The organism is Acinetobacter sp. Ac_5812 (assembly GCF_013072695.1).
GTDB lineage: Bacteria > Pseudomonadota > Gammaproteobacteria > Pseudomonadales > Moraxellaceae > Acinetobacter.
The window spans coordinates 58,400-116,070 of sequence record NZ_LXUK01000022.1 but is presented as its reverse complement, the minus strand read 5'-3'; the positions used below and the strand labels follow the sequence as shown (position 1 = coordinate 116,070).

Here is a 57,671-nt window from a genome sequence, read left to right as displayed (position 1 = left end):
TACAGGTATTTTGGACTTGGCTTTTTCTAAAGAATGGATCGGACCCTAAACAAGCTTTAAGTTTAGTTTCAAATAATCCACCTCGAGCAACGATTTAATTTCAACTAGTTACAAATCCATCTTCTCTATACTTTCATTTTGTTTTAAAAATAATATAGTCTGAGAACATACCAACATTGATCCAGTCAGTTTTATCCCTCCTTAATCAAAGGAGGGTTTTTCCAAAGAATAATAAGAAATGGCTGGTATGATTAAAAGCAGAACACTTTTTTAAAACCAATTCCAAAAAGCTAAATAGTCTGAAAAACGAATGGGTAAATCATTCCCTTTAACTTCAGCAACCTTATCAAATACCCATAAAAAACCATAAATACTGAAATAGCATAAAAAGAAGGTGATGGTTTTAACAATTATTCCTAAAGCTGTTTCCTTAGCTTTAGGATGCCCCTGATTCGGGTGCTTTTCATAATTATATGGATCATCAGAATCGACCACACACGCATCTTCAACCTGTTTAGACCATTTGGGTCTTTTGGCTATATGCATCACAAACGGACGGCCAATAAAAAAGATTAAGATAATAAAAAAACCAACACCATTCACCAATAAAGCAAGAACAGTTTCATTGTATGTTTTTTGAACATCAACTATATAACGTGTTCCTTGAGCGGTTTTAGTTTCTTTAAAACTATATACTTTAGCGGTAAAATACCAAGCCATTTTCATACTTTGTAGCAGGCTTTCTCTTTTCTTATCTAATGGAATCAACTTCCTTACTGCTTTATAACTTTCCTCAACACCGTCTTCCATATAACAACGAATATATTCCCAGTTTGATGCAAACCATAATGCTTCTGCATCCAAAGAAAATTGATAACCATCTTCTTCTGTATACTCAATTGTATGTGCAAATTTTACAAAAGGAAGACAGAATGCATCCTCAATGGTTCCATCCTCTGCGATTTGAGAAAAACGTATATCATATTCAGGTTTACGGCGATTACCTGTATCAATACGTGTAAAAGCCACTTTAAGATGATCCCAGTCAAATACACGAATATCATCTTTAGTTTTAAAAACATAAACTTTTCTATTTTTTCGATTAAAGCGAATTGGATAATGCGTGTAGCCAAACAAATCCTTCTTTAAAAAAAACTTATATATAAAAAATATCCCTAAAAGGAAAAGCGACATTAACAGAAATGCGGCTATAGCCAACCAATCAAATCCAACTTTTAAAATTATTAAAACCATCAAATTAATCATAAAAAGAGCAAACACACACAAACCAATTGAAAAGAAATTAATCACACCTCTCCAATTATAGGCTTTGTCTAATACCTCTAGATAAGTTGAATTAAATTGAATAGTGATATCTGCATCTACAGGTTCTACACCTGTATCCTGCTTTTGATTTAGCTCTATTTTTTCTTCGATTTCATTGAATTTCTTCCCAATATAATTTCTATACGGAATAATTACACCTTGATAATGCGCCTGAATCATATCCTACCTATTTTATATTGTATTTTTGCATCAGGTGGTTTCCATTTTCATCCAGTCTAAAACATACCAACATTGATCCAGTCAGTTTTATCCCTCCTTAATCAAAGGAGGGAATTTTCAAAGAATGATAAGAAATGGCTAGTATGATTAAAAGCAGAACCCTTTTTTTTAAAACCAATTCCAAAAGGCTAAATAGTCTGAAAAACGAATGGGTAAATCATTCCCTTTAACTTCAGCAATCTTATCAAATATCCATAAAAAACCATAAATACTGAAATAGCATAAAAAGAAGGTGATGGTTTTAACAATTATTCCTAAAGCTGTTTCCTTAGCTTTAGGATGCCCCTGATTCGGATGCTTTTCATAATTATATGGATCATCAGAATCGACCATACACGCATCTTCAACCTGTTTAGACCATTTGGGTCTTTTGGCTATATGCATCACAAACGGACGGCCAATAAAACAAATCATTACAATAAAGAAAAACAGACCTTTAAAAAGGTTAAGTAAGTGCATATCTTTATATGTTTTTTGAATATCAACGATATAACGTGTTCCTAAAGGAGTTTCAATTTCTCTAAAACTATACATTTTTGAACCAAAAAACCAAGCCATTTTCATACTTTGTAACAGGCTTTCCCTTTTCTTATCTAATGGAATCAACTTCCTTACCGCTTTATAACTTTCCTCGATTCCTTCTTCCATATAGCAACGAATATACTCCCAATTTGAAGCAAATATTACCGCCTCTACATCAGAAGAAAACTGATAACCATCTTCTTGTATATATTCAATTTTCTCTACAAATTTTCTAAAAGGAAGACAAAATGCATCCTCAATAGTTCCATCCTCTGAGAGTTGAGAAAAGCGGATGTCATATTCGGGCTTACGACGATCCCCAGTATCTATACGTGTAAAAGCAACTTTAAGATGATCCCAATCAAATACGCTAATATCATCTTTAGTTTTAAAAACATAAACTTTTCTATTTTTACGATTAAACCGAATCGGATAATGGGTATAACCAAACAGATCTTTTTTTAATAATATTTTATATATAAAAAATAAAAGCCCAGAAAATGCAGCAATCAAAATTAAACCAAAAACATCAATCAGCTCAAATCCATCTAAAGCAATAACAAAAATCATTAAAACGATCATCAATATAAAAAGAATCGATAGACCAATAGAAAAGAAATTAACCCCACCCCTCCAATTATAGGCTTTGTCTAAAACCTCTAAATAAGTTGAATTAAATTGAATAGTGATATCTGCATCTACAGGTTCTACACCTGTATCCTGCTTTTGATTTAGCTCTATTTTCTCTTCGATTTCATTGAATTTCTTCCCGATATAATTTCTATACGGAATAATTACACCTTGATAATTCGCCTGAATCATATCCTACCTATTTTATATTGTATTTTTGCATCAGGTGGTTTCCATTTTTATCCAGTCTAAAACATACCAACATTGATCCAGTCAGTTTTATCCCTCCTTAATCAAAGGAGGGAATTTTCAAAGAATAATAAGAAATGGCTAGTATGATTAAAAGTAGAACACTTTTTTAAAACCAATTCCAAAAAGCTAAATAGTCTGAAAAACGAATGGGTAAATCATTCCCTTTAACTTCAGCAACTTTATCAAATATCCATAAAAAACCATAAATACTGAAATAACATAAAAAGAAGGTGATGGTTTTAACAATTATTCCTAAAGCTGTTTCCTTAGCTTTAGGATGCCCCTGATTCGGATGCTTTTCATAATTATATGGATCATCAGAATCGACCACACACGCATCTTCAACCTGTTTAGACCATTTGGGTCTTTTGGCTATATGCATCACAAACGGACGGCCAATAAAACAAATCATTACTATAAAGAAAAATAGGCCTTTAAATAAATTAGAAAGAAATGCATCGCTATATGTTTTTTGAATATCAACGACATAACCTGCACCTTGAAGTGTCTCAACTTCTTTAAAGCTATAGTCTTTCGGGCTAAAATACCAAGCCTTTTTTACACTTTGTAAGAGGCTTTCTCTTTTTTTATCTAATGGAATCAACTTCCTTACCGCTTTATAACTTTCCTCAATTCCTTCTTCCATATAACAACGAATATATTCCCAATTCGATGCAAATTGTGCTGCTTCAACATCAAATGAAAATTGATAACCATCTTCTTCTGTATATTCAATCGTTTCTGCAGAATTTATATAAGATAGACTAAATGCATCCTCAATAGTTCCATCTTTTGAGAGTTGAGATAGACGGATATCGTAATCGCGTTTACGCGAACTCCCAGTATCTATACGTGTAAAAGCCACTTTAAGATGATCCCAGTCAAATACACGAATATCATCTTTAGTTTTAAAAACATAAACTTTTCTATTTTTTCGATTAAAGCGAATTGGATAATGCGTGTAGCCAAACAAATCCTTCTTTAAAAAAAACTTATATATAAAAAATATCCCTAAAAGGAAAAGCGACATTAACAGAAATGCGGCTATAGCCAACCAATCAAATCCAACTTTTAAAATTATTAAAACCATCAAATTAATCATAAAAAGAGCAAACACACACAAACCAATTGAAAAGAAATTAATCACACCTCTCCAATTATAGGCTTTGTCTAATACCTCTAGATAAGTTGAATTAAATTGAATAGTGATATCTGCATCTACAGGTTCTACACCTGTATCCTGCTTTTGATTTAGCTCTATTTTTTCCTCAATTTCATTGAACTTCTTCCCAATATAATTTCTATACGGAATAATTACACCTTGATAATGCGCCTGAATCATATAATACCTATATTTATATTGTGACTTTATGCTGCAATCGCTTTCATGGCTTTTTCAAACTCACTTTGCATCAGGTTATAATTACCATACCTTTCTTTGGACAGTGTGCCAAAACTACAACGCTCAACCCAGTCTTGTAGTGCATTGTCTTTTAGTTTAGAAATACCGATTGAAATTAAGATCATTAGACCTGCACCAATTGCAATGATCCAACCAAGTATTGGAATACTTAAACTACTCAATGCAATACATGCTAAACTAAAACCAATTATTGAACTTACACCATACAAAAGACTTAAGCCCATATTACCTTCTTGATACGCATTATAGCCTGCATAACCATCTATAATCGCCACCCCAAAACCAGCGATTCCGCCTAAAACTTTAGCGACTAAGCCTACATTTCTTTGAACGCTGATTATATTTGCACTTGGTGTTCGATATAAACCTAAACTTTTTTCTATCGTGGTTGCAATTGCCGCACCGATAGCAGAAACACCAAGACCAAAACGAATCCTATTTTCAGTTTCATCATTTTTCATCGTGGTATCACCAAAAGCGTCGTCATACAACTTGGTCAATACCCAGCCTTGAAATGCGCCAACCAATGCCGACGAACCAATTGCAAAAGAGGACTTTACACTTGCTCCAACACCACTGACTCTAGTCTGCATGGTGTTTTTCCAGTCATCATTCCATTTTTGAATAGATGTTTCTGACTCTAAACTCTTTGCAAAATCTGAAACACTGACACCTTTTTTAAAAATACTTTCAACAACAACCAACTCTCTTTTTAATTGTGCTTTGCTTAATCCAGTTTCGTTGACCAAATCATCTATTCTATACTTTAACTGGACTTCTAATGCTGCTCGATGTCGTTGTAAATATGCAGCTGAACTCCCGCCTTGTTGTTGGCTTAAAGAAATCATTCGGCCTGCGACTGCACGTGCCATTTTTTTGGTTCGAACCCCGCGTACATCTAATACACGAAGTTTTAAGTTATACATCATTGCCATACTCAGTACAGCAATCCCGCCTTGAGTTGCCTTTAATAAACCTTGGCAGAGCATATTAAACAAAGGACCAAATGTTAAGGCAATGGTTGCACCCAGTTTATCTAAATGGATTCCTGTGGTATTTGAAACATTTTTTTCTAAACTATCTGAAAATGCACTAAATAGAGCATCCCAAGGAATATCTCTAAATGGATTTTCTACAGCAGGTTTTAACTTTGAAAAACTATCAATAATCTTGCTTTTAACCACATCAAAATTAAGTGCCAAAGCATTTAAAACAAAATTGTCATCGCTAAACTTTTGTGCTTTGAGTTTTTTTGCAAGTTCAATTCTCACAGGATCTAAGGCACAGCTTCCCCCCAATGCCAGCGTTGCTTCATGCGCATAACACACGCCACTGTCAATATTTTTAGAATCAAATTGATACTTAAAATATGAAATTGTTCTTTCAAAGTTTATCCATAGCTTTATCATAATCGCCAAAGGATAAATATGGCTTTTGTCATACGCCATTTGATTGTTTTTTATTTCTGTAATTTTCGCTGTTCTTTGAGTAGCACTAAACTTTTTTGCATATTTAGCCCACTCGCTTTCAATATTTCCCCGTAGTTCTTTTTGCCGTTGTTCGTCAAATTTTTTCTCGGTCATTTGTGCAGGATCAAAACCAAACCGAGCTTGCCGTTGGAGTCGTAATTGCTGCATCCTTTTTAATTCTGATTCACGATTTTCAATGGATTGTTTGGTGAGGCTCTGCGGAATCCCTGCTTGTAAAGCCGATAATGTCACATCAGAAAAAAATGCTCTTTTTACATCATCCTGATTAACAAACTTTGCTCCTTTTTCTTCAATAGCGACTTGAATATCAACCATTAATGCTACTGGATCATGCAAAGCAACAATAATGCCCTTGCCTTTAGCAAGCCTTTCGCTTTCATTAATCAACGATTGAGTAACAGTGCTGTTAAAATTCGTATTTTTTACTTTAGACAACTCTGTAATTGGACAGTGAAATTCACCCTTGCTTTGCCCGACAATAACTGGGCTCATATGTGCCGCTCTATATGCTGGTTTTTTATGAAGCTGTATGATACGACTAGTCCATAAATGAGCGCTGTACGCTAACCAAATTTTTCTAGACACATTCGCCTTCGGAATCGTAATGAGCATCCCATTCATTAGTTTCCGCATTTCTTTTTTGCAAGGTTCATGCATCTTTGTTGTTGTTTCTACATTGAGAAAAGTACCAATTGTTTTTTTTGCAAATGTGCCAAATTGATCTTTCACAAAATAATAAAAACTGTTATCCAACTCATCAAAGACATAAATATATCCCGTTTTCCGAATTGGCGTTACTTCGTAAGTCATCCCACTACCAGATAATTTAGGGTAGTTTTTAGGGATTGTAATAGAGGGTTTTATATTAGAAACATTTGAGCTAAATCCAAAACGACTCACAAATATAGGTAGTCCCTGTTTATCACATACATTACAACCTTTATTACTCGCCATTTTCTTTCTCACTTAACTTTTCTTTATATATAAAATTAATTAGTTCATTCATATTTTGGTTAAAATCTTTAGAAATTTCATTTCCAAGGTCATCATAGTCTGTAGTTAATTCACTTCTAATTCTTGAATTAATCGGATCAATCTCATCAAAATTTATAACTGGTACTTCGACTTTTTGTTTATTGACTTCAAAATATTGATGATTTATTGAAACCACCCATTTTGAAATATCATCTTGTAATTTCTTATAAATTGACATATTCAACAAAGCACTCAACTGGGAGAGATGAATTGCAACTCTTGGATCATAAAATCTAAATACAAATTTTTCTGATTTTCTTTTATAGACCATTAACTCAGCTAAAAAATCCTTGATCTCTTCAATTCGTTTATCTGAATAAAGATAGGTTTGAAACATGCTCATTTGATCAAAGCCACTAAAAGCATTGGTGTGAGTTTTTTTACCAACTAAGTTCCATAGTTGTTCTTTTTTCTCATTGGAAAGATTCTTTAAATCTATCAATGTGGGAGTGAGTTCTGGGCGTCTAAAAACATTTAAACCAATAAAATGGTGTTCGACGTTTAGATCTTTTAATATTGAATGTGCACTGCCCCATAGTGAAGCATCAAAAATAATATAATTCGCTTCAAAAATAATGGACTCAGGCGCATCAATTTTAGTAACAAAGTTTTTTGGTATATCATCCATATCAATTAACTAACCTTTATCAGCGGAGATCCATTTTCTGCTGCATTTTGAGCTTGAATATCACAATCTAATGACTTTAATTCTACTGTTTTCATTTGAGCAGTTTGCCCGCCCATGAACAAATGCTGCCCCGCCTTCACCTCAAACTTGCCACTGGTCACAGGGAAAATCCCTGAACCATTCAGCTTGATTTGAGAACCACCCGCAGTAATCACAATCTCTTTCGGACTGGTAATCTCAATGCGATCTTCGGTCGAAATGATTTGAATGCCTTGCTTGGCAAGTAAATCTATGCCATCTGACTGTGCCTGAACTTCATACTTGCCCTTTGCAGCCACCTGTTTAATCCCATTCTGTGCGGCAAAGAGACTGATTCTGTCTTGAGCATGACTAATCATGTTCTTTTGCGTACTCAGATTGATACTGTCGCCTGCAATCTGATTGATTTGCCCATCGGCAGATAAATGAATATCTTCATTGCTACTCAGAACAATGCCCTCTGGCGAACTGAGTAACAACATTGCCTTATTAAACTTGGCAATATCAGATTCAATTTCTTCCGCAAATTCTTTGAGTTGATCCAGTGATTCTATTTCATCGGTTTGCTGATTCTTGGCTACTTCACTTAAGGCTTTAGCATTATTTTGATTGCCTTCGAGCTGCTGTTTAGCTACTTGGGCATCTAGATGTTCGCCTTGGGCCTGATCTTGTTTATGCGTGGAAAGCAATAAACCATCGCCTGCACGGACTGCACCCCATTGGTCGGTACGCAACTCAAAACCTTCACCGCGATCTTCACTTTCTGCTGTTGCTTTAGCGTGACTCAGCTTCCCGAGATTGAGTTGACTGGCAGCATGACTGCTTTGCAACTGGGCACTGATCTGTCCCGTGGTGTCATCAAAGCGCAGTTGGTTAAAACCTTCGCCTTGATACTCTTTAGACTTAATTCCTGCTAGTTTCTTGGTGTCTGGCAGCTTGCCTGCATTGTCAAACTTGGTTGGGCTACGATGGCCTTCATGAATTCTTCCCACCACAAACGGACGGTCAATATTGCCATCAAAGAAGTCAATCACCACGATTTCACCAATACGCGGTAAGAAACGTGCACCATAGCCTTCACCTGCCCAAGGCGTCAGTACATCAACCCAGGCTGAATCGGTGTCGTTGTCATTGGCACCTGCTCCACCATCATGGCTATGATCATCATTGCGAGTAAACAGGAAACGGACTTTAATTCGCCCCCATTCATCGACATGGATTTCTTCGCCACTTGGCCCAACCACTTTGGCACGTTGCGGTGAGGCGGTTGGGCGGTGTTGCAATGGGTTAAATTCAGGAACGGTTTTAATACTGCGGCGTTGTAGCGTCAGTTGATTGGCTTGGCGTTCTTCATTGTTGGTTTGGGTTGGCTGCCAATTACTTTGTACTAATAACTGATTGATCTGTTGATGTAGATCTTTAGGTAAATTGTTTTGGTTATAGAAGTTTTTGCCTGTGATCAGGAATTCTTTGTCTGCGCCATCATGTTGATCAATTTCCGGATGTTCAGCCAATTCAAACCAGTAACCGACATGGGTGTCTCGAACAGTGCTATCGGCAGTAAATTGTTTGGATTGTAGGTCGTAATATTGACCCAAGTTCCGATTCAGTTTTTCAATTTGCGAATTGCCCGATGCGGTTGCACCATCTTCCCCATTCAGGTCTTGCATCCATGCAGGTGAAAAGTGCCATGCCTGTTCCAGACCAAGACTGGCATTGTCGTATTGAGCACTGTGTTTATGTGTGCTTTGGACGCTGCCTGCGCCATCTTCCTGTTCCAGTGCATCCGCTTGCCAACGCTGTACATGTACACTGCTCGGCTGTAAGCTGCGTTGCCCGACCAAACTGGTCATGCTGTCGTATTGTTCGGTGGCACTGCTACGGTGGTAACGAATCGTTCTTCTGTCTAGAGCTTGGTATTGGCTATTGTCGTCAATCAGGCGTAGTTTTTGCGGCTGAATCGCAGCACTGCTTTGCGGAACGATTCGCTCAGCTTCATCAATCAACCAGCTAATCCCTTCGCTACGCATCAAAGATGTTAAAAACGCTTCATCCGATTGGTTATATTGCATAATAAAGGGACGGATATCATAGTTCTGGCTCAGTCCGCTTAAATCAAGCGTTAAGCTTGATGCAAATAAGGGACTTTTTTGCTGCCACTCTTTGAAGATGATTTCCACCACATCACGCACACTCTTGTTCATAAACACACGGCTGTTACGGCGTTGTTTCCACAATGCGGTGGGGTCTTCTAATGTCAGTTTATAGACAGTGAGGCTTCCATCCGATTGCCCTTGCAGGGCTTGAGTAATAATCCCTGTGACACGGGTCAATTGTCCATTATCAGTCACCGTATCAACTGCCGCTTGGCTACCAATAAATTGTTTAAGTGGAATGGTCGCATTGGTTGATAGGCAAATTAATTCTGCCTTAAATCCGTCATTCAGTTGATGCTGTCCATCAATACGCTGTAGGAAGACTTGAGTATTTAAATCTTGATTGGAAAACTGAATATGGATTGCACGTTTTTGTGCAGTAAGGCCGAGACTCTCTAAAGCTTGAAATATATTAGCCAACATCTTTTTATATAGAATTAAATCAAATTTTAGTCATGGTATACAAAACAGACCGATTTGTCTATTTTGTATACTTATTGTTAAATCGATTTAATGATGACGTTTTAAAATAGATTCACTGATAAGACGATAGATATTCTGCAAGTCTGGGCGATTAGAATCTGCTAATAACTGACTATGCATACTTAATATATTTTGGTCGCCTCGCATCGCAGGGCCTGTCTGCATATCCTTGGGATTATTGCCTGTGGCTTTATTTGCGGTCTCTAAAATCAGTGGATAGAGCAAACTAAAATCAACCTGCTCAGCATCAACGATCTGCTTCGCCATGTCATAACAATAATTACTAAAATTGCAAGCAAATACCGCCGCCAAATGCAAAGTCAGACGTTGTGTCGAGCTATATTGATAGACACGTTGGCTTAAACTGTTTGCTAAATCGGTTAATAAGGTTAAGTCCTGTTGCTGAGCTGCTTCAACAAACAAAGGAGTAGCCGCCCAATTCACATCCCTTTCCATACTAAAGGTTTGCAAAGGATAGAAGACACCCACGCGTGGATGTCTGTGTTGCAGTATAGATAAAGCGGTACTTCCCGAGGTATGTACAATTAGATTTTCAGTGAGATAGGGTGCAATCGAATCAATCACACTGTGAATCGCCTGATCACTGACTGCAATAATCACTAAATCGGTTTGTGCATCCAGCTGTTGCACATCATCAATTGCTTGGGCATTGACTTGTTCTGCAAGGGTCTGAGCATGTTGTAGATTCCGACTAAAAATTTGCACAATCTGATGCTGCAATTGCAATACTTTGGCCAAATGAGTTGCAACACGACCTGCTCCAATCAATGTAATTCGCATAATATTTATCTTAAAACCATCGCTGTGCTAAGCATGCCAATAAAAAAAGGACGAATCAATTCGTCCTTCTTATTGTTGCTTACTTAATTGACATTATTGAGATAGACAATGCGCTCAATAGTACGTTGGGTAAAGCATTTGGTGTACTGCATCTCTTGATCTTGTTGACGCATCGCATCATTCCAATACCGTGATTGCTTTTGATAGGTTTCTAAATCTTTTTCAGCAATGTCAGACACATGCTTTTGAGCAAGTACTTTACAATCAACATCACGTTTTTCAAACCAATCAGACTGGTCTTGCTGCAACTGTGCTTTTTGCTCTGGACTAAACTTGTCCCAAGTTTGATTTAAGCGCTCAACCTGCTGTGCTTTTTCAGCATCTAACTCTTTTTTGCGAATATCCATTGCTTTTTGAGCCAAGCCCATTTGAGCCGATTCTTCTGCATCATATTGCTGCTGAGCTTGTTCATTGCTTTGTTCAATCAGGCGGTTTTCTTTTAAATAAGCTACATATTGCACGGCTTTGGTCGCCATAAAGACCACACCATCAATCACTGCATTTTGATCAGGAATATTAAAGACTAAACCATCTTTATCCGTCTTGGTAATGTCATATAAAAAGCTACCTTTGAGCTTGTCATCTTCTAAAGTCAGTGAATATTCATTATCTGCAAAATAATCAGTTAAAGTACTGGCGCTATAATCGCCCTCACACTCTTCACAATTTTTTTGCTGCTCTGCATAGGCATTCTCCGCACGCTTTTGTAAGCCTTTCGGGAATTGAACGATTAACTGACTTTCACAGCTCAATTGTGTTTTTGACGCTTGCTCACCTTCTGCTGTATCCAAGGTACGCACATTTTTGATTTCGAATTTCAGACCTTTATTGATTTTATCCAAAACGTCATAATCTGCCTGATACCCGCTTTCTCTTAGGCTACGCTCGATTTGTTTTAAATAGTCTTTTTTCAATGCGGCTTGAATATTATTCAAGTTGTCTTGATTGGTACAACTCCACTCAGCGACAGCCGCATCAGTATTTTCAACTTTATCTTTCGGCTTGAACTTGTCACAACCTGTTAATAACACTGCTGCTGTTAATGTTGTGAATATAAAAAACTTATTCATATTAATACTCGTAATCTTGTTTTTTTCGGGCGTATTCTACTCAATTTAAAACGATACTTTCGAGTCTTTTCTCTGATTTTATTTAAACAACTTCATTTAAAATTATATTTATTCAAATAAACAATTAAAATAAAAGGAGTTATTTCATCAATAACTCCTTTAAAACTTCAACACCCCATCCATTAAGGGCTAATTGAAAACTCAATACGGCGATTTTTAAAACGTCCTTCCTCAGTTGCATTATCTGCAACAGGGTTATCTGCACCATGCCCCATCGCTGTAAGTTGTGCCGAATCTACGCCTTGACTGACTAAATAATCGACCACCGCCTGTGCACGTTTTTGTGATAGCGTTTTATTGCTATTGGCATTACCTGTTGAATCGGTATAACCCGCAACAGTCAGTTTTGCATCTTTGGTATTTTTCATTAAGCCAGCGGCTTTATCCAAGATTGCTTTGTTTTCATCTGGAATCTGGTTAGATCCTGTTGAGAAATTAATAATCTGTAGATTAAGTGCTTTAATCACGGCATTAATATCAACCTGATTGGCATCAATACTTGCCAATGCATCCTGTGCTGCATTTAGACTATTACTGACAGAATCAGCAGCACTCACAGGTGCTTCGACAACCACCTCGGTATTTGGTACTAATCCTTTGATCTTGCCAAGCAACTCATTGAGTTTAGCTGCATCTGCACCTTTTAAGGTGATCTTATCACCGACCCATTCCAAGGAAACATTTGGAACCCCTTTAAGCAACCCTAGGACACCTGCAAGTCCTGCTTGATCGGTAAACGAGCCTGCATGTGTTGCAGCCGTACCTGCTGTATCTACCGTGCAGTCATGATTAGAAGAAAAAACTTCTTTGACTTTGGCCTGAATACTGGCAAGAAACCCTTGATCACCAACCATGACCTGACACTGTGCAACATTACCATTGGCATCGGTAGTTAATGCCAAACTCGCTGGGGCAATGACTGTACCGACTTGTGATGCGGATGAGTCCTCGTTATTTACTGGAACTTCCATTTGTTTATGTTGACATGACTTCCATAGCCATGCGACTAAAAGCGCTAAAATGATCAGCGCTACAATCGGTAGCCAAGCACGTGATTTACTTCCTGTCGTCGCGGTCGCACTGGCTAAGCTCGTTGTTGAGGCCGTAGCGCTCGAAACCAGTCCTAAAGGTGCAAGCAAACCTATCGCCCATGCAGGTAACAGTGCACGAATTGAATCAGCATGCTGTTTTAAATAATTAACAATGCTTTGGGTATCATTCCCCGCTTCACTGGTTAAAGCAGCAAGGCTGACTGGAAGCGCTTGGTTTAATGTTTGCTCTGCTTCAGCTATGGGAAGCTGACCACCTGCGAGGTTGGATAATAATGCATTTTTAACTTGATCATTATGACCAAACAAATCGAATAATGAAGGTGAAATTGACTCTTTTAGTTTCTGAATTAATTCAGGTTTTGCAGCTAAAATCGAAAGAAAAATCGGGTAAAACTTAGATAACAGCGCACTTTTTTCGTTCGCCAGACCGTCCTGACCACTCACAAGCACAGACGTCACTTTCTGCTTTAACAGTTCTATTGGGTTTATTGACATTGTTATTCTCTCCAACACATTAAATTTATAATATTCAGATCGCTTAAGAAAAATACGAAGTACAAGCAAACTGAAGCTTTTTCATTCTAATCATTTGTGTGTTTTTTATTCGTTTTTATATCATTTAAATACAATACTTACATCACACTTTACAAAACAGAGTAAAAGCCAAATCGCTTTAGATCATCATTCAGTTGAGTTGTAAATTGTACGATAAGGAATAATTTCATCTTCATAATAAGGTATTTTACTTGCTTAATTGATATAGAAACAGCAAGGAAAAACTCGCAAAAATGAGTGTAAGAAACGGAAATAAACGATAAGATTTTTTTTCAGGCGCTATCTCAACCGGCTCGGTAATTTCTTCTAATGACTCTGCTACGCTTGGAACTTCATCTAACAGAGCAAGCATCTCCTCCGACCAATTTGGCAACAATCCATTAATCGATTCTTGATGTTCGCGAAGGTAATGAATAATGCTAATTGCATCATTCCCGACCTCATTTGAAAGTACTGCTAGACTCTTCGGGATCGCTCGATTTAATGTGATTTCTACCTCTGCAACCGAAACTTTGCCTGCTGCCAACCTCAACAGTAATGCATTTTTTACTTTTTCATTTTCTTCCATTAGGTCAAAAACTGAAGGTGTCAGTTTCTCTTTTAACTGATCAACGAGTTCTGGTTTCTGTAAAAAACGATGCAAAAAAATAGGATAAAATCTTGATAAAACATCATTTTTTTCATTTACTAGACATGTTTGATCATTGACAATAATAGAGGATACTTTTTGCTTAAGCAGCTCCATTGGGTGAATAGCCATATGATTTAGCTCCAATTATTTCAATTGTTTAATTCTCATTTTTTATAATTTTATGTAAAGCACATCTCATTTATTTTCTTACTTTAATCTAATTTTTTTATTTTTATCAGCTTTGTAAAATTTAAATACAATATCTACATCACACTTTACAAAGCAGAATAAGACTTGATCGCCTTATTCTGCTGTTCGCATATCATTTATGCGAAGGTTGTCATCACCTTACCTGTCAGCTGTTGACCAAGTAATGGCGTATTTTTACCTTGAGACAGGATGCTGTCTTTAGACACCGTCCACTTTAGTTCTGGATCAATCAAAACCCAACCGGCTTCTTGCAACCAACGATCTGTCATATTGGCCACTTGTGCTGGTATAGAGGTGACTTTCTCCACCCATTCCAAAGGTTCAAACACACCTTCTTGAATCAACTGCACACCTAAACCGACATAGGTATCAAAAGCAGTAATCCCTGGCTGTGTTTCTGCAAACGGAGCCATTTTCGCTGAGCTACTAAGTGGTTCATGATGGGTACAGATTGCATCAATCACGCCCTCTTTCACCCCTTGGCGCAATAATGCTTTATCTTGTTCAGAACGTAACGGTGGGCGTACATGTGCAAGTGAGTTAAAACCATCGGTCAGCTGCTCAGTCAGATGTAACTGATGCATAGCAACATCGGCAGTGACAGGTAAACCTTTGGCTTTTGCTGCGCGGATCAAATCAACCGAAGCACCACAAGACAGCAGACCAAAGTGTGCCTTCACGCCAGTTGCTTCAATCATGATCAAGTATTTGGCAATCGCAACGGTTTCAGCAATCGCAGGGATCATGGGTAAACCTTGACGAGAAGCAATAAAGCCTTCGTGTGCACAGCCATCTTTGGCAATCTGAGGTTCTTCTGCATAGAACACAACCGTCAAGCCCAAACCTGCTGCATATTCCAGAGTACGAATGACCACATCATCATTTTCAAAGCTTGCATTGGCATTTGAAACCGCAGTACATCCACCCTTCTTCAATCCCGCCATATTGGCAGGTTGTTTGCCATTCAGACCTTGGGTCTGCGCACCAATAATTTGTAGATAAATGCCGCCATCTAATTGTGCTTTTTCAATCAAGCCATGAATTAAAGCACCATTGTCTTGAACAATTGGTTTTGAATCAGGTGGTGTTATCACATGCAAAATACCATTGGCACGCGCCGCTTTACCTTCTGACTTTAAGGTTCCATGCTGTTGTTGCCCTGGTTCACGTAGACGTGCACAAAGATCAACCATAGTTGGCATTAACCATTTGCCTTGACCATCAATCGTTTCATCGACTTGATCTACTGCATCAACCAACTTACCGTTTTCGATATAAACCGTTTTTACTTGATCAGTTTTTTGAATTGGATCGAGCACACGGACATTTTCAATTTTTACTATACTCATGTGATCTATCCTTTACAGCGCAATCGCTTCAATTAAACCTTGTTCTTGTAACTGCCCTTGCATCGCAAGTGCCAACACTGCCATACGAACTGCAATCCCATTGGTGACTTGCTTCAAAATAACAGATTGATCACCATCGGCAATGCTTGAATCAATTTCAACTCCACGGTTCATTGGCCCCGGATGCATCACGATGCAATCAGGCTTGGCCAATGCCAAACGCTCTTTGTTTAAGCCGTACATTTTATAGAATTCAGCTTGTGAAGATAATGCAGGCGAATCAATACGTTCATTTTGAATACGTAATGCAATAATCACATCACAGTCTTTCACGCCTTCATCCATTTTGTTAAACAGACGTACATGTTCGCCATATTCATCAAAGGCCACTGGCAATAAGGTATTTGGCGCAATCACACGAATGTCTTTACAACCCAATGTTTGCAATGCCGCTACATTTGAGCGTGCGACGCGTGAATGCTTGATATCACCAATAATCGCAACCGTTAATTCTTCAAAAGGCTTTTTGGTCTCACGACGAATGGTCAACATATCCAGCATCGCTTGGGTAGGATGCGCATGTCGACCATCACCTGCGTTGATAATCGCAACCTTAGGACACACATCTTTGGCAATAAAATGTGCTGCACCAGAAGATGAATGACGCACCACGAAGATATCCGCTGCCATCGCTTCCAAATTCCAAAGCGTATCACGTAGCGTTTCACCTTTAGAGGTACTTGAACGTGCAATATCAATATTCAGGACATTGGCAGACAAACGCTTTGCTGCAGCTTCAAAAGTAGTACGGGTACGCGTGGAGTTTTCAAAGAAAAGATTCATCACCGTCAGTCCTTCAAGCAACGGACGATTGATCAAGTTATTATTTTCATCTAAAAAGCTTTGCGCTGTATCTAGAATCTTGGTTAAGGTTTCTTTAGAAAGACCTTCAATGGTTAAAAAGTGCTTGAGATTTCCTTGTTGATTGAGCTGGATCTGACTCAAAGTATGCAATGCCGCCAAGTGCATAAGAGATTCCTAACACGTTAAGTTAACGCATTATACAGACTTTGGATTTCATTCGCAGTTGAACTTTTCAGCACTTAAGTAAAAATCTTTTAGATCTTTTCCATGATCTTATTTTTATTCAACATGAGAACATAAATTCTGAATATTGATCCATATACAAATACTCCAAAATAAAGATAAGGATGTAAGTATCATCTCTACATCCTTTTAATATTCTATTTTTTAATGACTTATAATTTACCTTAATGCACCAATATAGTGATGATGTACTTGTGCTTGATAAATTTCTTCATCAGTAACTTCCATGGAATAAGTTTCCAAAATCTCAGCCGGTTGTTTCTCAGTCGCATTTTTTGTCTCCACCACCAATGGATTTGGCTCAGGATATAAGTCAATCAATGGGCTTAAACGATGTACAAAACGTTCTAACTCCGGGTCCTGAGTTGTTAAGGCGATATCTAGCACATGCTTGGCATAATCTTTATTGTTAACGAGATACATTACATCGATCACACGTCCACAGACACGTCTTAAACGGACATACATTTGAGTTGCAATCGTAAAAGCTTCAGCATTGACCAATACTTCGTTATTCATGCTTTCTTTCATAAAGTCCTCACATCATTGGGAGAAATATTTACTGATAATTCATCAAGAAAAATGCAAAAGCTGTACCAACTATTAAAATAAAAAATAAAAATGTACTTGATCACATTTTTTGAATCACCCAAACACAGAGAAAATTATTCAAAAAATATCGATTAATGCAGAATAAAGCTGACAATCACACAAATATGCACCGACAGAGCAAACAAAAATCAGTTAAAATATGCGATTGCTAAAAATGTTTTTGGAAATTTGAATGAATGCTAAACCACGTCTAACAGACTATTGGGTGACCTGTGCAGACGGGCTTGAAACCTTATTACAACAAGAGCTTGAAGATTTAGGCATTCAAAATATCCAACGTTTTGCAGGACGATTGGTTTTTAAAGGCACTCTCGAAAATGCATATCGCGTTTGTATGTGGTCACGCCTTGCCTCTCGCGTGCTTTTACCCATTCATACCCACGAACTTGAACATACCCATGACGCACGTGATGTCGCTGAAGAACTCTATGAAGGCGCGATTAGCTTTGATTGGTCTTTGATTTTTGCACCACAAAGCACATTTGCCGTTCGTTTGCATGTAGAACGAGAAATTAAGGTCAATACACAGTTCGCGACCCTACGAGTTAAAGATGGCGTAGTGGATTCCTTTATGGAAGCCGTTGGCAAACGTCCGAGCATTGATATCAAGCAGCCTGAAATTACCCTATACGCTCTAGCAGGTAAAACTGAACATACTTATTGCTTAGACTTATCTGGTGATTCTTTACATAAGCGTGGCTACCGACGCTATATGACCGATGCACCCATTAAAGAAAACTTGGCAGCAGCGATTCTACAAAAAGCCCAATTATCAAAATACCAACCCGATATTATTCTTGACCCAATGTGTGGTTCAGGCACATTTATTATTGAATCTCTACTCATTTTAACAGACCGTGCACCAGGCTTAGTGCGTCGTTTTGGTTTTAATGGCTGGCATGGTCATGACCATGAACTTTGGTTAGCATTGAAAGCTGAAGCTGCTGAACGTCATGAAAAGGCTTTAGAACAGCCGCTACCTAAATTCTATGCTTATGATGCTGATTGGGAGGCTGTAAAAGCAACGCGCCAAAACATCATTGCTGCTGGTTTCGAAAAATTACTCGATCAAATTCAGATTGAAGAACGTACCTTGGCCGATTGGGATGACTTCCACGCCGAAGGAAAAAAAGCATTTATCGTAACAAATCCACCCTATGGCGAACGTTTAGGTGATAAAGCCTCTAGTCGTGCATTTTATCTAGGTTTATCTGGACTGTTACAAAAGAATTTCCCAAATCAGTCTGTGGCTGTCATTGCGGCACAAATTGAACAAGCAGATGTACTTGCTATTAACGATCCTCAAACCTTACGTTTAATGAATGGTAAATTACCAATTTATATCCGTTTTGGTACCGTTAAACCTGCAACAGTGACGCAGCCTTTCCTTGCGACTTGGCAGCCCCAACAATTTGAAAAAATTGAAGGTGCCGAAGACTTTACCAATCGCTTGCAAAAAAATATGCAAACATTGAAAAAATGGGCAGTCAAAGAAAATGTTTTCTGTCTACGTTTATATGATGCTGATTTGCCTGACTTTAACGTCGCAGTTGACTTATATGGCGATCGTTTGCATGTTCAAGAATACGCGCCACCAAAAACCATTGATCCAGAAAAAGCAAAAAAACGTTTTAACCTTGCTCTTGCTGCCATCCGTGCTGTGACCGGTTTAGGTCGTGATGCCATCTTTATTAAAACACGTGCCAAACAAGCGGGTGCAAACCAATATACTAAACAGAGTACTGCCTCTAAACGTTTTATCGTACAGGAAGGCGAAGCACGTATCTTGGTGAATTTGACTGATTATTTGGATACAGGGTTATTCTTGGATCACCGTCGGATGCGTCTGAGAATTGCCAAAGAAGCACGTGGGAAACATTTCTTAAATCTTTATAGCTACACTTCTACAGCAAGCCTACATGCCGCTTTAGGTGGCGCAGCAAGTACCACCAGTGTCGATTTATCCAATACTTACTTAAATTGGTCGAAAGAAAACTTTGTACTCAACGGTTTAACTGTAGATCATGCCGATGAACAGCACATGTTCTTTGCAAGTGATTGCTTTGAATGGCTAAAAGAAGGTCATGAGCAATATGACTTGATTTTCATTGACCCACCAACCTTCTCTAACTCGAAAAAGTTCTATGGAACCTTTGACGTACAACGTGACCACGTTTCACTTCTTAAACGCGCAATGAACCGTTTAACCAGCGATGGAACCTTATACTTCTCAAATAACTATCGTGGTTTTGAGTTAGATGAAGAAATTGAGGCGATGTATCAAATTGAAGAAATCACCTCTGAAACGATCGGTCCAGATTTTAAACGGAATCAAAAAATTCATCGTGCTTGGAAAATTCAACACCCTGCTATTTAATCACTAGCTCGGCTTTTACGTCATCGTTATAAGTCACATGAACATTGCCTGACTCGAACTCATAAATCATGTAGCGATCAGGTGGCTGTTCATGTGGTTTGATCGTGGCCGATCTCTTATCTCTGGGGTCAACAGCCAACACTTTCTTCTGCTCTTCGTGAGGGGACAAAACACCCCCTAAGATCGTGCTAACACGAATCTCACCTAAGTATTTATCACTCAAGAGTCGTTGTGAGCGCCAGCGCTCTTCTTCAGGCTTTAAGGCATCTTGTTGCGCTTTAATGAGAATACTAGGAAGTGCATTGTTCAGCATAGCGGTTTGTAAGGCGAGCGTCCCTTCACTCAATGGTTGTGCGGCATGCACCATTGAAGATAAGGCAGTCATCAACAAAATTACACAAGCATTTGTGCAATGATGTCTGTTCTTTTCCATTGCAATTCATCCTGAATTTTTTTCTTATTTGTTCTGAAACTATCAAGTTTTTCAAAAAGTCGCAATGTTATTGGTAATATTCCTGCAAAAATCTGACCAGTTGCACTGATACAAAAAAAGATGGTGATTTTCATCACCATCTTTTTAGCCAAACGTTCAAATTTCGCTTAACTCAGTTTCATTTTATCAAAGACCAGATGACCACTTTCACCTTTGATTAAAATGTTATCCCCTGGCTGGAATTCGCCAGACAAGATTTTCTGAGCCAAGTTATTTTCCACTTGTTGCTGAATCGCACGTTTTAGTGGACGTGCACCATATACAGGATCAAAACCGGCATCGATCAATAGATCGAAAGCGGTATCATCCACTGTTAAGCCCATATCACGATCACTCAAGCGTGAACGTAAACGATCTAACTGAATATCCGCAATACCACGAATTTGCGCTTTTTGCAGTGAGTGGAAAACCACTAACTCATCAATACGGTTAATAAACTCTGGACGGAAATGTTGTGTAACTGCATTCATGACCACAGTACGCACCTCGTCATCGGTTGCGCCTTCACCCAGTTCACGCACATCTTGTGAACCTAAGTTAGAAGTCATCACAATAACAGTATTCTTAAAGTCAATCACACGACCTTGTGAATCCGTTAAGCGCCCATCATCTAACACTTGTAGCAGGATGTTAAACACATCTGGATGGGCTTTTTCCACCTCATCAAATAACACCACACTGTAAGGTTTACGACGTACTGCCTCAGTTAAAACACCACCTTCTTCATAACCTACATAGCCCGGAGGTGCACCCACCAAACGACTGACAGAGTGCTTTTCCATAAATTCAGACATATCAATACGAATCATGGCATCGTCACTGTCAAACAAGAAGTTTGCCAATGCTTTGGTCAACTCAGTTTTACCCACACCTGTCGGTCCAAGGAACAAGAATGAACCACTTGGACGATTCGGGTCAGATAAACCTGCACGTGAACGACGGACTGCATTGGAAACAGCAACCACCGCTTCATCTTGTCCAACCACACGATTATGTAAGAACTCTTCCATATTCAGCAGTTTTTCACGCTCACCCTGTAGCATTTTCGCCACAGGAATGCCTGTTGCAGCACTGACCACTTCTGCAATTTCGTTTTCGGTGACTTTGGTCCGAATCAGCTTCGGTTCTTCATTTTCCTCAGCAACTTCGGCTTGTTCCAAGCGTTTCTGCAACTCTGGAATCACACCATATTGCAAACGCGCCGCTTCTGCCAAATCACCTTCACGTTTGGCTTTTTCCAAAGCAACACGCGCTTGATCGAGTTCAACTTGTGCTTTCTTATCCCCTTCAACCAAGGTTTTTTCAGCCTTCCAGATTTCTTCCAGATCGTTGTACTCTTTTTGCTTTTCAGCAATTTGCTGCTCAAGATGATTGACTTCGGCTTTACTGCCTGCATCTTGATCTTTTTTCACCGCTTCCAATTGCATTTTCAACTGGATTAAACGGCGATCAAGTTTATCTAAAGCCTCAGGCTTGGAATCGATTTCCATTTTGATGCGAGATGCCGCTTCATCAATCAAATCAATCGCTTTATCAGGCAACTGACGATCGGTAATATAACGATGTGACATCTTCGCCGCTGCAATAATGGCTGAGTCTAAAATTTGCACCCCATGGTGGGTCGCATATTTTTCTTTTAGACCACGCAAGATCGCAATGGTGTCTTCAACACTTGGCTCATCGACCAATACTTTCTGGAAACGACGTTCAAGTGCAGCATCTTTCTCGATGTATTGACGGTATTCATCTAAGGTCGTCGCACCGACACAGCGTAATTCACCACGCGCTAAGGCAGGTTTTAACATATTACCTGCATCCATTGCGCCATCGCCCTTACCTGCACCAACCAGCGTATGTAACTCATCAATAAATAAGATGATCTCGCCTTCGTGTTTCGCAAGGTCTTTGAGAACTGCTTTTAGTCGCTCTTCAAACTCTCCGCGATATTTCGCACCTGCAAGTAATGAACCTAAGTCTAATGATAAGACGCGCTTATTTTTCAAGCCTTCAGGTACTTCGCCATTGACAATACGTTGCGCCAAACCTTCAACAATTGCAGTTTTACCCACCCCAGGTTCACCAATTAAAACTGGGTTATTTTTGGTTCGACGTGAGAGAACCTGAATGGTACGGCGAATTTCATCATCACGACCAATCACAGGATCAAGCTTGCCTGCTAAAGCACGCTCAGTTAAGTCAATGGTATATTTATTGAGTGAGTCACGTTGATCTTCGTGATTATTGCTCATAACTTTGTCATTTCCTCGAATATTTTCAATTACTTTGCGTAAGCTTTCTGGTGTCACACCCACGCTATTCAATATTGTTTTGGTTTCACCTGTTTCCGCCAAACCTAACAGCACCCAATCAGTGGACAGAAACTCATCTCCTGCCTTTTGCGCATAGCGGTCAGCTAAATTCAATGCCTTTACCGCTTCAGGATTGAGATTGATATCACCTGTAGGATTTGCCAAAGTCGGTGCATTTTGCACGGCTTGTTCAAGTTTCTGTTTTAACTCAGGTAAACGTGCACCCGCTTGTTGCAATAAACTCAGATTGGCTGGTTCTTCAAGTAAAGTGGATAGGATATGCACACCTGCAATCGAAGTGTGATCCTTACCCATAGCCAATGATTGTGCATCTGAGAGTGCTTGCTGTAAGCGGTTTGTAAATTTTTCAAATCGCATTCTTGTTATTCCTCACAACAAATTTTTAACTTATCACTTAGATGGGAACGCTTTTTAAAATTTCAAATAAAATTTATATATTTTTCAATATTTTATAAAAATATAAATGTATAAAACTCAGTACTAATATGGGTGTATAAACAATCTATTTCAAGTATCTTTTGTATAATTTTTCTGTCTATTCTGTTTTGCACAAAATCCTTATTGTGATTTTAAGGTGAACGTTTTAGCTTAAGGCTTTGCTTCAATTAGAAATGCTCATCATGTCTTTAAAAACAATTTTGCTCAGCGTTGCGTCCCTCCTTCCTCTTCATACTGCTTTTGCACAACTCCCCCAAGACTCAAGACGAGCTGGCGGTATTGCCGTGATTCCCCTTTCGACTGAAACCACCCAAGTCTTGTATGAACAAAAGCCTGTTTTGATTACACAGCAAGGCAAGCAACGCTATGCCGTGTTTGGTATTCCACTTTCGGCCCCATTAGGTACATTGAGCTTAGCCACCAATCATAAGCCGATTCAAGTCGAAGTGACACCCTATCGCTATGCTGAGCAGCGCTTAAGCGTTAAAAATCAGGATTATGTCAACCCGAACCAAGAGCAACTCGACCGTTATGCACGAGAAGCGAAAGAGCAAAATGATATTTATAGTTCCTTTACATCTAGTACATGGACAGAATTTCCCAATTTTATCCGCCCAACCGCAGGTAAATTCAGTAATTCATTCGGCAGAAAACGTTTCTTTAATGGCGAAGAGCGAGCACCTCATTCTGGTTTAGATATCCCAGCACCTGTGGGACAGAATGTTATCGCACCTGCTGGCGGTGTCGTGGTCCAAACAGGCAACTATTTCTTTAATGGTAATACAGTTCTGATTGATCATGGTCAGGGCCTGATCAGCATGTTCTGTCATTTGAGTAAAATTAATGTGGTCAAGGGACAACAGATTCGTCAGGGTGAAACACTGGGATTGGTTGGTAAAACTGGTCGTGTCACTGGGCCGCACTTGCATTGGGGAATGAGTTTGAATAATGCGCGGGTAGACCCACAATTATTTCTAAAATAAAAAGAAAAACTTAAAAAAAGTGACCTGTAAAAACAGGTCACTTTTTAGTAAAACTTAATAATTTTAACTTTTAAGCAGCTTCAACAATTTCAAAATCATGGGTAATTTCAACACCACCATCGGCAAGCATTTTACTTGCTGAACAATATTTCTCAGCAGAAAGCTCAACTGCTTTCTCAACTTGCTTGGTTTTTACCGCTTTACCCGTGACAATGAAGTGCAAATGGATTTTAGTGAATACCGCAGGAATTGAATCCGCTCTTTCTGCTTTCAGCTGACATACAACATTCGTCACATCTTGGCGGGATTTCTTTAAAATGGTCACAATATCAAACGAAGCACACCCACCAAGTCCCATTAAAATCAATTCCATAGGACGTGGACCACGGTTTTCACCACCATATTCGGCAGAACCATCCATCACCACAGTATGGCCACTTTCTGATTTTGCCTCAAAAGCAACATTCTCTAACCAATGTACACTTGTTTGCATTGCAACTACCCGAAAAACGTTATAAATTTACTCTGTTCTTGTACACTAACATAAAATGAGTTGATAAGGAATTTCATCTCTTCTGTGTAGAAAAGGCTCTTACAAGAGTCTGTGCGATCGGTTTTATCCAAATTCGGAAATTTTAAGCATGACTTCAAATTTTTCACAACTTAGCACTGATGCTTTATCTCCAGGTCAACTACCTGAATCAGTTAAAGCTTTGCTAAAACGTGCTCATATTAATAGATACCCTAAACGCACCACGATTGTTGACGCTGGAACGGAATCAAAATCACTGTATTTAATATTAAAAGGTTCAGTGTCAATTATCTTACGTGAAGATGACGAACGTGAAATTGTAGTTGCCTACCTAAACCCAGGCGATTTTTTTGGTGAAATGGGGCTTTTTGAAAAGAACCCTCAACGTACTGCAGAAGTACGTACACGAGATGTCTGTGAAATTGCAGAAATTTCTTACGACAATTTCCATGAGTTAAGCAAACAATACCCAGATCTAAGTTACGCTGTGTTTGCTCAACTGGTCCGTCGTCTTAAAAATACAACACGTAAAGTCACTGATCTAGCCTTCATTGATGTGTCAGGTCGTATTGCGCGTTGTTTAATTGACTTATCTGCTCAACCTGAGGCAATGATTTTGCCAAATGGCCGTCAGATTCGTATCACCCGCCAAGAGATTGGTCGTATCGTGGGTTGCTCTCGCGAAATGGTTGGACGTGTCCTCAAGACACTTGAAGATCAAGGTATGATTCAAACTGATGGTAAAGCAATCTTAATTTTTGATGCTTCTTTAGAAGAAAATAATTTTACAGAAGAAGAATATGATGACGAAGACTAATTCGATTTAAGATCGAATTAACTCTATAAAGAAAGCCAGTGCCAGTGCTCGTCACTGGCTTTTTTTTACAAAGAATAAGCCTTACTGATTACATAATTACAATGATTATAGAGATATTCAGAATATTAACTGCTGCCAACATTTTCTATAATCCACCCTAATCAAGACTATATTCATAAGATACTGATTTGGAGAGAATAAGTATGAAGAAATTAGCTTTAAGCCTTTGTGCGATGACCGTAATGACAATTTCTGGCTGCGCATCTTTCGCAGACATGGCTGGCGCAGATAGCGCAACTTTAAATGCTCAATCTGCACAGAGCTTCGCAAAAATGACGCAAGAAGCACGTGCTAAGAACCAACTGGATAGTAGTTCAAGTACTTATCAACGTATCAATACTGTATTTAATCGCTTAAAACCTTATGCAGATCAAATGAACCAGACTGGTCAACGTTTTCAATGGCAACTTGCAGTACTCAAATCGGATACTGTTAACGCCTATGTAGCACCAGGTGGTAAAGTTGTTTTCTATACAGGGATTGTGAACAAGCTTAATTTAACCAATGATGAAATTGCGGCGGTCATGGGACATGAAATGACCCATGCGCTCGAAGAACATGCTAAAAGTAAAATTGGTGCTCAAGCTTTAACAAATCTTGCGATTGGCATTGGTAAATCGTATGCAGGTAGCAGCATAGGTGATCTAGGCAGTGCAGCAATCGATTTAGGCAGTCAAGTGGGAATCGGCTTACCATACTCACGTAATTTAGAGAGCCGTGCCGATTATGGTGGTTTAATGCTCATGGCGAAAGCAGGCTATAACCCGAATGCAGCAATCAGTCTATGGGAAAAAATGAATCGTTTAGATGGCGCTGGTGGCGGTTCATTCTTGTCAACTCACCCATCAAATACTCAACGTATTGGTGATATGCGTAAAAACTTACCTGCAGCTTTGGCTGTTTATAACCAACGTCGTTAATCAAAAACCCCTTAAATTCTTAAGTTAGAATTTAAGGGGTTTTTCGTATCAATTCATTTATTACTGAACCAAGCTCACATTAATCGCAAGTGCAGCATATGCGTTGCGATGGTATGACGGATATGATCAGGTCGAGCATGAAAATAACGCTCACTTAAACCATCACCTGATAAATCCTCAGTAACGATGTACCCCATTTGCTCTACTGCCTGATGCAGTGTCTTTGGTCTAAATTGCCCTTTTAAGGGTTCTTTTAAAAACCGAGTAAATTGCGACACAAACAAGGTGCCTAAACGCTCTATGCCCTCCAACTCTCGATAGTCAACCGAGTAGTCCAAGACCACTTCACTGCCCTCTGCTGCTATCTGTTTAATACTATTTAAAGTATTTAACGTTGTCTCTGGTTCAAGATAATGGGTCGTCCCCAACCAGGAGAAAAAAGCAGCTTGATCTTGCTTAAAGGTACTTCTTGTTAAAGCATCTGCAATCGATTCTTTTTCAAAATCAATCGCAACAAATTCAACATTCGCTGGAAGTGCGCCAAATTGGCGTAATTTGCTTTGTTTTGCCGCTTGGGTATCTGGATGGTCCACTTCAAATATTTTTAACTGTGGGTATTTCTGGGTCTGTCGTAGGGTAAAAGAATCTAAACCAGCCCCTACGAGCACATACTGTTGAATCCCCTTCGCGATTGCTTGCTCAAGCAAATCTTCGGCATAACGTGAACGCCCAACCACCTGTCCAGTCAATAAACCAAAAGTACGGTTAAATACAGCGGAGTTCATGACTTTCACAGTTAACGAAGTGGTTAGCAGTTTCTTCCAGCCCGCACTGGTTAACTCAAATGCAAAAGGGTCAGAAAACACTGGATTTTCAGCATTTTGAAAATGATTGGCACGTAATGCTGCGGCTGCTTCAGCCGTGCGACTCGTTTGTCCTTCTTTCATTTTGATTCCCCTTTTTTATTACTATCATGCAAAAAATAAGCAGCAAATTCCATCGCTAGACAAAATTTACTGCTTATTAATGACTAAATTAAAAATTATTTAGTTTTTTCAGTTTGATACGTCACTTGATAATCATTTAAGTTCATACGTTTCAAACGTTGCTTTAACTTTTTCAATGACCACGGCCATGCAGCAAAGTTACGGCCATTGGCATCTAAGTAATAGCTCTTACATCCACCCGCGTTAAACACGGTGGTTTTCAAATGTTTTTGCACAAGCTCATTATGATGCTTGATCACTTCAGGCTTAATATTCAACTTACTAATGCCTTTTTCTTTGATTTTCTGTAAACCATCAACGATATAATCAAGTTGTGCTTCAGCCAAACCAATAAATGAATCATACACCAAGACATTTGGCCCTAGGACAAGGAAAGCATTCGGGACATTTTCAATACTGGTACCTAGATATGCTTCTGGTGAAGTGCTCTTCCACAGATCATTCAGACATTCACCTTTCTCATTTGATACGCGCTTGCCAATCGGTGGATGTGATACTTCGAAGCCTGTTCCCCAAATAATCACATCGACTTCATGACGCTCACCATTAGCAGACACCACAGTATTGCCTTCCACTTTCACCAATCCATGTGGAATCAGTTTGGTATTCGGTTGTTGTAATGCTGGATAGTAATTGTTGGCGAACAATAGACGTTTACAGCCAATGGTAAAGTTCGGTGTTACGTTTTTACGTAATTCAGGATCTTCAATCTGGAAACGTAAAATCAATTTTGCCAATTCGCCCACAGGTTTTAACACGGCTGGATTACGTAAGCCGAAATTGATCGCATTTAAAGACTGAGCAACTGTTTGACGCCATGTCTTTTGAATCAATGGGAATTTTTCAATCAGGGCTTTACTGACATCACCTAAATCCGTGTCTGGCTTTGGTACCACCCACGGTGCGGTACGTTGATAAACATACAATTCTTTGGCTAAAGGCTGAATCTGAGGAACAAATTGAATCGCAGAAGCCCCTGTTCCAATCACCGCAATACGCTTGCCAGTTAGATCGTAATCATGATTCCATTTCGCGGAATGGAACATTTCGCCCTTAAAGGTTTCTAGGCCTTCAAGTTTAGGAATTTGCGCTTCAGTAATTGGACCTGTCGCAAAAACCACAGTTCTGGACAAGCTTTGACCTTTATTGGTATCCATCACCCACAGATTGCGCTCTTTATCCCACGCTGCATTCAGCAACTCTGTACCAAATTCAATTTTTGAGCTGACATTGAAGTTTTCGCTGACTTCTTCTAGATAACTTAAAATCTCAGGTTGGCGAGCAAACAAATGACTCCATTTGGCACTGGGTGCAAATGAATATGAATACAACGCTGATGGTACATCACAGCCACAACCTGGATAGGTATTTTCGCGCCAAGTTCCCCCTACGCGTGTCGCTTTCTCAATGATCTTGTAGTTGCTATAACCCACTTGATCAAGACGAATTGCGGTCGCAATACCTGAAATACCTGCACCCACAATAAAGGTGTCATAGATATGTTGTGGTAGTGCCTTTCCTTCAGCTGAGTTTAATTTTTTTGCTTGAGCTGTCATTTAAAAATATCCTTTCTTCATTCAACTGAAATAAGCCTGTCTCTAATCGAGTTTCGTCTTATTTCAATATTTAAAATCTTTTATCCGAGGTGATTACTTCATAAATCGGTATGAGGTACCCAAGAATCTGGCATATAAATTCGGTGCAGTACGTTTCATCAACCAGAATAACTTGGCATCGATTTGTGGGATGGTATAAAGCTCACCTTTGTCCAAACGATCCAGAGTTAATTTGGCTACCTTGTCACTGGTGGTAAAAGCCAAATTGGTCAGCGCATAATCCAACAGCCCTTTATGTGGGACTTTGCCATTTTTAATAATGTTGGTCGGTACTAAGGTCGGGCACAACACGTTCACTTTGATGTTATGTTTTCTCAATTCAGCAGAAAGTGTTTCTGACAGAGCACGGACACCTGCTTTAGAGACGTTATAGACAGTCATTTCTGGTGCTGCAGTATAAGATGCCGCTGATGCCACATTGATAATTGCACCATGACCAAGTTGTTTAAACTTCGGTACAAAAGCACGGCAGCCGTGGATCACCCCCCACAAATTAATATTCATGCACCAATGCCAGTCTTCAGAAGACATTTCATCAAACTTGCCCCCTAGGCCAATCCCTGCATTATTAATCACCAATGTGACTGGGTTCTGCATCAATTGTTGAGCCTGCTCAGCCAATTGGTTAACTTGCTCTTCTTTGGCAACATCACATTGCACTGCAAAGGCTTTGGCTCCAAGTGCCTCAACTAAACTGACTGTTTCTTTTGCTGCATCAAGGTTAATGTCCGAACACACCACTGTGCCGCCACGTTTTGCCAGTTCAAGTGCAAAACTACGACCAATCCCGCTTCCTGCACCTGTCACCACAGCGAATGCTTTTTGGCTCGGCTTGGTTTTTTTCCCAAATAATTTCATCTTTGCTTTCCAATAATCTCGTATTGATATGGACCAAGTTATGCAGTCGCTGCACGTACAGGTGGTACAAACTCTTTCAGGAAATAAGGGCTTAATAAACCTGTTTCTGGGTTTAATAAACGTTCTTTGTAGTACGCCAAATAGGCCGTTGTATCATGGTCATTGGGATGAAAATCTGGACGTAAGTAATCAAAAATATGAGGTAATGTGCTACCAAACATGCCATCTTTTAAATTAAAAAGTACAGACCAGCTTGCACCCGCTTCTTTCCAGAAACGTAGGTTAATCAGATTACTCGGACGGCGTAAAAATGGTAAAAATAAACCACCAGCTCCAACACCGGCTCCTATGGTAATAAACGCTAGAAAAAAGCCAAAAATCCTTAACGAATAATTTCCAGAGAGCACCTGATAAGTATCGTAAGCAATATCTTTATGTTCAGATTCTTCAAGCATGTGCCACATCCACAAAGCACGTGCTTTTTCATCATCAGAATATTGAAAAATATATTCATGCTTCATACCGAACTCAGCGAGCACCGCAGTAAAATGTTCAATCCCTGCCATCAATGAAAGCTTAAGTGGCTGTGGAAATTTTAAAAAAGTATAATTAAATACCTGCTCTGCTAAAAATCGGTACAGTTTTACGGGAACATCATTTGGAATCATGATTTCGTTATATTCATTGTGCAATTTAGAATGAATTGCCTCCTGTCCAATCAAAGAAGTTAATCTTTGCTTTAGGACAGGGTCATCAATAAAATCACGATGAAAACGAGCAGTTTCAATCACCAATTCCTCACCATAAGTGAGAAAAATCGATAAAGCAGCAAAATACGCAGTCGCCCATTCTTTCTGCATTAAAAACTTTAGATCCAAACTTTCAGGATCGAATTTAAAATCAAAATGACGAATTGGAATCGGCGATTTGCTGGCTAAACTCTGCACACCCCCCTGATATCGCGTACGAACTTTGTCTGAAAAGACATTCCGAATAATTTGAGCGACCATTGCTTGATCTCCATATAGAGATTGAAGAATCACAGACTCTTTGATTATTTAAACAGCATAGTGCAGGATTAAAATATAACTAGAACCAAACTGCTCATAAGACATTGAGCTTTTTTGCCAAGCTCAGCCATATTCCTTCTGCACTTGTTTAAATCATTCAAAAATTCCTGATTACGCAGCCTGAACCTTAGGTGTGAACTCTTTTACAAAGAATGGATGCAATGCTCCACCTTCAGATAAAAGTTTCTTTTCGTAGTATTCAAAATAAGCTGTTGCATCATGATCATTTGGATGGAAATCTGTACGTAAATAATCAAAAATACGACCTTGGGTACTTCCAAAAACTCCATCCTTTGGACTAAAGATCAGCTTGACACCACGTCGTGCATCTTTCCAAAATTTGGAGGTCAACATTTCTTGTGGCTTACGTAAGATCGGCACCATGGTTGCAGAGAATGGAATCAATCCAAGAATGGTGAAATAAGCAAGCAAAAAGCCTGAAATGCGTAAGGCATAATTACCGTTCAGTGTTTGATAAACATCATAGGCAACATCTTTATGCTCTGATTCTTCAAGCATATGCCACATCCATAAGGCGCGGGTTTTTGCATCATCAGAGAAATAGAAGTTTTGCTCATGTGCCATCATGTATTCCGCCAATACTGCGGTAAAATGTTCGATCCCAGCCATCAATGACAATTTCAGCGGTTGCGGGAATTTCAAGAAAATATGATCAAAGAACTGTTCACCGAGGAAACGATAGAGTCGTACAGGATAATCAAGCTCAACAATTGCATCATTGAATTCATTATGTAATTTTGAATGAATGGCTTCCTGACCAATCAATGAAGTCACACGCTGTCTCAAGATCGGATCTTTGAGTTGATCGCGATGATGGCGTGCTGTTTCAATCACCAAGTCTTCACCATAGGTTAAAAATACTGAAAGCGTGGCGAAGAAAATGGTAGCGAATTGATTGTTCATATAAAATGAGAGATCAACTTCTTTGCCTTCAAATCCGATGGCCAAGTGACGAATTGGAATCGTTTTTTTACTCGCAAAATCGATTTGCTCAGTTATTGGGTTCGATTTAAATAAACTTAAACCTTTCTTTAATGTGCTGCTAATCATGGCTACACCTACCTACTTCACTTGAGCGTCATTTGCCCTTTGACATGCGTTGGATCGGGTTCATCTCTTTTCATCTTTCTACTCATTTGAGAAGTCTGAAAAAATATTCGGGAGATTTTTTTGAACCTGATCTTGATATAAAATTACTTTAAACCGATCTTATGTTCGGATTCAATTCGGGTAATTCTCGATGTTTTAACAGATAGATTTTTCCTATAATTGGTTCGTTATTCATTTTTTAAAATAGAAATAAGTAAAACTTAATTTTAATTTTTGTATTTATTATCAATTATATATTTAAAATTAAAAGATAAATCCCATGAGCCAAAATAAAGATTAATCTTCACAAACTCATTTTTATTACAGATAAAATATAAATATTAAAATGTATGTAATTTTATTTGTTCGGATTAATTTACTCCGACTTCCCCTGCTTTCAACCTCATGTTAATCTGAAGTTATGTTCGGATTTTAACAATAAGATTTTATGGCAACTCGTAAACCACGTCAGTCACGTTCTAAAGTCACTGTAGACACCATTATTGAAGCAGGCTTTATTGCGGTTGCAACAAATGGCACCAGTGGCACCACCACGCGGCATATTGCAGATATTGCAGGGGTCAGTGTTGGCTCACTGTACGAATATTTTAAGAACAAAGAAGAAATTTATGATGCGATGGCCAGAACTTTTGTCAAAGAAGTCTTAGATATGGTGAAAGAACTCACGCCGATCATGATTGAGCAAGAACTCGAACCGTTATTTGAAATGATCTTCTATACCTTCCGTGATCTGCTGACTCGCGATGATGACCGCTATCTGATCTGCCTACGCTATGCGACAGAACTCAAATATGAAAAATATATAGGTCAAATTGAGATGGCACTGATGGAGGTCTTGATGAAATATATGATTCGCCACCCTCGTTACCTAATGGTCAATAATCTCAGCGTGACTGCTTATATCAGTATTAATAGCAGTATCTTCAATGTGGCACGTCATTTGATCTTACCCAATCCGCAAATCAGCTTTGATGAAATGGTCAAAGGTTTAAGCACCATGATTATTAGCTATATCGAAGCAGAATTGGCAAAAGCAGGAAATTAAAAGCCAGCTTTCACTGGCTCAATTTAACTTTAGAATGGTCTTGCACCTGCCAAGCTGACACGTTTCAGTAAACGACGTTGCTCGGCAGGAAAGGCTGTTCGTGAATGCAAGGTCAACTGATTATCCCAATAGACAATATCCCCAATTTCCCAGTGGTGTTCATAACGATATTGAGGTTGTACAATATGGGCTCTTAAGCGTTCGATCAGTGCAGCACCCTTTTGATCGTCATAGCCTACGACCTCAACTTCGGTCTGAGCATCCAGATAAATACCACGACGACCACTTTCAGAATGCGTACGAACCAATGGATGCGGAAATGCAGCGCCTAATATCGGTTGATCAGAAAAGCGATACTTTGGAATCGAGCTTTTATCCTTCAAGCGTAAAAATGGATTATACGTAATCAACTGCAACCCTTCGATTTCATCTTTGGTTTCCTGATCTAGGTCTGCATAGGCCTGAACAGTATTATACCAACTGGTTGCGCCACCATCTTTCGGAAGTTCAATTGCGTAAAGCAAAGATCCACTAGAAGGCTGTGGTGTCCAGTGATGGTCACTATGTGGGGTGAGTTCGCCATGACCTGTATAATCGCCTTCTCCAACCGCATTGGATACGGGTACAATATCAGGCGGTGCGTTGGTATCATTACGTGTTGCCAATACAGGGACATCTGTTGGTGGACGGAAAATCCCGCCAAAATAACTGGCAAAGGCCAGTAAATCATTGTCTTCCAAGTCTTGTGACTTGAAAACCAGAATTAAATGTTCATGCAATGCCTTTTTCAGCTTGAGGATCACTTCCCCGCTTTGAGGTTTACTTGCATCCAACCCTGTCACAATCGCCCCCAATGCGCCTTCGATGGGTGTGATTTGCACGTTATCTAAACTATGCTTCTTGTATTCATGCCAACGCGGTGCACTTTCGATCGCGGCTGAAAGTTGTGTGAGTACGGTCATTTTCTTTCCTACAAATTCTTCTTATAAATAAATTTTTGAATTTTATTAAAAAACATTAACAAAATTTCAGACTATACTTTTAATATATTCAAGAGATACAACTAACCCAACCAAGATTTTTTGATTAATTTAGTCTTTTTTATGTATATCAAAACAGTCAAATTATAGAAATTCACAAAATCAAAAAGGTGAAGAATTATCGGGTAGCTTGATCGTAAACACACTATTGTGATTCGGATTGCTATATTCAATCGTCCCTTTATGCGCAACCACAATCGCATGCACAACGGCTAAACCTAAACCGGTCCCGCCAAATTCTTTATTTCTAGACTGTTCCAATCTGAAAAAAGGATCAAATAGGTCTTGTTGATATTCGGGGGCAATGCCTGGCCCCTGATCCTCAATTTTCAACACCCAATCATCTGCCACCCACTGCGTAGATATTTTAAGTGCTCCTGCATTTGCATAGCGAATTGCATTTTCGATCAGAGCAATCAGTACTTGTTCAAGACGACGACGATCACAGCTAATCAATGCGGCCCTGACATCCAGTACTGGGATAATTTGAGCTTTTACCAAGCGATCTTCAAACAGTTTTAAAACTTTTTCCGCATGCAATTTAAAATCAATCTTTTCATAATTTAATCTGAGTTGCTGATTTTCAACTAAACTCAAAGTACGTAGATCTTCGACCAAATGCGATAAACCCTCAACCTGATTAAGCAGGCTTTTAAATAAAGCTTCGTCGGGTTTAAACACGCCATCTAAAATACCTTGTAAGCGCCCTTGCAAAATAGTGATGGGTGTTCTGAGTTCGTGGGCAATCGCGGCATTCCAGACTTGAGCATTTTCGACCGAGCTTTCCAACTGCTGTGCCATGTCATTAAAATGATGCATCAACTCAGCAATTTCAGTGGAATGAATCTGGCTATCATCTGCCCTTGCAGAAAGGTCGCCTTGACTGATTTTTTTTGCAGCTTCAGCCAAGAAATTAATCGGCTTAATAAAGCGTTGTGCCAGAAACATCCCAATAATTAAAGAAATAACAGCACCACAAAAAACCACTGTAGAAAGCCAAATCCAATCGACAAAATGGAATTCTGTCCAATCTTCCTGCAAAGAGCTTAAGGTAATCCACCCCACATCAATGGCATAGTTGTAAATAAAATAGCCTAACAACACAGAAAAAAGCGTTACGCTCAAGTTCACAATACTTAATGCAATAAAGAGCTGTTTACTAATACCTGACTTGTTTTTCATCTCAATTTCCAGATCAGTTCTTTTTCGTGTTGATTCATTCAGGCTTATACATCTTGTGGATGATCCAAGCGATACCCGACACCACGCACATTGATCAGCATCTGTTGTAAACCGTGTTCTTCCAGTTTCTTTCTCAGCTTACTGACATGGCTGTCGACTGTGCGCTCTAAGGCATCGCTATCTGGCAGGCAGTGATTTAAAAGTTCACCTCGCGTAAAAACTTTATGCGGATGATCAATCATTTGTAGCAATATTTTATATTCAGTCAGAGTAAGATTCAGCATGACTTTTTTGTCTTGTTGATGAACATAAACACTATGAATATCGGTATTAATTTCGATGTTTTTATAGATGAGATTCTTGTTGACTGTTTGACTGTTTTGCTGCGCTCTTCTTAGCACAGCCTGAACTCGCGCGACCACCTCATTGGGATTAAAAGGCTTAACCACAAAGTCATCCGCACCAATTCTTAATGCCATCACCTTATCAATATCTTGGTCAAGTGCAGTCAACATAATGACAGGAGTTTGCGCCTTTTGACGAATTTTATTTAGCACATCCCAACCATTTAGTTCTGGCAATTTAATATCCAGCAGAATTAAATCAATCGGTTGTGCAGCATGCGTTTCAATCGCTTGCTTACCATTCATGGCACGAATGACACACATGCCTTCACGTTTGAGATAGTGCTCAATAATATCGCCAATCTCATATTCATCTTCTACGACGAGAATAAGTTTGTCATGACAATCGAAAGAAAAAGAATGCTCAAACATAACCATCTAGGTAAATAAAACAATCCATTCATCATACGATGATTTATCTGTCAATCTCCACACTTTTTCCACACTTCCCCGATGTTGGTTACACAAAACTGGAAAATAATGTCAGCATCAAAAACTCCCAAGGTTTGGACAGAATGCAAAAGCATCTATTACTTCCATTATTTTTATCTATCGGGCTGGTGCTGCAAGGCTGTGGTTCTGATGAAGCCAAGCCCGTTGAAACGCCTCCAGCCAAAGTGAGCGTGTTAAATATTCAACCGCAATCTGTGAATTTTAGTGAAAACCTCCCTGCTCGTGTACAAGCCTTCCGAACTGCTGAAATCCGCCCTCAGGTGGGTGGCATTATTGAAAAAGTCTTATTCAGACAAGGCAGTGAAGTTAAAGCAGGACAAGCACTGTATAAAATTAATGCAGAAACTTTCCAAGCTGACGTAAATAGTAATCGCGCTTCACTCAACAAAGCCGAAGCAGAAGTGGCACGTTTAAAAGTTCAGTTAGAACGCTATGAACAATTACTACCAAGCAATGCGATCAGTAAGCAAGAAGTCAGTAATGCACAGGCTGAATATCGTCAGGCTTTAGCAGATGTTGCACAGATGAAAGCTTTGCTTACTCGCCAAAACCTAAATCTGCAATATGCCACTGTGCGTGCCCCGATTTCTGGTCGGATCGGACAATCGTTTGTCACTGAAGGTGCATTGGTCAGCCAAGGTGATGCCAATACCATGGCTACCGTACAACAGATTGATAAAGTTTATGTTGATGTAAAACAGTCAATTAGTGAGTACGAACATTTACAGGCTGCATTACAAAGTGGTGAGTTATCTGCCAATAATGAAAAAACGGTGCGGATTGCCAATAGCCATGGCAAACCTTATAACGTCACTGCCAAGATGTTGTTTGAAGACATCAATGTCGACCCTGAAACAGGTGATGTGACTATTCGAATTGAAGTGAACAACCCGGAACGTAAACTTCTTCCGGGCATGTATGTGCGTGTCAGCATTGATCGCGCTTCGGTTCCTCAAGCTTTACTGATTCCAGCCCAAGCGATTCAACGCAATATTAACGGCGACCCGCAAGTCTATGTGATCAACGCCAAAGGTGCGGCAGATATTCGCCCAATTGAACTGGGACAACAATATGATCAGTTCTATATTGCCAATAAAGGCCTTAAAACAGGCGATAAAGTGGTTGTAGAAGGGATTGACCGTATTCAGCCCAATCAAAAACTTGAAATCAGCAACTGGAAAGTACCTGCAACACAAGGAGCTCAATGATGATGTCACAGTTCTTCATTCGTCGCCCAGTGTTTGCATGGGTGATTGCGATTTTTATTATTTTATTTGGGCTGCTCAGTATTCCTAAACTGCCGATCGCCCGCTTTCCGAGTGTGGCACCACCTCAAGTCAACATTAGTGCGACTTATCCTGGTGCGACGCCCAAGACCATCAATGACAGTGTGGTCACCTTGATTGAACGGGAATTATCAGGCGTCAAAAACCTGCTGTATTATAGTTCGACCACAGACACCTCGGGCACTGCTGAAATTTCAGCGACCTTTAAACCGGGTACTGATGTTGAAATGGCACAGGTGGATGTCCAAAACAAGATCAAGGCAGTTGAAGCACGCCTACCGCAAGTGGTTCGCCAACAAGGTCTGCAAGTAGAAGCTTCTTCTTCTGGCTTCTTGATGTTGGTCGGTGTCAACTCACCTAATGGTCAGTATTCTGAAGTTGATCTCAGTGACTATTTAGTCCGTAATGTGGTGGAAGAACTGAAACGTGTTGAAGGCGTGGGTAAAGTTCAATCCTTCGGTGCCGAAAAAGCCATGCGGATTTGGGTCGACCCAAACAAACTGGTGTCTTATGGACTGTCCATTAGTGATGTCAATAATGCGATCCGTGAAAATAACGTCGAGATTGCACCTGGTCGACTCGGTGATCTACCTGCAGTCAAAGGTCAATTAATCACGATCCCCCTGTCTGCTGAAGGTCAATTGGGTGATGTTGAACAATTCAAGAATATCAGCCTCAAAAGTAAGACCAGCGGTAGTGTCATTAAACTATCTGACGTTGCCAATGTGGAAATGGGTTCTCAGGCCTATAACTTTGCGATTTTAGAAGATGGCAAACCTGCAACGGCTGCTGCAATTCAGCTCAGCCCGGGTGCCAATGCGGTGAAAACTGCTGAAGGTGTCAGAGCCAAAATTGAAGAATTAAAACTCAATTTACCTGAAGGCATGCAATTCAGTATCCCTTATGACACTGCACCTTTCGTTAAGATTTCAATCGAAAAAGTAATTCATACCTTACTTGAAGCCATGGTTCTGGTATTCATTGTGATGTATTTATTCTTGCATAATGTTCGCTATACCTTAATTCCAGCCATTGTTGCACCGATTGCGCTGTTGGGTACTTTTGCGGTGATGTTGCTTGCAGGCTTCTCGATTAACGTACTGACCATGTTTGGTATGGTGCTCGCCATCGGGATTATCGTCGATGATGCGATTGTGGTGGTGGAAAACGTCGAACGGATTATGGCAACTGAAGGTCTGCCACCGAAAGAAGCCACCTCCAAAGCCATGAAGGAAATCACCAGCCCAATTATTGGGATTACCTTAGTCCTAGCGGCGGTGTTCTTACCGATGGCCTTTGCCAGTGGTTCAGTTGGTATTATCTATCAACAATTCACCTTAACCATGTCGGTGTCGATTCTGTTCTCGGCATTATTGGCATTGATCTTAACCCCTGCACTATGTGCCACGATTTTGAAACCAATCGATGGCCATCATCAAAAGAAAGGCTTCTTCGCATGGTTTGATCGTAGCTTTGATAAAGTCACCAAAAAATATGAATTGATCCTGCTGAAAGTGGTCAAACATAGTATTCCAATGATGGCGATCTTTGTGGTGATTACAGGTCTTACCTTCGCAGGTATGAAATATTGGCCAACAGCATTCATGCCTGAAGAGGATCAAGGTTGGTTCATGACCTCCTTCCAGTTGCCTTCTGATGCCACTGCTGAAAGAACACGCGATGTGGTGAATGAATTTGAAAGTAGCTTAAAAGACGACCCAAATGTAAAAAGTAATACCACGATTATGGGTTGGGGTTTTAGTGGTGCGGGTCAAAACGTTGCTGTCGCGTTCACGACGCTGACGGATTTCAAAGACCGTACTGCAACGGCAACCGAGATGACCAACTCCGTCAATGAAACAATGGCACATAGTAAAGAAGGCGCAACCATGGCTGTGCTTCCGCCAGCCATTGATGAACTCGGAACTTTTGCAGGTTTCAGCTTGCGTTTACAAGACCGAGCAAATTTGGGCATGCCCGCACTTTTAGCTGCACAAGACCAATTGATGGAAATGGCAGCCAAGAACAAAAAGTTCTATATGGTCTGGAATGAAGGTTTGCCGCAAGGTGACAATATCTCTTTAAAAATTGACCGTGCAAAATTGAATGTTCTTGGTGTGAAGTTCGCAGATGTTTCGGACATCATTTCTACTTCAATGGGTTCAATGTATATCAATGACTTCCCGAATCAGGGACGTATGCAACAAGTGATTGTACAGGTCGATGCCAAATCGCGGATGCAATTAAAAGATATTCTGAATCTGAAAGTCATGGGTTCAAATGGACAATTGGTCTCTTTATCTGAAGTGGTCACACCGCAATGGAATAAAGCACCACAGCAATATAACCGCTATAACGGACGTCCATCGTTGAGTATTGCAGGTATTCCGAACTTTGATACCTCGTCAGGCGATGCCATGCGTGAAATGGAAAACCTGATTGCCAAACTACCGAAAGGGATTGGCTATGAATGGACAGGTATTTCTTTGCAAGAAAAGCAATCTGAATCGCAGATGGCATTTTTACTTGCCTTGTCTATGCTGGTCGTATTTTTGGTTCTGGCTGCGCTTTATGAAAGTTGGGCTATTCCGCTTTCAGTCATGCTGGTTGTGCCTTTGGGTATTTTCGGTGCCATCGTTGCGATTATGTCTCGAGGCTTGATGAATGATGTGTTCTTTAAAATTGGTCTAATTACCATCATCGGTTTATCGGCCAAGAACGCAATTCTGATTGTCGAATTTGCCAAGATGCTGAAAGAAGAAGGCATGAGTTTAGTCGAGGCCACCGTTGCCGCAGCTAAACTGCGTTTACGTCCGATTCTGATGACTTCACTTGCCTTTACCTGTGGTGTGATTCCATTGGTCATTGCATCAGGTGCCAGTTCGGAAACACAGCATGCCTTAGGTACGGGTGTATTTGGTGGCATGATTTCAGCAACAATTCTGGCAATCTTCTTTGTCCCAGTGTTCTTCATTTTCATTCTGGGTGCAGTTGAAAAGCTGTTTTCTTCGAAGCAAAAAAATCCATCTTAACTGACATTGAGCAGAGGGAATCAAATGATTTCCTCTGACTCCTCCTCTGTATTTATCCTTATATTATTTGGAGAAGACTATGTCTAATGTGACTGTCTTATCTCGTGGCCTGCTTGTCTCTACGCTTTCAATGGCCTTGACAGCGTGTATGAATATGCAGGCACCAAAACCTGTGATTCAATCAGATATTCCACAAAATTTTTCTCAAACCACGACTGGAAATTCGATTGCCAATCAGGGTTATCAACAATTTTTTTCAGACTCACGTTTATTAAAAGTGATCGACATCAGTTTAAATCACAATCGTGATTTACGTACTGCAACACTGAATATCCAACGTGCACAACAACAATATCAAATCAGCAAGAATGACCAGTTACCGACTATCGGAGCAAATGGCAGTGCTGTACGACAAGTCAACCCTACGGTGAATCCGAATAATCCTTATTCCACCTTTCAAGTCGGCCTTGGCGTAACTGCTTATGAGTTAGACTTTTGGGGTCGTGTACAAAGTTTAAAAGACGCAGCGCTGAATAATTACCTCGCCACCCAAAGTGCCAGAGATGCCACTCAAATTAGTTTAGTGAGTCAGGTCAGCCAAGCATGGTTGAATTATGCCTATGCAAAGGCCAATTTAAATCTGGCTGAGCAGACCTTAAAAGCACAACTCGATTCCTATAACCTCAACAAAAAACGCTTTGATGTCGGGATTGATAGTGAAGTTCCTTTACGTCAGGCTCAGATTTCGGTTGAAACAGCCCGAAATGATGTGGCGACCTATAAGACCCAAGTGTCACAAGCACAAAACCTACTGGATCTATTGGCTGGCCAAGCTGTTCCTCAAAATCTCCTACCGAATCATGCCGTGAAAAGTATTAGTGCTGAAAGTACTTTTGCAACAGGCTTAAGCAGTGATTTACTCAATCATCGTCCAGACCTAAAAGCTGCTGAATATCAGCTACTTGCTGCTGGAGCAAATATTGGCGCAGTGAAAGCACGCATGTTCCCGACCATTAGTCTGACAGGTTCAGCGGGATATGCATCGACTGATCTCAAAGATTTATTTAAATCAGGAGGCTTCTCTTGGTCCGTTGGACCAAGTATTGATGTTCCAATTTTTGACTGGGGAACACGTAAAGCCAACGTTAAAATTTCTGAAACAGAGCAAAAAATTGCTGTTGCAGATTATGAAAAAGCCATCCAATCCGCTTTTCGTGAAGTCAATGATGCTCTTGCTGCCCGTGCCCACATAGAGGATCGTTTGAGTGCTCAACGTCGTTTGGTTTCTGCAACCGATACCACATATAAATTATCAACAGCTCGGTTTAGAGCGGGGATTGATAGTTACTTAACGGTTTTGGATGCCCAACGTTCTGCTTATGCGGCACAGCAAGGTCTATTGATGCTAGAGCAAACCAAGTTGAATAATCAGATAGAACTCTATAAAGCTTTAGGTGGTGGGTTATCTCGGGATTCGTAAACGCTAAAGTCTATTATTGGGGCTGATTTTTACAGATTCAGCCCTTATAGTGTTTGGGTTTAAATGAGAAAATAACCATTGATCTATGTTTACACTTTCGATTACACCCAGATTCTATGAAACCGATGCTTTCGGACATATCAACAATACTGTCATCACAGGTTGGTTTGAAACCGCACGTGAACCTGTTTTTCGTCTATTTAACCCAAGCATGGAAATCAAAAATCTGCCTTTGATTCTGGCACGGGTTGAAGTCGATTTTGTTGCTCAAATCTATTACGGCGCTGATATCGAAATCAAAACATGGATTGAACATATCGGCAATTCTTCTTTTATTGTGGCACATGAAGCTTGGCAGAATAATCACTGTGTTGCACGCGGCAAAGCGGTTCAGGTGTATTTTGATTTCGGTACGCAAAAATCTGGTCGTATTCCAGATCAGTTCCGCACATTGTTACAGCAATATCTAATTTCAGCATAAAGATGTTCAGCTGAAATGAAATCTTCCATTTCAGCTGATTCAATTTATTCACCCAAATCTTCGAGAAAGTCAAAGGTAGGCACAAAGAATAAACTGCCTGAAACAGGTGTACTAAAATCCAATAAGCGATCAACATGTCCTGTTTCCTTACCCAAGAACATATTTTCAAGCATGGTTTTAGTGATATTAAAAGAACGAGAGTAGCCAATAAAGAAGGTACCATATTCTCCTTCAGTTGGATTGGAAAATGGCATATTGGCTCTTAAAATTTTGAGTTCATTGCCGTCAGCATCATGTGCCTTACTTGCGACATTATGCGCACTTTGCGGTTTTACATCATCACCAAGTTCCACGTCATCATATTTCTTACGACCAATGACTTTTTCCTGCTCTTCTGTGCTGAGGCCTTTCCACATTTCCATGTTATGCAGATATTTTTGAATAAAGACATAGCTGCCGCCAAGGAACTCTGCATCTTCTTCACCCACATAGGCAATCTCTTTGGCAATTTCATGTTCAGGATTCTCTGTCCCGTCCACAAAACCAATAATGGCGCGACCATCGAAGTAACGGAAACCTTTGGTTTCACTGATCGAATAGGTGTCGTCTTTGAGTTGCTCATGCAGAATTGCGGCCAATTCATAGCAAATGGCCATTTGATTGGCACGAATATGGAAGAACAAATCACCTGCCGTTGCGACTGCGGTATGTCTTGGTCCTTTGATTTCCTGAAATGGCGCAAGCTGTTTTGGTTTATTTAATTCAGGAAAGAGTAAATCCCACGCATTCGAACCAATGCCAACAGAAGCACTAAAATTACCGTTGGGAAAGCGATTGGTCAGACTACGCACCAATGCTGAAAAATTAGCAAGAAAATCAATAATCCCAGAATGATCAGGTTGGGTATTCATTCCAAGCACAATAAATAAGGCATTCTCACCCGAAAGATTATTAATGACTGGCTGTGGTCTTAAAGGTAGATTCATAATTTTTAGGAATAGAAGAACTTAGTGCTCATATCCTACACAAATCAAAGCATGAGTCAGCAACATAATCACAAATTTTTACTATTATTCAGTATATAAAACAAAGCTATCTCCCCGACAGAAACTTGCTAAAGTCAGATTCGATTGCTTTGCCATTGCGATGGCCATACTGGTCGGTGCAGAAATGGTTGCCAGTAAAGCAATATTGGATTGTGCGCACTTACGAATCAGTTCATAACTGGCACGACTGGTCATCACCACAAAACCATCACCCACATTGAACTTTTGCTCCGCCAGATAACCCAATAACTTATCCAAAGCGTTGTGCCGTCCAACATCTTCAAATAACGCTACGATTTGCCCTTTCACAACCCAAGCTGCCGCATGCGCCCCTCCGGTGAGCGCTGTGATTTTTTGTCTAACTTTCAGTTGGGCAATCGCATTGGGAATCTGATTTAACCATGTTGATGGCACTTGGGTACTGACCACAGGTAAATCAGCATAAAGTTGTTTTAAACTTTCAATCCCGCATAGACCGCAGCCTGTACGTCCCACCATCATACGACGATGCTCTTTTAACGCGACAAAAGCACGGGTCGAAATGGTCATATCCACTTCAACCCCCAGTTCATTTTGACGAATGTCCAGTGAATACAGTTCGCTTAAACTATGTAGAATCCCTTCCGACAAACTAAAGCCTTTGGCAAAGACCTCAAGATCTGACGGCGTCGCCATCATCACTGCATGAGAGATCCCGTTATAGACCAAGGCAACAGGATATTCCTGCACGATATAGTCGATTTCATTTTCACAACGATCATGCTGAAAACGATGCACTTGCACCGTTTCATAGCCATGTATTTTGGTGTCCACACCCAACCTCTTTTACGATTGCAGTCATACACTATGCGTTACTGACGCGTTCATTAGCATGCTCAGGATCAACTTCCACATTCAGATTGAAATGCGCTGGTGCATTCCCCGCATGTAGAATTACAGGAATGCTTTTTGATGCTGGGATTTTGGCATATTTATCATGGCTGCCCAAAGCCACCAATGGATTGGTTTCGGGATAATAGGCCGCCAGACTACCTTGCGGAATGTTATACGGTACAATACGGAAACTATGCACGATTCGTTTTACCCCATCCGAGAACACACTTTCGATATCAACCCATTGATCAGCTTCAAAACCTGCGGCATCAATATCCGCCTGATTCATAAACAAAACACGGCGCTGTCCGAATACACCGCGGTAGCGATCATCCAAACCATATAAAGTGGTGTTGTACTGGTCATGTGAACGTGTGGTCATCAAGGTATAAACTTGCTGCTCAGTATAAGCCGCAGCATATTGATTTTCTTTGTCTTCGTAGACTTCTGTCAAAGGTGTAATCAAAAACTGGGCTTTGCCGCTAGGCGTATGCCAAACATGCTGATTGGCTGGATGCTCTAAATGAAAACCACTCGGTTGATAAACCCGTTGGTTGAAATCATGAAATTCATCAAAAACATCGGCAATGGAATCGCGAATACGATCATAGCTCTCAATATACCAGCGCCATTTCACGGTACTGTCTGGTAGGGCTGCTGCTGCCATACGCGCAACAATATCAGGCTCGGATAAGATATTTTCTGAAATCGGCGGATTGCGGCCTGCAGAAAGATGCACATTACTCATCGAATCTTCAACTGAAATGGCCTGAGCACCATGAAGCTGCATGTCCACTTCTGTCCGCCCCAAACACGGTAACATTAAGGCCGTCTTGCCACAGACCAAATGACTACGATTCAACTTGGTGGTAATGTTGACAGTTAAATCACAACGGCGTAGCGCCTCTTGGGTATAGGGCGTATCAGGAGTGGCAACCGCAAAGTTTCCGCCTAGACCGATAAAGACTTTGACCTCGCCTTCATACATCGCCTTGATGGTATCGACTACCCCAAAACCATGTTTACGCGGCGACTTGATCCCAAAGACCCGATCAATACTATCTAGAAGTGCATCACTTGGATTTTCATTGATACCCATAGTTCGGTCACCCTGCACATTACTATGACCGCGTACTGGACAGAGACCTGCACCCGGACGACCGATATGCCCTCTTGCCAGCATCAAGTTTGCCAGCATATGAATATTGGCTGTCCCGTGACGGTGTTGGGTAATCCCCATCCCCCAACAGAAAATGGCAGTTTTCGCATCTAGATACATTTTGGCAATTGATTCTAAATGTTCAGGTGACAGTCCCGTATGTTTATGAATTTCTGCCCATGCTGTGCCATCAATCTCAGCCAGCATTTCATCAAAACCAATGGTATTCATTTCAATGAAGCTACGATCAAAAACACTGGCTTTTCCTTTCGTGAGTGCCTTTTTATCCCATTCCAACAAATGCTTCATCACCCCAAACATCAGTGCATAGTCACCCCCAATTTTGGGTTGGAAGTAATAGCGGCTGATTGGGGTACTGCCATTGGTCATCATTTCCAATGGCGCTTGCGGATCTTGGAAACGTTCCAGCCCGCGTTCTTTGATTGGGTTAATGGCAACAATATTACCGCCTCTTCGAGAGACTTCTCTCAAGGTTGCCAACATACGTGGATGATTGGTGCCTGGATTATGCCCAAAACTAAAAATCGCATCGGCCTGATCAAAATCATCCAGAATAACGGTGCCTTTGCCTAAACCAATCGCATCTTTTAAACCGACACTGGTGGTTTCATGACACATATTGGAACAGTCAGGGAAGTTATTGGTTCCAAAGCTGCGAACAAAAAGTTGATACAGAAATGCCGCTTCATTACTGGCACGACCAGAGGTATAAAAAGCCGCTTGGTCAGGATGATCAAGTGCTTGTAAATTCTGAGCAATCAATTGAAAGGCTTCATCCCAAGAAATTGGGACATATTTATCAGAAACAGGGTCATATCGCATCGGGTCGGTTAAGCGCCCAAGATCCTCAAGATAGAAATCATTTTGCTCAGCCAGCCAACTCACAGTATGTTGCGCAAAGAACTCCGGCGTTACCGTTTTACTGGTTGCTTCAAAAGCAACGGCTTTGGCACCGTTTTCGCAGAAGTTAAAGGCATGTGCATCTTTTTTCTCAGGCCATGCACAACCTGGACAATCAAAGCCTGTTGGTTGATTAATATTGAGTAAGGTGATTGAGCCTTTTTTTAAGATATCTTGCCTTTTCAGATTGCGGGCAACACTTAACAATGCACCCCATCCACCGGCTGGTTGGGTATAAGGTTCAATTCGTGCAAAACTGGTATTTTCTTGCTTATGAATGGTTTGTTCTGAGTTATCCATCACGCTTGCCCTCATCTGAGCTATTTTTTAACATTTGCTACAGATAGGATTAACATGAATTGTGCTTCTTTTCTATTCCTGATTTGTCTTATCCCTGTATTTATATCTCAAAAAAAAAGCCTAGAAGGATCTAGGCTTTATTGACCATTTGATAAACAGTATGCAATTACTCTCCTGCCAAAGCACACTCAAAATTGGCTTTATCGACTGAGCAACGCGCTTTTTTCAAGACGGACATCATGCCCGCATCATAAATACCACGCTGAGTTAATTCAATCCGGCCATCCCGCATCATTTTCTGATACTTCAATTTATCTTCAGCCGTTAAATTCATTTTATATTTGGCTGGGATCTCTGATTCCAAGCGCTTAATGGTTGCAAAGATCTTCGGTAATTGCTTAACCGACCAATCTCGTGATTTTTGACCAAAACCTGCTGGGAATTTTTCAGGGCGAATCACCAGATTTGCCGTTACCTGTAAAACAGGAAAATTATACATAACCCCATTGCTGCCTAAGCCTTTACTCAACTCTAATGGTTTATAAGCATAAGCAGGCGCACCGATCATATCCACCTGACCATTGTTAAATTTGGCGGCAAAATTGGAAATATCAGAAAGTACTGCTTGTGCACCCACCCGCTGAACAATCAGTTTTTGCGCATCGTCATAGCCCAATACCGCAAACTTTTTACCTGCGGCTTTTTCAATTGAATTAATACTTTTATCACGGACAAAAATATAAGCAGAACCTAGGGGTGAAATGCCGACCACTTCATATTTATTGCCTCCAAGATTAGTGGTCATTTTCGCAGCATTACGTGGATCAGAAACAAAGGTTATGGCTCGTTTCGCGATCTCATCACTGGGTACACCACCGAGAGAGTCAATCGAACCTACAAATTTATTATAAGGACGAGCACGCATCGATGTCATTGCTACACCTGCACATTTCCCTGCTTTAAAGTTATTGTCTGCCACCTGTTCGTCCGTGATAGCAAGCAGGTTAACATCAGCACCCCAACCTTTGGCTGCCAATGCCCAATCTTGCATCATTTTATACGCTTCACCTGATTTCCCTAAGATATCAAAAACACAGACATCAATTGCCGCTTGGCTTGAGGTCGAGACACTCAGAATTGAAGCTGTGGTGATCGCAAATGCAATTTTTTTCATAGTTCCTTCCTTTAACAAACACTACGTCTGTTTTCTTATAAAATGTCCAATAAAGTCATTATTTTTGCCACACCCATACGATTATTTCAGTGCCTGAACAGCGGCTGAACGTGCTAAATAATCTAAAGCCTGTTGTGTATTGCCTTCTGTTTCTGGATGAAAACGAGGGGAAATCCAGCGAATGGTTGCTTGAGTTAAAAACGTCAATGTGGGGCCATTGTCAGTTGCTTTCGCCTGTTTTTGATAAATCGGCAATAATCGCCAAAAATTTCGATTAAAAATTTTTCGAATGCTAATATCTGGATCTTGTTTACCTAAGTCACGTGCAATATCTGCCAACAAATAAATGAAGATAGGAAAAACCAGCAGCATTAAAAACTGACGGTAGAGATAAAAAAATACTGGATTTGGCAGCAGTTGTTTAAATAAGTCAAATGCAACACAGCGATGTTCGACTTCTTCTGCCAGATGCCAACGGAACATATCCGCAATCACTGGGTCGGCCTTGTCCCATGATGTATTATCCATACACCATTGCCCCAACACACCCGTAAAATGCTCAATGGCGGCAACTACCCCCACACGGGTCATTAACCCAAAATGTGCCAAAGATTGCATCTCTAATGCTTTGATCCCTAAAGGACTTTCTCCGAGTAACACACCAAAAATCCAATTAATTTTTTTAAGCGCAGGTTCCAAATCATAATCATGCTGTTTCAAAAACTCCTGAGCACTTTGATGCGCACGTGCATGAGTGGCTTCTTGACGAATAAAGCCTTTTACATCATCAGTTAGAACAGGATCTTTCACATAAACCAAGGCCTTGTTATAGACACGACAAAACCAAAACTCACCTGCGGGTAAGATTAAATTAATCCCATTAATCAAATGCGAACAGATTGGATCATTTGGAATCCATTGCACAGGTGAATTGGAAAAATCAAACTTTACAGATCGTGCAACCAGTTTGTGATGCTGCGTGTGCGCATTCATATTAACCTCAGCTTTTCTTTGTAGCATTTTCAATATTTAAAGCAACGTTTGAGCTATTCACCACTCAATGAACATTCAAAATTGGTGCGTTCAACTGTGCAGCGAGCACGTTTTAGCACCCCCATCATGACGGGGTCATACACCCCGAGTTTGGTCAGCTCCATTCGCCCATCACGTAACATTTGTTGGTAACGACGCTTATCTTCATTAGATAAGCTTTGTTTATACTTCGCCGGGATTTCAGCTTCTAAACGGGCAATCGTGGCAAAATTTTTCGGTAATTGTTTGGTCGCCCAAGCCCGAGATTTCATCCCAAAACCTGCTGGAAATTTTTCCGAACGAATAATGATGTCACCCGTTAAATTAATCACTGGAAAATCAAACATGGCGCCATTACTCCCTAAACCCTTAGCAATTTCTAGGGGGCGATATGCGTAGGCAGGTGCAGCAATCACATCGACCTGTTTGTTATTAAACTTCTTCGCAAAGTCGGAAATTTCTGAAGGGACTCCCACCAACTCCAGTCGATCAACAATCATTTTTTGGGCCTGGTCATAATGTAAATAAGCAAACTTCTTGCCTTTGCCCTTCTCAATAGTGTTAATGGTTTTATCTCTGACAAAGACATAGGCCAAACCAATTTGGGCAATTGCAGCAACCTCATATTGCTCATCCCCAATATTGGTGACTAAACGGTGTCTATTGCGTGGGTCTAACACATAGCGAATGGCTTTTTGTGCAATCGAAGGACTGCTAATCGCGCCTAAAGCATCAATCGAACCTGCAAATTTATTGTATTTACGTGCGCGCATGGAGGTCATCGATACCCCATCACATTTTCCAGCTTCAAAATCACTTTGTGCTTTGGCTTCATCCTGATAGGCAATAAGATTAAGCTCCGCATTCCACGTTTTAGCAGCTAATGCCCATTCTTCTACAATTTTGTAAGACTCACCTGCCTTACCAAGTAAATCAAAGACACAAATATCAACTTTCGCTTGTGTAGCTGTTGAAAATACCGAGATAAAGGCGGTAATCAAAATTCCTTTTTTCATTCCCCATCCTAGTGTTATTTTTAACTCATCTGGACACTCTAAAGCAGCAGCACTCAAATATAAGCGGTCTACTACGGTGTTGATGCGGCTATTTTTAATTAAAAAAAAATGCTGTAATAGTTCCTAGTACGCCATTTTGGTATCATTTTCCGACATCATTATTATGGTCAGCAAAGATTTAGAAAAAACAGTTCCAGGCACTTATATCGCACTGATGGTCGATGTGGTTTCGCGTTGGGATATTTCAGCAGTTGAATTATTGAATGGCTCTGGTATCTCTCAACAACAATTGGTGCAACCGTTATGGCGAGCTGATGCCAAAATTGTGATGTCGATCCTACGACGTGCATTGGAACTGACACGAGTGCCTGCTTTAGAGTTCGGTTTTTATCTGGGTATGCAAATGACCATTACCTGTCATGGTTTGATGGGCATGGCAGCGATGCTCGCCAAAGATGTAAAGCAAGCACTCAATATTGCACAAGAATTTATTTCACTCCAATCCAGCATTCACACCATTCAGCTTGATGTCGTCGATGAACGTGCGCTGATCTTATTTGAACAAACCGAGACCTACTATCTGGATGAAGTGATTCAAATTGCACTCATTCTTGGCTTTGCACAGATGGGGAAAACTATTTCAGGGCAAACATTAACAGGTTATGCCGATGTGCAATTCAGCAAACCCGATTATTTTGATAAATTACTGCCCTTAATTCCAGGTGAAGTGAGATTTGATCAACCTGCAACTCGTTTGGAGTTTCAAAAAGAAATCTTAGATCTTCCCTTACTTCACTCAGATGCAATTGCGGAACGTTTAGCCCGTGAGGAATGTAAATCACAGTTGCGTAAACTATTGGAACAGAATAGTTTTAACCGCAGCATACAAGATTTAATCTATGACGAAGCAATGGGCATTAGTCCCTTAACGGAAGTTTTAAAAAAGTTGCATATGACTGAACGTGCTTTGCAGAGAAAACTAGAAAGTGAAGGCACCAGTTTTAGAGAACTGGTCGAAAAAGTCAGATGTGAAAAAGCCATTCAACTGCTGAAAAATCCCCATTTATCCCTCGAAAATATTGCAGACCATCTCGGCTATAGCAATACTAAAAACTTCTCACGGGCTTTCAAACGCTGGACAGGTACTTCGCCACGTCGTTACTGACTTTATCATGCGAGCTAGAATGATTCGGTACTTCAGCAATCAATAAAAAAACTTACTGGCAAGTGCTCGGATCACCAGTAAGAGAGAAAAAGTGAGAGTTTATTTTTTATCAGCATGCATTATTTACTTGTTACTAGGTGTAGCTGACTGTACTTGGGACGCATTTTGCTTCTGCTGTGATGGCATATAATCTGGCTGATTACTGACTGCAAGAAAGAAAAAGACCAAAAATAAACAACCCAATAAAATACTGATTCCAACCGCAAGGTAGGGAAACTTCGATTGCTCTTGAGACATCGCTCTGCTCCTATTCAAATATTAAAATTCAATTCGATACAATCACATTGTGGACAAGGTTTTAAAGCTGGCACCATTTTGAATACGAGTTTGCATGTATTCTGCATACACCGATAATTTTTCAAAAATATGTTCTGAATAAAACATATCTTCAATTAAATGCGCTGCTTGAGCTGGACTAAATTGACCAATTTGTGCGATCAGTTGAGCATTTAACTGTGCAAACAAAGTGCAGACTTTTTTGTGCCATTCATCTTTGTTTTTAAATAATAACTTTCGGGTATTGATCAATTCATCATTCAGCATGCTTTCAGTCTTATCCGCACGAATGACATCAATTTTCACATCAAAATAATCTTCTAAGACCCTTATCTGTTGATGATCAATCGGCAAATGTGTGATCAAGAAGATATGAAAGATATCCGTTCGACACAGCGCCTTGACCAGACAGCGAAACAGAAAATCTTCTTCAGTTTTGGCATGATTCACCAGATCAATATAGAGTTTGAGACTCTGAATCACATCTTCGATTTTGAGCGTGACGCTTTTCTCCGCCTGATAATATTGATTCAAAATCTGAAGTACAGGTGAAGAGATCGGTGTTGTGTAAATCACAGGCTGATTTAAATTGGCAATAATCAATGGTGCGAATAAGTAGGCTAGATTATTGTCATTCTTCACAATTTCAGCTTGAGCAATATAAGCGACCTGCTCTTTAGAAAAATCTCTCAGCACTTTGCCTCTCAATAGTGTTGCTTCAAGATTTACATATTCAAGACGTAGCTGTTCTTGTACTGATTGCGAAGGTAAACTGTCTTTAAACAGTCGAATCATCGCATTGAGTTCTTCGGTTACAAACATAGTCATACGCCATTCAGTCAGAAGTTTTGCTTAGACAACTTACAATGATTGATCAATATTCAAACACACTGCATCGTTGCTTATGCTATTTTGAATCAGGTCTGAATTGCTGAATAGCTACAGAGTTTGCTTAAAAAAATATAACAGATCATGGTTGAAATGCTCATCTGTTATAAAAAAACAAAAAGAAATTGTATCTACTCATATACAACAGAAGATTGGATGATGAATAAAACTTAAATTACTTTGAAATATTCCAATACCGTTTTTAGGTTCTGCTTATTTTTAAGGGTTTAAGTCCGTTCTTTCACATTTTCCTAGCGACTCGTTTAAGTCTGTTATAGGAGAGGATATATGGATCTCGGTCTCACTGCTTTAGAATTAGCCCGAATACAGTTTGCATTTACTGTTTCATTTCACATTATCTTTCCCGCCACCTCGATTGGTCTCGCCTGTTTTCTTGCCATGCTGGAATGGAAATGGCTACGCACCCAAAACCCGATTTATAAAGATCTATTCAAATACTGGATTAAAATCTTTGCGGTGGCCTTTGGGATGGGAGTCGTCTCTGGCGTAGTGATGAGCTACCAGTTTGGGACTAACTGGAGCGAATTTTCCCGTATTGCGGGAAGCGTGACTGGCCCATTACTCACCTATGAAGTCCTGAGTGCCTTCTTCTTGGAAGCAGGGTTCTTGGGCATCATGCTCTTTGGTTGGGGACGCGTCAGCCCCAAAGCCCATTTCTTTGCCACCCTGATGGTTGCCATTGGCACCTGTATTTCCATGTTCTGGATTTTGTCCTCCAACAGTTGGATGCAAACGCCGCAAGGCTTTGCCATTGAGAATGGCATTATTGTGCCAACCGACTGGTGGGCCATTGTGTTCAACCCCTCTTTCCCTTATCGCTTTGCCCATATGGCAGCCGCTGCATTTTTAGTGTCCTCCTTACTGGTGGTGGGTACTGCAGCATGGCACCTGATTAAAGGCCGACGCGATGAGTTGGTGAAAAAATCCTTTTCCATGGGTCTGTGGATGGTGCTCGTCACCTCGTGTTTGCAAGTGGTGATTGGTGATAATCATGGTTTGAATACCTTGAAACATCAACCTGCCAAACTTGCCGCGATGGAAGGGCATTGGGAGACCAATTATGATGAAGGTATGCCGCTCTATCTGTTTGGTATTCCAGATATGCAAGAAGAACGGACTAAATACGCCGTTGCCATTCCCAATTTAGGTAGTCTGATCCTGACCCACTCCATGGATGGCACAGTGAAAGGCTTAAAAGAATTTGCCCCTGAAGACCGACCAAATTCGACCATTGTGTTCTGGAGTTTCCGTGTCATGGTTGGGCTTGGCATGTTAATGGTACTGCTCTCTTTCATTGCTTTGTGGTTACGTAAAAAAGGCAAATTGTATGGTTCCTCGTGGTTTCATAAATTCGCTTTTGTCATGGGACCAACAGGCTATATTGCGCTACTTGCAGGCTGGGTCACCACTGAAGTAGGCCGTCAACCTTGGGTGGTGTATGGGGTGATGCGTACCAAAGATGGTTTATCGCATACAGTCACTGCGGATCAAGTCGGTATCAGTCTGATTATCTTTGTGGTGGTCTATACCATCGTGTTTGGTAGCGGTATTTATTACATGCTGAAGTTACTGAAAAAAGGTCCTGAGTTTATTGAAGCCATTGATCTTGAACCTGCAGGACATGGGCATTTCAAAACCCCAATGCGTCCATTAAGTGCAGTTGATGAAAGCATTGATCAACAAGACCCAAACAAGGAGAAGCACCATGATTGATTTATCTCTGATTTGGGTTGGCATTATCGGTCTCGGTGTTCTGATCTATGTCATTCTGGATGGTTTTGATCTCGGCATTGGTATTCTATTTCCGTTCATTAAAAGCAGCGAAGAACGTGATGTGATGATGAATACCGTCGCACCTGTGTGGGATGGCAATGAAACGTGGATGGTACTTGGTGGTGCTGGCTTATTTGCTGCCTTTCCATTGGTCTATTCAACGGTGCTTTCAGCTTTGTATATGCCAATTACCCTCATGGTGATTGCACTGATTTTCCGTGGTGTTGCTTTTGAGTTTCGTTTTAAAGCCAATCGCACCAAATATTTATGGGATCAAGCTTTTATCTGGGGTTCAATTCTATCGAGCTTCCTGCAAGGCGTGATTTTAGGAGCTTATATTCAAGGCATCCAAACCACCAATGGCATTTTCTCAGGTTCAGGCTTGGACTGGCTGACCCCATTCGCTCTATTTACAGGGCTGGGTGTGGTTGCGATGTACGCCGCGCTTGGTTGTGGCTGGTTAATTATGAAAACCGACCATGAGCTACGAGATCAAATGTATGGATTGATGCCTAAACTGATCATCTTACTGTTTGTGGTCTTTGCAGGGGTGAGTCTATATACCCCTCTCACTCATCCTGAAATTGCAGCACGTTGGTTTGCCTTGCCAAATCTGCTGTACTTTAGCCCAGTGCCGATCTTGGTGTTGTTGTTTACCTTCCTCATTTTAAAAGCATGTAAGCAACGTCAGGATTTCAAGCCGTTTATCTATACCTTGGCACTCGTATTCTTGGCCTTTACTGGATTTGTCATCAGCCTCTGGCCGAATATTATTCCGCCATCCGTCACGATTTGGCAAGCAGCAGCACCGCATTCCAGTCAAAAGTTTGCCTTGGTTGGGGCTGTAATTTTAATCCCAATCATTATTGCCTACACCATCCTCTCTTACTGGGTGTTTAGGGATAAAGTACGAGTTGGAGATACAGGTTATCACTAAGGAGCAGCTTTGCATGAAAATAAAATCTCTGCATTTAAGCCAAACGCAATGGTTTATAATCTTATGGTTAGTCGGTTTTTTTGCACTTGCCATCATTGCAGGTTTATTTAGACTGTTATTGATGTTTGCTTATTAAAAAAGAGATGGAACAGCTAGCATAAAAGCTGTTCCATCTATACGGATTCACTTGAGTTTATGTATAAATCAGAACAGTTAGCACACCAGCTCAAACTTCTCATTGAGAATGGGTCATGGAAACCGCACACCAAACTGCCATCTTTGCGTGAACAAGTACAGCGCTCAGGCTTTAGCTTAATTACGGTGATGAATGCTTACCAAGAACTGGAAGCACAAGGGCTGATTTATTCCAAAGAAAAGTCAGGTTATTTTGTGGCTGAGCAAAATAATATTCAGATTCCGCAAGCCTATTCAGTGGTGTCCTTAAATCCAAAGATTGAAATCAACTCATTGGTGTTTAAGTATCTTAAATCGATTCAATCCAAACAGGTCAGTCCCCTAGGTTCGGCTTTTCCAGACAGCCAGTTACTCTATCCTCCCAAACTGATTCAGATCATGGGACAGCTTTCCCGTAATCGACATAGTTATGATCAGACCACCAACCTCCCACCCGGGAATTTAGCCCTCAGGAAATTGATTGCGCAACGCTATTGTATGCAAGGGATTCCAACTGATGCAGATGACATTGTCATTACATCTGGTGGCTTAGAAGCCTTAAACCTTTCCTTACAAGCGATTACCCAACCAGGCGATTATATCTTGTTACAGCAAACCATTTTCTATGGCGCATGGCAGGCGGCAGAACGTTTGGGCCTGAAAGTGATTACGCTGCCAGAACATCCACAGCATGGCTTTGATATTGAAGCCTTTGAACAGGTCATTAAAAGTTATCCGATCAAGGTCTGCTGGTTTATGCTGAATGCGCATAACCCGATTGGCTTTACCGTCAGCGATGAAATTAAATATAAAATTGCCAAATTGTTGCATGAGCATCAAATTCATTTGATTGAAGATGATGTCTATGAAGAGCTGTTTTATGGCAATCAAAAACCACTACCAATGAAGTATTTTGATCAACAGAATCTGGTGTTGCACTGCTCTTCTTTTTCCAAAACCTTGGGCTCGGGTTTCCGTATGGGTTGGGTTTATGCAGGTAAATTTTCCGAGCATATTCAGCATCTGCAATTGATGAGTACCATTTCTGCCAATGCGCTGATCCAGAATGCACTGGTAGAGTTCCTCTCTCATCATCATTATGAAAAGCATTTAAGAACGCTTAGACGGGCGTTGGAAAAGAATAAAAAGCAGTTCTTTCAATATCTGAAACAGCATCTGCCTAAAGACTGTAAGGTGTATAACTATCCAAGTGGCTATTTTCTCTGGATTCAACTGCCGGAAAAAGTCAGCAGCATGCAAGTCTATGAACAACTGATTCAGCAACAGGTGGGTGTTGCGCCAAGTCCGTTATTTAATGTACTGCCTTCACATCAACATTTTATTCGCATGAATTGTTCCTTTGAATGGACCGATCAAATTCAGCATGCGCTGGAATGCTTTATTCAAACCATTCAAAATGCGATGTTAGATGAATCAGCGTTGGACAAATAGCTTTTCCGATACTGACTCGGCGTTTCCCCAAACATCTTTTTAAAAGCACGGATAAAATTAGTGGCTTCTTCATAGCCCACAAGACTGGCAACATCTTGAATACTGTATTGTGGCTGTTGCAATAATTTCTTGGCTTGATTAAAACGAACCTCCGCTAAAATTTGCAAGAACGTTGTCCCTTGTGCCTGCAAATGCCGCTTGATGGTGCGCTCGGACATATTCAAGCGCTGTGCAATCACGGGCAAGGTTGGATAGGCATTGCCTGCCTTATAGAGCAACTCGGAACGAATGCTTTTCTGTAGGTCACGCGTCGCTTCTTTGAGTAATTTCAGTTTGTCATTTTCACAATACAACAGCGCTTGCTGAAAGGCCGTTTGATCTGCATTTGGATTTTTACACAGTAAATAGTGCTTGGGAAAACGCAGACCATTACGTTGCTGATTAAAATGAATGCTGATTTGAGCAAGATCGACACTTTTATAATTCTGTGCGTCCGCCCAGTCGACAAAGACTTCACAATTTTCTGCAATTTTTTCAGAAAATAAACTAAGAAAATGAATGGCACCAAACAGTAAGCTCTCAATTAAGAAAGATCTTAATTGATCAGATTGCTGTGCATTACCTAATTTAACAGGATG

48 protein-coding genes and 1 pseudogene (2 of these 49 running past the window's edge) are annotated in these 57,671 nt (G+C 40.3%); 14 read left to right on the top strand and 35 right to left on the bottom strand.

What is annotated here, in order from left to right; all coding sequences use genetic code 11:
- The 14 genes and pseudogenes from A7P55_RS22630 to A7P55_RS13860 form a co-directional block, all read right to left on the bottom strand.
- Positions 1-39, bottom strand: a pseudogene (locus tag A7P55_RS22630) (ABC transporter ATP-binding protein); its annotated part reaches 189 nt to the left of the window's first position; the annotation flags it as partial.
- 231 nt (positions 40-270) lie between these two features.
- Positions 271-1,506, bottom strand: a complete 1,236-nt coding sequence (locus tag A7P55_RS13920; protein ID WP_171552552.1) for a DUF6708 domain-containing protein — start codon at positions 1,504-1,506, stop codon at positions 271-273.
- Positions 1,507-1,674: 168 nt separating this feature from the next.
- On the bottom strand, positions 1,675-2,910 hold the full coding sequence (locus tag A7P55_RS13915; protein WP_171552551.1) for a DUF6708 domain-containing protein: 1,236 nt from the start codon (positions 2,908-2,910) through the stop codon (positions 1,675-1,677).
- Between the two features lie 166 nt (positions 2,911-3,076).
- Positions 3,077-4,312 carry a DUF6708 domain-containing protein gene (locus tag A7P55_RS13910; protein WP_171552550.1) on the bottom strand — a complete coding sequence of 412 codons (1,236 nt, stop codon included), beginning with the start codon at positions 4,310-4,312 and terminating at the stop codon, positions 3,077-3,079.
- A gap of 26 nt (positions 4,313-4,338) precedes the next feature.
- A complete protein-coding gene (locus A7P55_RS13905; protein ID WP_171552549.1) occupies positions 4,339-6,837 on the bottom strand; it encodes a T6SS effector BTH_I2691 family protein in 2,499 nt (832 codons plus the stop codon).
- Positions 6,827-7,546, bottom strand: coding sequence for a DUF4123 domain-containing protein (locus tag A7P55_RS13900; protein ID WP_171552548.1), 720 nt, complete (start codon positions 7,544-7,546; stop codon positions 6,827-6,829). The genes A7P55_RS13905 and A7P55_RS13900 overlap by 11 nt, the downstream gene beginning before the upstream one ends.
- A gap of 5 nt (positions 7,547-7,551) precedes the next feature.
- Positions 7,552-10,164, bottom strand: a complete 2,613-nt coding sequence (locus A7P55_RS13895; protein WP_171552547.1) for a type VI secretion system Vgr family protein — start codon at positions 10,162-10,164, stop codon at positions 7,552-7,554.
- An 87-nt stretch (positions 10,165-10,251) separates the two neighbouring features.
- Complete coding sequence (locus tag A7P55_RS13890) at positions 10,252-11,025, bottom strand: DUF2520 domain-containing protein (protein ID WP_171552546.1); 774 nt, start codon at positions 11,023-11,025, stop codon at positions 10,252-10,254.
- Between the two features lie 83 nt (positions 11,026-11,108).
- Positions 11,109-12,155, bottom strand: coding sequence for a DUF1311 domain-containing protein (locus tag A7P55_RS13885; RefSeq protein WP_171552545.1), 1,047 nt, complete (start codon positions 12,153-12,155; stop codon positions 11,109-11,111).
- A gap of 182 nt (positions 12,156-12,337) precedes the next feature.
- The gene (locus A7P55_RS13880) at positions 12,338-13,762 is read right to left on the bottom strand and encodes an OmpA family protein (protein WP_171552544.1); all 1,425 of its coding nucleotides are present in this window, start codon (positions 13,760-13,762) and stop codon (positions 12,338-12,340) included.
- A 247-nt stretch (positions 13,763-14,009) separates the two neighbouring features.
- Positions 14,010-14,582: a hypothetical protein gene (locus tag A7P55_RS13875; protein ID WP_171552543.1), complete on the bottom strand. Its 573-nt coding sequence runs from the start codon at positions 14,580-14,582 to the stop codon at positions 14,010-14,012.
- A 197-nt stretch (positions 14,583-14,779) separates the two neighbouring features.
- Complete coding sequence (locus A7P55_RS13870; RefSeq protein WP_216078055.1) at positions 14,780-16,012, bottom strand: dihydroorotase; 1,233 nt, start codon at positions 16,010-16,012, stop codon at positions 14,780-14,782.
- A gap of 12 nt (positions 16,013-16,024) precedes the next feature.
- Entirely contained in the window at positions 16,025-17,041 is a 1,017-nt protein-coding gene (locus A7P55_RS13865) for an aspartate carbamoyltransferase catalytic subunit (RefSeq protein WP_171552542.1), read from the bottom strand.
- A gap of 237 nt (positions 17,042-17,278) precedes the next feature.
- Complete coding sequence (locus tag A7P55_RS13860) at positions 17,279-17,650, bottom strand: hypothetical protein (RefSeq protein ID WP_171552541.1); 372 nt, start codon at positions 17,648-17,650, stop codon at positions 17,279-17,281.
- A 253-nt stretch (positions 17,651-17,903) separates the two neighbouring features.
- Here A7P55_RS13860 and rlmKL point away from each other — a divergent pair, with 253 nt between their 5' ends.
- Positions 17,904-20,108, top strand: a complete 2,205-nt coding sequence (gene rlmKL, locus A7P55_RS13855; RefSeq protein WP_171552540.1) for a bifunctional 23S rRNA (guanine(2069)-N(7))-methyltransferase RlmK/23S rRNA (guanine(2445)-N(2))-methyltransferase RlmL — start codon at positions 17,904-17,906, stop codon at positions 20,106-20,108.
- Here rlmKL and A7P55_RS13850 read toward each other — a convergent pair.
- The 3 genes from A7P55_RS13850 to clpB are packed head-to-tail and all read right to left on the bottom strand — an operon-like array spanning position 20,101 to position 23,288.
- On the bottom strand, positions 20,101-20,541 hold the full coding sequence (locus tag A7P55_RS13850; protein WP_004654095.1) for a hypothetical protein: 441 nt from the start codon (positions 20,539-20,541) through the stop codon (positions 20,101-20,103). The genes rlmKL and A7P55_RS13850 overlap by 8 nt on opposite strands.
- Positions 20,502-20,681, bottom strand: a complete 180-nt coding sequence (locus tag A7P55_RS13845; RefSeq protein ID WP_171552469.1) for a hypothetical protein — start codon at positions 20,679-20,681, stop codon at positions 20,502-20,504. The genes A7P55_RS13850 and A7P55_RS13845 overlap by 40 nt, the downstream gene beginning before the upstream one ends.
- 27 nt (positions 20,682-20,708) lie before the next feature.
- Positions 20,709-23,288: an ATP-dependent chaperone ClpB gene (gene clpB, locus A7P55_RS13840; RefSeq protein WP_016542171.1), complete on the bottom strand. Its 2,580-nt coding sequence runs from the start codon at positions 23,286-23,288 to the stop codon at positions 20,709-20,711.
- Between the two features lie 263 nt (positions 23,289-23,551).
- Between clpB and A7P55_RS13835 the strand changes: the two genes are divergently transcribed.
- A complete protein-coding gene (locus tag A7P55_RS13835) occupies positions 23,552-24,352 on the top strand; it encodes a peptidoglycan DD-metalloendopeptidase family protein (RefSeq protein ID WP_171552539.1) in 801 nt (266 codons plus the stop codon).
- Positions 24,353-24,422: 70 nt separating this feature from the next.
- On the opposite strand, the gene A7P55_RS13830 is transcribed toward A7P55_RS13835, so the two are convergent.
- Entirely contained in the window at positions 24,423-24,845 is a 423-nt protein-coding gene (locus A7P55_RS13830) for an OsmC family protein (RefSeq protein WP_016542169.1), read from the bottom strand.
- A gap of 148 nt (positions 24,846-24,993) precedes the next feature.
- On the opposite strand from A7P55_RS13830, the gene crp reads away from it, so the two are divergent.
- Positions 24,994-25,701, top strand: coding sequence for a cAMP-activated global transcriptional regulator CRP (gene crp, locus A7P55_RS13825; protein ID WP_004806333.1), 708 nt, complete (start codon positions 24,994-24,996; stop codon positions 25,699-25,701).
- 203 nt (positions 25,702-25,904) lie between these two features.
- Entirely contained in the window at positions 25,905-26,681 is a 777-nt protein-coding gene (locus tag A7P55_RS13820; protein WP_004806331.1) for a M48 family metallopeptidase, read from the top strand.
- Positions 26,682-26,755: 74 nt separating this feature from the next.
- On the opposite strand, the gene A7P55_RS13815 is transcribed toward A7P55_RS13820, so the two are convergent.
- The 5 genes from A7P55_RS13815 to A7P55_RS13795 all read right to left on the bottom strand — a co-directional run bounded on the left by A7P55_RS13815 (position 26,756) and on the right by A7P55_RS13795 (position 32,303).
- Entirely contained in the window at positions 26,756-27,628 is an 873-nt protein-coding gene (locus A7P55_RS13815) for a class I SAM-dependent methyltransferase (protein WP_171552538.1), read from the bottom strand.
- 95 nt (positions 27,629-27,723) lie between these two features.
- Positions 27,724-29,244 (bottom strand): NAD(P)/FAD-dependent oxidoreductase, encoded by a 1,521-nt coding sequence (locus A7P55_RS13810; RefSeq protein WP_171552537.1) that lies wholly within the window; start codon positions 29,242-29,244, stop codon positions 27,724-27,726.
- Positions 29,245-29,337: 93 nt separating this feature from the next.
- Positions 29,338-30,162 carry an SDR family NAD(P)-dependent oxidoreductase gene (locus A7P55_RS13805; RefSeq protein WP_171552536.1) on the bottom strand — a complete coding sequence of 275 codons (825 nt, stop codon included), beginning with the start codon at positions 30,160-30,162 and terminating at the stop codon, positions 29,338-29,340.
- Positions 30,163-30,200: 38 nt separating this feature from the next.
- A complete protein-coding gene (locus A7P55_RS13800; RefSeq protein ID WP_171552535.1) occupies positions 30,201-31,172 on the bottom strand; it encodes a metal-dependent hydrolase in 972 nt (323 codons plus the stop codon).
- A gap of 171 nt (positions 31,173-31,343) precedes the next feature.
- Complete coding sequence (locus A7P55_RS13795; RefSeq protein WP_171552534.1) at positions 31,344-32,303, bottom strand: metal-dependent hydrolase; 960 nt, start codon at positions 32,301-32,303, stop codon at positions 31,344-31,346.
- A 487-nt stretch (positions 32,304-32,790) separates the two neighbouring features.
- Between A7P55_RS13795 and A7P55_RS13790 the strand changes: the two genes are divergently transcribed.
- The gene (locus A7P55_RS13790; protein WP_171552533.1) at positions 32,791-33,408 is read left to right on the top strand and encodes a TetR/AcrR family transcriptional regulator; all 618 of its coding nucleotides are present in this window, start codon (positions 32,791-32,793) and stop codon (positions 33,406-33,408) included.
- A 29-nt stretch (positions 33,409-33,437) separates the two neighbouring features.
- On the opposite strand, the gene A7P55_RS13785 is transcribed toward A7P55_RS13790, so the two are convergent.
- From A7P55_RS13785 to adeR, 3 genes are all read right to left on the bottom strand, one after another.
- Positions 33,438-34,370, bottom strand: a complete 933-nt coding sequence (locus A7P55_RS13785; RefSeq protein ID WP_171552532.1) for a TauD/TfdA family dioxygenase — start codon at positions 34,368-34,370, stop codon at positions 33,438-33,440.
- Positions 34,371-34,550: 180 nt separating this feature from the next.
- Positions 34,551-35,630, bottom strand: a complete 1,080-nt coding sequence (adeS, locus tag A7P55_RS13780) for a two-component sensor histidine kinase AdeS (RefSeq protein ID WP_171552531.1) — start codon at positions 35,628-35,630, stop codon at positions 34,551-34,553.
- Positions 35,631-35,674: 44 nt separating this feature from the next.
- Positions 35,675-36,406, bottom strand: a complete 732-nt coding sequence (adeR, locus tag A7P55_RS13775) for an efflux system response regulator transcription factor AdeR (RefSeq protein WP_171552530.1) — start codon at positions 36,404-36,406, stop codon at positions 35,675-35,677.
- Positions 36,407-36,549: 143 nt separating this feature from the next.
- Here adeR and A7P55_RS13770 point away from each other — a divergent pair, with 143 nt between their 5' ends.
- The 4 genes from A7P55_RS13770 to A7P55_RS13755 all read left to right on the top strand — a co-directional run bounded on the left by A7P55_RS13770 (position 36,550) and on the right by A7P55_RS13755 (position 42,766).
- Positions 36,550-37,695, top strand: a complete 1,146-nt coding sequence (locus tag A7P55_RS13770; protein WP_171552529.1) for an AdeA/AdeI family multidrug efflux RND transporter periplasmic adaptor subunit — start codon at positions 36,550-36,552, stop codon at positions 37,693-37,695.
- The gene (locus A7P55_RS13765; protein ID WP_171552528.1) at positions 37,695-40,805 is read left to right on the top strand and encodes an efflux RND transporter permease subunit; all 3,111 of its coding nucleotides are present in this window, start codon (positions 37,695-37,697) and stop codon (positions 40,803-40,805) included. The genes A7P55_RS13770 and A7P55_RS13765 overlap by 1 nt, the downstream gene beginning before the upstream one ends.
- A gap of 79 nt (positions 40,806-40,884) precedes the next feature.
- Positions 40,885-42,285: an AdeC/AdeK/OprM family multidrug efflux complex outer membrane factor gene (gene adeC, locus A7P55_RS13760; RefSeq protein ID WP_171552527.1), complete on the top strand. Its 1,401-nt coding sequence runs from the start codon at positions 40,885-40,887 to the stop codon at positions 42,283-42,285.
- An 85-nt stretch (positions 42,286-42,370) separates the two neighbouring features.
- Entirely contained in the window at positions 42,371-42,766 is a 396-nt protein-coding gene (locus A7P55_RS13755) for a thioesterase family protein (protein WP_171552526.1), read from the top strand.
- Between the two features lie 44 nt (positions 42,767-42,810).
- On the opposite strand, the gene A7P55_RS13750 is transcribed toward A7P55_RS13755, so the two are convergent.
- From A7P55_RS13750 to A7P55_RS13725, 6 genes are all read right to left on the bottom strand, one after another.
- Positions 42,811-43,752 carry a Dyp-type peroxidase gene (locus A7P55_RS13750; RefSeq protein WP_171552525.1) on the bottom strand — a complete coding sequence of 314 codons (942 nt, stop codon included), beginning with the start codon at positions 43,750-43,752 and terminating at the stop codon, positions 42,811-42,813.
- A gap of 84 nt (positions 43,753-43,836) precedes the next feature.
- Positions 43,837-44,625: a formate dehydrogenase accessory sulfurtransferase FdhD gene (gene fdhD, locus A7P55_RS13745; protein WP_171552524.1), complete on the bottom strand. Its 789-nt coding sequence runs from the start codon at positions 44,623-44,625 to the stop codon at positions 43,837-43,839.
- A gap of 31 nt (positions 44,626-44,656) precedes the next feature.
- Positions 44,657-47,065 carry an FdhF/YdeP family oxidoreductase gene (locus tag A7P55_RS13740; RefSeq protein ID WP_171552523.1) on the bottom strand — a complete coding sequence of 803 codons (2,409 nt, stop codon included), beginning with the start codon at positions 47,063-47,065 and terminating at the stop codon, positions 44,657-44,659.
- A 166-nt stretch (positions 47,066-47,231) separates the two neighbouring features.
- The gene (locus A7P55_RS13735; RefSeq protein WP_171552522.1) at positions 47,232-48,239 is read right to left on the bottom strand and encodes a putative solute-binding protein; all 1,008 of its coding nucleotides are present in this window, start codon (positions 48,237-48,239) and stop codon (positions 47,232-47,234) included.
- An 81-nt stretch (positions 48,240-48,320) separates the two neighbouring features.
- A complete protein-coding gene (locus tag A7P55_RS13730; protein WP_171552521.1) occupies positions 48,321-49,232 on the bottom strand; it encodes a metal-dependent hydrolase in 912 nt (303 codons plus the stop codon).
- A 53-nt stretch (positions 49,233-49,285) separates the two neighbouring features.
- Entirely contained in the window at positions 49,286-50,287 is a 1,002-nt protein-coding gene (locus A7P55_RS13725; protein WP_171552520.1) for a putative solute-binding protein, read from the bottom strand.
- Positions 50,288-50,447: 160 nt separating this feature from the next.
- Between A7P55_RS13725 and A7P55_RS13720 the strand changes: the two genes are divergently transcribed.
- Positions 50,448-51,452: a helix-turn-helix domain-containing protein gene (locus tag A7P55_RS13720; protein ID WP_171553247.1), complete on the top strand. Its 1,005-nt coding sequence runs from the start codon at positions 50,448-50,450 to the stop codon at positions 51,450-51,452.
- 123 nt (positions 51,453-51,575) lie between these two features.
- Here the strand turns inward: A7P55_RS13720 and A7P55_RS13715 are convergent, their stop codons facing one another.
- Together A7P55_RS13715 and A7P55_RS13710 are read right to left on the bottom strand one after the other, a co-directional pair.
- Complete coding sequence (locus A7P55_RS13715; RefSeq protein ID WP_016542121.1) at positions 51,576-51,749, bottom strand: cbb3-type cytochrome oxidase assembly protein; 174 nt, start codon at positions 51,747-51,749, stop codon at positions 51,576-51,578.
- Between the two features lie 42 nt (positions 51,750-51,791).
- The gene (locus A7P55_RS13710) at positions 51,792-52,616 is read right to left on the bottom strand and encodes a hypothetical protein (RefSeq protein ID WP_171552519.1); all 825 of its coding nucleotides are present in this window, start codon (positions 52,614-52,616) and stop codon (positions 51,792-51,794) included.
- A gap of 348 nt (positions 52,617-52,964) precedes the next feature.
- Here A7P55_RS13710 and A7P55_RS13705 point away from each other — a divergent pair, with 348 nt between their 5' ends.
- From A7P55_RS13705 to A7P55_RS13695, 4 genes are read left to right on the top strand one after another with little or no spacing between them, the layout of a single operon-like run.
- Entirely contained in the window at positions 52,965-54,410 is a 1,446-nt protein-coding gene (locus A7P55_RS13705) for a cytochrome ubiquinol oxidase subunit I (RefSeq protein ID WP_171552518.1), read from the top strand.
- Positions 54,403-55,407: a cytochrome d ubiquinol oxidase subunit II gene (cydB, locus tag A7P55_RS13700; RefSeq protein WP_171552517.1), complete on the top strand. Its 1,005-nt coding sequence runs from the start codon at positions 54,403-54,405 to the stop codon at positions 55,405-55,407. The genes A7P55_RS13705 and cydB overlap by 8 nt, the downstream gene beginning before the upstream one ends.
- Positions 55,408-55,420: 13 nt before the next feature.
- Positions 55,421-55,543: a hypothetical protein gene (locus tag A7P55_RS22810; protein ID WP_005154018.1), complete on the top strand. Its 123-nt coding sequence runs from the start codon at positions 55,421-55,423 to the stop codon at positions 55,541-55,543.
- 59 nt (positions 55,544-55,602) lie between these two features.
- Positions 55,603-57,033: a PLP-dependent aminotransferase family protein gene (locus A7P55_RS13695; RefSeq protein ID WP_171552516.1), complete on the top strand. Its 1,431-nt coding sequence runs from the start codon at positions 55,603-55,605 to the stop codon at positions 57,031-57,033.
- Here the strand turns inward: A7P55_RS13695 and A7P55_RS13690 are convergent.
- Positions 56,994-57,671, bottom strand: the 3' portion of a protein-coding gene (locus A7P55_RS13690) for an AraC family transcriptional regulator (RefSeq protein WP_171552515.1). It continues 405 nt past the right edge of the window; 678 of the gene's 1,083 nt are visible here — the last part of the coding sequence; its start codon lies beyond the right edge, outside the window; the stop codon is at positions 56,994-56,996. The genes A7P55_RS13695 and A7P55_RS13690 overlap by 40 nt on opposite strands.

Bases quoted from the DNA above. Each gene is read 5' to 3' on its own strand.
- A7P55_RS13875 (WP_171552543.1), bottom strand. From the start codon at position 14,582: ATGGCTATTCACCCAATGGAGCTGCTTAAGCAAAAAGTATCCTCTATT.
- adeS (WP_171552531.1), bottom strand. From the start codon at position 35,630: ATGAAAAACAAGTCAGGTATTAGTAAACAGCTCTTTATTGCATTAAGT.
- A7P55_RS13900 (WP_171552548.1), bottom strand. From the start codon at position 7,546: ATGGATGATATACCAAAAAACTTTGTTACTAAAATTGATGCGCCTGAG.
- A7P55_RS13785 (WP_171552532.1), bottom strand. From the start codon at position 34,370: ATGACCGTACTCACACAACTTTCAGCCGCGATCGAAAGTGCACCGCGT.
- A7P55_RS13710 (WP_171552519.1), bottom strand. From the start codon at position 52,616: ATGACTATGTTTGTAACCGAAGAACTCAATGCGATGATTCGACTGTTT.
- A7P55_RS13755 (WP_171552526.1), top strand. From the start codon at position 42,371: ATGTTTACACTTTCGATTACACCCAGATTCTATGAAACCGATGCTTTC.
- A7P55_RS13705 (WP_171552518.1), top strand. From the start codon at position 52,965: ATGGATCTCGGTCTCACTGCTTTAGAATTAGCCCGAATACAGTTTGCA.
- A7P55_RS13860 (WP_171552541.1), bottom strand. From the start codon at position 17,650: ATGAAAGAAAGCATGAATAACGAAGTATTGGTCAATGCTGAAGCTTTT.
- A7P55_RS13890 (WP_171552546.1), bottom strand. From the start codon at position 11,025: ATGCGAATTACATTGATTGGAGCAGGTCGTGTTGCAACTCATTTGGCC.
- A7P55_RS13765 (WP_171552528.1), top strand. From the start codon at position 37,695: ATGATGTCACAGTTCTTCATTCGTCGCCCAGTGTTTGCATGGGTGATT.
- A7P55_RS13835 (WP_171552539.1), top strand. From the start codon at position 23,552: ATGTCTTTAAAAACAATTTTGCTCAGCGTTGCGTCCCTCCTTCCTCTT.
- A7P55_RS13815 (WP_171552538.1), bottom strand. From the start codon at position 27,628: ATGAAAGAAGGACAAACGAGTCGCACGGCTGAAGCAGCCGCAGCATTA.
- clpB (WP_016542171.1), bottom strand. From the start codon at position 23,288: ATGCGATTTGAAAAATTTACAAACCGCTTACAGCAAGCACTCTCAGAT.
- A7P55_RS13915 (WP_171552551.1), bottom strand. From the start codon at position 2,910: ATGATTCAGGCGAATTATCAAGGTGTAATTATTCCGTATAGAAATTAT.
- cydB (WP_171552517.1), top strand. From the start codon at position 54,403: ATGATTGATTTATCTCTGATTTGGGTTGGCATTATCGGTCTCGGTGTT.
- A7P55_RS13870 (WP_216078055.1), bottom strand. From the start codon at position 16,012: ATGAGTATAGTAAAAATTGAAAATGTCCGTGTGCTCGATCCAATTCAA.
- A7P55_RS13790 (WP_171552533.1), top strand. From the start codon at position 32,791: ATGGCAACTCGTAAACCACGTCAGTCACGTTCTAAAGTCACTGTAGAC.
- adeC (WP_171552527.1), top strand. From the start codon at position 40,885: ATGTCTAATGTGACTGTCTTATCTCGTGGCCTGCTTGTCTCTACGCTT.
- A7P55_RS13740 (WP_171552523.1), bottom strand. From the start codon at position 47,065: ATGGATAACTCAGAACAAACCATTCATAAGCAAGAAAATACCAGTTTT.
- crp (WP_004806333.1), top strand. From the start codon at position 24,994: ATGACTTCAAATTTTTCACAACTTAGCACTGATGCTTTATCTCCAGGT.
- rlmKL (WP_171552540.1), top strand. From the start codon at position 17,904: ATGAATGCTAAACCACGTCTAACAGACTATTGGGTGACCTGTGCAGAC.
- A7P55_RS13725 (WP_171552520.1), bottom strand. From the start codon at position 50,287: ATGAAAAAAGGAATTTTGATTACCGCCTTTATCTCGGTATTTTCAACA.
- adeR (WP_171552530.1), bottom strand. From the start codon at position 36,406: ATGTTTGAGCATTCTTTTTCTTTCGATTGTCATGACAAACTTATTCTC.
- A7P55_RS13920 (WP_171552552.1), bottom strand. From the start codon at position 1,506: ATGATTCAGGCGCATTATCAAGGTGTAATTATTCCGTATAGAAATTAT.
- A7P55_RS13905 (WP_171552549.1), bottom strand. From the start codon at position 6,837: ATGGCGAGTAATAAAGGTTGTAATGTATGTGATAAACAGGGACTACCT.
- A7P55_RS13715 (WP_016542121.1), bottom strand. From the start codon at position 51,749: ATGTCTCAAGAGCAATCGAAGTTTCCCTACCTTGCGGTTGGAATCAGT.
- A7P55_RS13770 (WP_171552529.1), top strand. From the start codon at position 36,550: ATGCAAAAGCATCTATTACTTCCATTATTTTTATCTATCGGGCTGGTG.
- A7P55_RS13750 (WP_171552525.1), bottom strand. From the start codon at position 43,752: ATGAATCTACCTTTAAGACCACAGCCAGTCATTAATAATCTTTCGGGT.
- A7P55_RS13845 (WP_171552469.1), bottom strand. From the start codon at position 20,681: ATGGTGATGAAAATCACCATCTTTTTTTGTATCAGTGCAACTGGTCAG.
- A7P55_RS13800 (WP_171552535.1), bottom strand. From the start codon at position 31,172: ATGGTCGCTCAAATTATTCGGAATGTCTTTTCAGACAAAGTTCGTACG.
- A7P55_RS13830 (WP_016542169.1), bottom strand. From the start codon at position 24,845: ATGCAAACAAGTGTACATTGGTTAGAGAATGTTGCTTTTGAGGCAAAA.
- A7P55_RS13880 (WP_171552544.1), bottom strand. From the start codon at position 13,762: ATGTCAATAAACCCAATAGAACTGTTAAAGCAGAAAGTGACGTCTGTG.
- A7P55_RS13865 (WP_171552542.1), bottom strand. From the start codon at position 17,041: ATGCACTTGGCGGCATTGCATACTTTGAGTCAGATCCAGCTCAATCAA.
- A7P55_RS13805 (WP_171552536.1), bottom strand. From the start codon at position 30,162: ATGAAATTATTTGGGAAAAAAACCAAGCCGAGCCAAAAAGCATTCGCT.
- A7P55_RS22810 (WP_005154018.1), top strand. From the start codon at position 55,421: ATGAAAATAAAATCTCTGCATTTAAGCCAAACGCAATGGTTTATAATC.
- A7P55_RS13695 (WP_171552516.1), top strand. From the start codon at position 55,603: ATGTATAAATCAGAACAGTTAGCACACCAGCTCAAACTTCTCATTGAG.
- A7P55_RS13735 (WP_171552522.1), bottom strand. From the start codon at position 48,239: ATGAAAAAAATTGCATTTGCGATCACCACAGCTTCAATTCTGAGTGTC.
- A7P55_RS13850 (WP_004654095.1), bottom strand. From the start codon at position 20,541: ATGGAAAAGAACAGACATCATTGCACAAATGCTTGTGTAATTTTGTTG.
- A7P55_RS13810 (WP_171552537.1), bottom strand. From the start codon at position 29,244: ATGACAGCTCAAGCAAAAAAATTAAACTCAGCTGAAGGAAAGGCACTA.
- A7P55_RS13795 (WP_171552534.1), bottom strand. From the start codon at position 32,303: ATGATTAGCAGCACATTAAAGAAAGGTTTAAGTTTATTTAAATCGAAC.
- A7P55_RS13885 (WP_171552545.1), bottom strand. From the start codon at position 12,155: ATGAATAAGTTTTTTATATTCACAACATTAACAGCAGCAGTGTTATTA.
- A7P55_RS13910 (WP_171552550.1), bottom strand. From the start codon at position 4,312: ATGATTCAGGCGCATTATCAAGGTGTAATTATTCCGTATAGAAATTAT.
- A7P55_RS13895 (WP_171552547.1), bottom strand. From the start codon at position 10,164: ATGTTGGCTAATATATTTCAAGCTTTAGAGAGTCTCGGCCTTACTGCA.
- A7P55_RS13820 (WP_004806331.1), top strand. From the start codon at position 25,905: ATGAAGAAATTAGCTTTAAGCCTTTGTGCGATGACCGTAATGACAATT.
- A7P55_RS13730 (WP_171552521.1), bottom strand. From the start codon at position 49,232: ATGAATGCGCACACGCAGCATCACAAACTGGTTGCACGATCTGTAAAG.